We start from the raw sequence: 57,671 nt of genomic DNA, 5'->3' as shown, positions 1-57,671 counted from the left end.
CTCAATGGCTGGCCCAACATATTCATATTTGACAGGCACACCATTGATGGTGAGCATTTTGTCTTTATAATCCACCACATCACCTGGTAAACCCACAATGCGCTTGATGTAATTGATGCGCTCATCTTTTGGATATTTAAACACGGCAATGTCACCGCGCTCAACGCCTTCGCCAGGTTGACTGAAAATGCGCTCATTGGTGATCGGGTAACGCAAACCAAATGACCAGCGATTGGCCACAATCATGTCACCGGCATATAATGTCGGTTGCATTGAGCCACTTGGGATGATGAACGGCTCTGCGATGAATGTACGCAGCACCGTCAAAAAGAGAACAACCGGAAACAAAAATGCTGCCCAATCCACCAGTGCCGGCAATTTTGTATCCTTTGTGCGCTTTTTCTTAAAATATAAGCGATCAATGAGCAGAATTAAACCCGTCACAGGCACTGCAAACACAATGGCAATCGCCAAGTAATGCGTGAATTGGGAAAACATCGTAATATCCTTTGTCTATTTATCAACTTGCAACACAGCTAAGAAGGCAGATTGTGGAATTTCCACGTTACCCACTTGCTTCATGCGTTTTTTACCCGCTTTTTGTTTCTCGAGTAATTTGCGCTTACGGCTCACGTCACCGCCGTAACATTTCGCCAATACGTCTTTACGCATTGCTTTGACAGTGCTTCTTGCAATGATTTGCGCACCAATCGCCGCCTGAATGGCAATGTCAAACATCTGGCGTGGAATCAACTCTTTCATTTTTTCCACCAAATCGCGACCACGATACACCGCATTGTCTTTATGCACAATGAGCGCTAACGCATCGACCGTTTCACCATTGATGAGGATGTCCACTTTCGCAAGATTGGCCGCTTCATAGCGCACAAATTCATAGTCGAAAGAAGCATAACCACGAGACACTGATTTTAAGCGGTCAAAGAAGTCAAGCACCACTTCGCTCATTGGCAATTCAAATTGCAATTGCACTTGGGAGCCTGCATACACAATGTTCTTTTGTACGCCGCGCTTTTCCACACACAATGTGATGATGTTGCCTAAGTACTCTTGTGGCGTCAAAATGTTTGCACGAATGATCGGCTCACGAATTTCACTGATTTTATTTGGTGCAGGTAAATCATTCGGGTTATCAATCAATACAACTTCACCATCCGTTTTTTCTAATTCATAAATTACGGTCGGCGCAGTTGTGATTAAATCTAAATCATATTCACGTTCTAAACGCTCTTGAATGATCTCCATATGTAGCATGCCTAAGAAACCACAACGGAAACCAAAGCCCAACGCTTGAGAAGATTCAGGTTCAAAGTTTAAAGAGGCATCGTTTAAACGCAATTTTTGTAGCGCTTCACGTAAATTTTCATAATCTGATGAATCCACAGGAAACAGACCGGAGAACACGCGCGATTGTACTTTTTGGAAGCCTGGCACGGCTTCTGTGGCTGGATTGTTTTCTAATGTTAAGGTATCACCGACTGGCACACCATCAATCTCTTTAATCCCAGCGATCACAAAGCCCACTTGCCCTGCGGACAATTCTGTTTTATCTAAACGCTTAGGTGTAAACACACCCACATGGCTCACTTGATAGTTACGTTTTGTACTCATCACTTGCATTTTGTCACGCACGCGAAGGGTCCCTTCAAAAATACGCACCAAAGAGATCACGCCCACATAAGGGTCAAACCATGAGTCAATGATCAATGCTTTTAATGGCGCATTTGGATCACCTTTTGGTGCAGGGATTTTTTGTACCAATGTTTCGAGCACATCTTCAACACCCATACCTGTTTTAGCAGAACATGTCACAGCATCCATCGCTTCAATGCCAATGATGTCTTCAATTTCAGCAGCAACTTTCATCGGATCTGCCGCTGGCAAGTCAATCTTATTTAAGACCGGCACCACTTCTAAACCATGGTCAATCGCCGTATAGCAGTTTGCCACCGATTGTGCTTCAACGCCTTGAGCCGCGTCCACCACCAAAAGCGCCCCTTCACAGGCAAAGAGTGAGCGAGACACTTCATAAGAGAAGTCCACGTGTCCTGGCGTATCAATGAAGTTCAAATGGTAAACTTCCCCATTTTTAGCTTTATAGTCCAATGACACAGAGTGTGCTTTAATCGTAATGCCACGTTCACGCTCAATGTCCATGGAGTCTAACACTTGAGCCTCCATTTCTCGTTCGCTCAAACCATCACAAATTTGGATAAAACGATCGGCGATCGTGGATTTACCATGATCAATATGGGCAATAATGGAAAAGTTTCTAATGTTCTTCATGCAGTTAATGTCTACCAAAGTAAAGAGGAGAGAACTCTATATGATTCCTCTCCTAAATTCAAATAACAGCTTACAATTATAATGGAATTACTGAGCTTTTGTTGAGTTTTTCTCAAGGTATGCTTTGTAGGCGCGATTGAACTCATTTGGCAAAGGTTTTAACACACCTAAATATTCATAGAGCTCCGTTTGATATAAGCGATGCTGATATTTATGCGCTTTACTGCTAAATGGATACGCCACACAATACAAAAATGCAAAGAGCGACACCACAAACATCAATAAGCTGATTAAGTTCGGCGAAGGTGGCGGCGCACCGAATTGATTATTGCCCTCAATCCCTGGCATAGAAAAGAGCAAAATCGCCCCAATGATCATCCCCGCATACACCACCCATTTAATGATGGCATCAATCTGTTGTAAAAAATGACGTTGGTTCGTTTGTGCTAAATACTCTTTCAACTCTGCCTTTAAGCCAAAGTATTGCTCACTCATACTGTGTTCTCTAACAAAGAGCTCCGCAAACTGCACTTGGGCATCTTTGAGCACATAGTAATTTTGTACAAACAGGCTAAAAATCAACGTGAAGATTAAAATCGTCACAAATGCCATCTTCCCAATCGAGAGATTATCAATGTCACAAAAACGCTGACTGACAATCATCAACATAAATGTAATGGCAAAGAAGATAAAGAAGAATGAGATGATGAAGCTTGCACTGCCTAACGCATCATATAGATAAAGCGGCAAAATATTGAGGCAACCAAATAAAATGGCAAATGCCAAAGTGATTCGATACAGAAAATACAAACGCCCAATGCGCACACCGCTATGCAATAAAGGCGGCGTTGGGGCAATGTCACGATCATCAATCTCAATATTATGATTGGGATTTGCACGTGTTTTGGCAATGCGCTTCATCTTCTCAACACGATTGCTTTCTAACTCAGAAACATCATCCGTGTGGCGCATCAATGTCAATTCTTCAGGCGCTTTCAAATAATCTTTTGCGGCTAATTTTCGCTCAGTGTGTGTCGGCGAATGATCAGTCGCCACAGGTTTAGATTGAGATGCAATGGTTTGTGTTCGCGTAACCTCCGGCATTGATAACTCAGGCATCAGATCATCGACATCTAAATCAATGTCTGCAATTAAACCCGCATCTGCCAATGCTGTTTGATATTCAATGGCATCACCTTCAGACAAACCGGTGATCAACACAATCGATTGACCCCCTTTTGCAAAAAACCTCTGATAAACCTCTTCGGTCGTTTGATCAAAAAGATCAGACAAATTTTCAAGGATCATCTTTTGATCAACCGTGCGATCAACCTTTCCTCGAAAAACGACTTTGTATTTCATAAAACCTTTTACACTCTAATGAATTAAGACAATTAAAAAAAGTTCTTAAATGAAAACCACTCGTGTCATCACTTAAAAACTGAAGTATATAAAATAAAATGGACAGTGAGCATTTAAATTAGATCAAATAATACTCAAAAAAATAGGAAGTGCCCTGCATTATATAATTTTTTAAAAAAAATAATGCCATATCGTGTAGAATATAGATAAATGTCATATTATGCGCAAGTAATCTAAAGGGCGTTCGCCCATTTGCTGCAAATACCATCACACCACACAATTTACCTTCCACACTCATAATTTTTTTGAGGGTTTTCATGCGTATTTTTTTTGTTGCCTTGGTCATCTTCTCTACATTCTTTAACACAAGCTTTGCATCGAATGTCTCAAGTCACACATTTGATGGCAATCATTTATCGATGCTCTACACAATTCCCTTTATTGGCTTAATTGCGTCTGTTGCGTTATTGCCTTTAATCGCCCCAAAACTTTGGCTCAATCATTATGGGAAAATCACCTTAGGTTGGAGCATCATTTTTTTCATTCCTTTGATCCTTAATTTTGGTTGGGGCGTCGGTGGCGCTGTGTTGGTGGACACACTCATCTCAGAATACATTCCCTTTATTTTATTGCTATTAACCTTATATGTGGTTTCAAGTGGCATTCAGATCACCGGTCACTTTGCCCCAAGCCCTGCTTTAAATGTGATGATTTTACTGATCGGTACTTTACTTGCGTCCATCATGGGCACAACAGGCGCCTCAATGTTACTCATTCGCCCGATTTTACAGGCCAATCAAAATCGCCGCCATAAAGTGCATGTGGTGATCTTCTTTATCTTCTTAGTGGCCAATATTGGCGGCGGCTTAACACCCCTTGGGGATCCGCCACTCTTTTTAGGATTTTTAGAAGGCGTGAGTTTCTTTTGGACACTGCAATACATGTTATTGCCTGTCATCATCACATCAAGCATGTTATTGATGCTCTTTTACCTTATTGACACCAAGCTCTTTGCCCTTGAAGAGATCAAACCACAAAAATTAAAAGATAATCATTTTGTGATTAATGGGAAATTTAATTTTATATTAATCGCCGCGGTGCTTGCTGGCATCATCATCTCCGGATTTTGGAATCCAAACATTCAATTAGAAGTGTTTCATTCCACCATTGCCCTTGAAAATGTCTTTCGTGATGCGCTCTTTTTACTTGTGATTTATCTCTCTTTTAAATTCACGCCAAAACAGCTGCGCATTGATAATCAATTCAATTGGGCACCCATTTTAGAAGTGGCTAAACTCTTTTTAGGCATTTTTCTCACCATTACACCGGTGATTCTGATCCTTCAATCGCCTGATCACCCTGTTACAGCATTTTTAATGCGCTTTGCACATGATGAAAGCGGCGCACCTAACAATGTGACCTACTTTTGGATCACCGCCACATTGTCTGCTTTCTTAGACAATGCCCCAACCTATTTGGTGTTCTTTAAAATGGCCATCGGTGATCATGCTCAAGGCGCCGCTTACTTAATGAATGTGATTCCAACAACATTGCTCACCATTTCAATGGCAACGGTGTTTACAGGGCCTTTAACCTACATCGCCAATGCTCCAAACTTCATGATCAAAAGCATTGCAGAGCAACAAGGCATTCGCATGCCAAGCTTCTTCAGTTATATGCTGATCGCCATTGGCACACTCTTACCCATTTACATTTTGCTCAATGTTATTTTCTTAATGTAAATTAAAATGCATTGGCAATCCAAGTGATGCGCGGTGGGGAGAATGAGGTATCAATCCCCACCACATCAATGCGTGCATCCCCTTGATGATTCACTTGTTGTAAATAACGCTCCGCCGTTTTTCTAACTTTTTGCTGTTTACCAAATGTAATGCTCTCTAAAGGATCACCATGTAAACGCGTATTTCTCACGCGCACCTCCACAAAGACCAAAACGCCGCCCGTTTGCATAATAAGATCAATCTCGCCCATTTTGCAGCGATAATTTTTCATCACAAATTGAAGTCCATGGGCTTCTAAATGTGCCCGGGCATATGCTTCGCCCCAATCACCTGTGAATTGTGGTTCGCTCATTGCGTCATTTCCTTGTATAATCGTAACCCTTAAATTCAAGAATCAGAGAACTCTATGTCAATTTGCTACGTTGTTGCAACACCAATTGGAAATATTGATGATTGGTCACCGCGCGCCATCGAAACTTTAAAAAGTGTTGATGTCATTTTTGCCGAAGATACTCGACACTCCGCTAAACTGATGCAGCTCTTTAACATCCAAACGCCGATGCGCTCCCTGCATGATCACAACGAAACTGACCGCATAGATGAGATCTTAAATTTATTAAATGATGGACAAAATTGCGCCATCATTTCAGATGCGGGCACGCCGCTCATCTCTGATCCGGGCTTTAAAGTGGTCCGTGCCCTGCGTGAAGCCATGCAAACTGTGATTCCCATTCCCGGCGTCAGCGCATTGATCACCGCATTATCCGTCTCTGGCATTGCAACAGATCGCTTTAGCTTTGAAGGCTTTTTACCTGCAAAATCCGCAGGCCGCAAAGCGCGCATGAATGAGGTGCGTAAAGATCCGCGCACTTTGGTCTTTTATGAATCGAGCCACAGAATTCTACAAATGCTTGAAGATGCCATGGCAGTGTTTGGCGAAGATCGCTATGCCTTCATTGGCCGCGAAATGACCAAACGTTATGAAAGTTATCTTTCAGAGAGTCTTAAAAATCTTCACGACTATTACACAACCCATTCAGATGAACAACGCGGCGAATATGTTGTCGTCATTGAAGGGGCAAAAGTTGAAGCCACAGAGTCAGAAAGCATCGATTTAACAGAGCTGTTAACCATCTTATTGGATGAATTGCCCTTAAAACAAGCCGTGAGCATTGCCACAAAAGTGACAAAATTATCAAAAAATCATGTGTATCAATCTGCACTGGCGATCCAAAATAACGTATAATCCCTCTGCAAATTAAGGAGTTGAAAAGTAATGTCAGACACAACTGTCAATACCAGTACAAAATTATTACCGGGGGAACTCGGTCTTAGCCTCAAATTAGCAGGGCTGTTCTCCATCAGAATGCTGGGCATTTTCATCATATTGCCAGTACTTACCCTTTATAGCCAAAGCTTAACGGGCTCTACCCCCTTTTTAACAGGACTTGTGTTTGCAAGTTATGCGCTCACACAAATCTTATTGCAACCCATTTTTGGTATCGTGTCCGATAAGATGGGCAGAAAACCTGCCTTAATCGCCGGCCTTGGCTTATTCATTGTGGGCAGCATCATTTTAATGTTCGCAAGCCATGTCTATGTGGCCATTTTAGGGCGCATCATTCAAGGCGCAGGCGCTGTCTCTGCCGTTGTCTTGGCACTAGCCACTGACTTAACCCGTGAATACATTCGCTCAAAAGTGATGGCCATGATTGGCGTGAGCATCGGTTTAACTTTTGGTGTCGCAGTGTCATTAGCACCCATCATCTATATGGTGGCCAAAGGTTATGGCATTTTTGGTGTGTGTGCACTGATGGGTGCGCTTGGCATCTATGCCACCATCAAATTCATCCCTGATGCACCGATGCCCACAGAAGCAATGAAAACTAAGCGTGAAAGCATCTCTGAGCTCACACGCATCGCCTTTAGCAATGGCAATGTGGTGCGTTTATACTTTGGCGCATTCATGCTGCATCTATTATTGACCATGACCTTTGCAGCCATGCCAAGCCTCCTTTCTCAATTAGAAATCTCTGGCGGCTCTGCCACCCTTTATTATGTGAGCACATTTTTCATCTCATGCATCATCATGTTTGCCTGCGTAGGACTTGCTGAACGCTTTTATCGTCACCGCATTTTATTCTTAGTGGCCATTTTATTTTTAGCGCTCGCGTATTTAGGCTTAATCATTTCTGAAGAAGGCAGTCATGCACTATTTTTCTGGGGCTTACTCTTATTTTTCTTTGGCTTTAATGTGATGGAAGCAATGCAACCTTCCATCATGTCTCGCGCGGCCGATCAACACTATCGCGGTACCATTATGGGTGTTTTTTCCTCATCACAATTTTTAGGCACATCCATTGGTGGGATGCTTGGCGCTACAATCAGCGGTTATTTTGGCGTACAATATGTCTTTTACTTGGCATTTCTTTTAGCAGCAGTTTGGTTCGCCATCGCATGGCCGATGCAAAATCCTGTTAAACCTCAAAAGAAAGCAGACGCATAATGGAAGCAGAAACCTTAAAAATTAAAGTGGCACAAAAAATGATCGGGCTGATTGATCTGCCCTATCTATTTTTAAACCTAGATGCCCAAAAAGTGGCACAAGAAGTGACAACCATTGGGCCCATTGCCTCAATCACAACCTTTGCGCAACATGTTGCCCCACTTCGTGAAGCATTCGGTGACAATCCACCAACATTGTCATGCATCATCAATTATCCAAATGGCCCTTTTAATACCTACAACGCCACCCAAGAGATGAAGCAAGCCATCGAAGCTGGCACCGATGAAATTGACCTCGTCTTTCCCTATCAAGCCTTGGTCAATCGCCAAGCGGGCTTATGTTTGAAATTTTTGAACACCATGCGTGAAACCGCAGGTGATACGCCATTAAAGCTCACCATTGAAGCGGGCATTTTACAAGATGCCAAATGGATTCGAAAAGCCACAGAACTTGCTGTCAGAAGTGGCATGAATGTCGTCAAAACCGCCTCAGGACGCAATCGTCAACAAATCACCCTCACCATGGTGCAAATGATGCTGACCGTGATTGAAGACATGAATCCTGAAACAGGCATTCACATCGTGACAACCAACAACAATTTTACCGAAGCTTCACAATACTTAGAGGAAGTCATCAGCCGTTTAGGCACATCATGGGTTGATGCTTCTCATTTCCGTTTAAGTGGTCCAAATTTGGTCAGCTCCATTTCAGAGCTGCTCGCTAAAGACCATGCTATTTAATATTTTTAATCTGAGAGTTTTATGAATCCACAATTAACCATCGCACAAAAAAGTGTTTCTAAAGTTAGCCGTTTAATCAATCAAATCTTTGAACAAACTGCTAAATTAAGCCAAGCACAACGCGAAGAGACCGAACGTTTTGACATCTTTTACGCACAAATTGAAACCGAGATTGCCAAAGAAATTTTATATGCATACCCAGACCACACGGTAGAAACAAAACTCACAGGTGTACATGGTCCTGCGCAGAATAAATCTTACTGGTATGTCAGTGGTATCGTTGGCAAACAAAACTTCTTAGGTGGCAATGCTGACTTTGCTGTTTCTGTGGCTTATATGGTGGAAGACAAATTAATGGCAGCATATGTTTATGCACCTGTGTCACAAAAAACCTATATGGCTGTGAAAAATGAAGGTGCGACACTCAATGACATTCGCATCCGTTTACCTCGCCACAGCGGCCGCATCAGCGATGCCCTTTTACTCACAGATGCTCGTTCATTGCGTAAAGAAAACGTGATGATGACCGCGCATTTACATCACCTCTCTTTAGGTGTTAGAGTATTAGGCGATGAAGCATTGAGCATCTGCGAAATGATCGAAGGCAAAGCATCTGCCGCTTGGTTGAATGCGTTTGATCCTTGTGATCATTTAGCGGCTGTATTGATTGCCCAAGAAGGCGGCGCTTTAGCCACTGACTTTAGCGGCAATGAAGTGGACATCAGTGCTGAAAATGCAGCTTTTGCCACCCCTAAATTATTGAAACCTTTATTACAATCCATCCATCAAGCCAAACGTTAATGAAGATCCGGAAATCTCACCTACTTGCCCCATTGTTAACCCTGTGCTTCATGCCAGAAGCCCACAGTTTATCGTTGTTGATGCAAAAGTATCACAATGTGGAGTTTGCAGTGGTTGAGGTTTCCGAACATGATTCATTACAGCTTTTTTGGAAAAATGCAGCCACCGAGCAGCCGTATCAATCGTTTTCAACCCTCAATAAGACGCTGCAAAAAGAGAAAAAGCAGCTTCTGTTTGCCATCAACTCTGGCATCTTTGGGCAAGATCAATCGCCGCTCGGTTGGCACATGGAAAAAGGTGAGCTCTTAAAGGGCTTAAATCAGATCACACGCACAAATGCCATCGGGAACTTTTCATTGATCCCGAATGGTGTTTTTTTTGTCAATAAAGATGGTTCGCGCCATGTGTTGGAAACAGAAAATTTTCTTCGCAATCAAAAGCGCTATGAGCCTTTATATGCCACACAATCTGGCCCGATGCTTGTGGTCAATGGTCAGTTGCACCCAAAATTCTTCCCATCTTCCGACAGCTTAAAATACCGCAGCGGCGTTTGTGTTAAAAACAACACCACGTATTTTGCCGTCACACAAAGCCCCATTAATTTTTATTACTTTGCCAAATTCTTTCAAGCGGAACTTGGCTGCAAAGATGCCCTTTATCTTGATGGCACCTTATCGCAGCTCTCTTACCTTGGAAAAATTTATGGCGCACCCTTTTGGAATGTGCGCCCATATGTTGGCATTTGGGCAGTTACGAGCCCGATGACAAAGGAAACGTCAAAGTAATCATCAATCCGCCATCGGCATAATTTTTTGCCTCAATGGTGCCATGATGATGCTTCACCATTTGCCCTGCGATGGCTAAACCTAAACCAGCACCATTTGAATCCGGCACCTCTTCATTCTCCGCACGATAAAACGCCTCAAATAAGCGCCCTAAATCCTTTGGCTGCACACCGGGACCATCATCATGCACGCTGATGATCAATTGATCATTCACCACGTTAAAAGTCACATCAATGCGCGTTTTGGCATAATGGATGGCATTACGCAAAATGTTCTCAATCCCGCTTTGAAAGTTTTCCACATTTAGCAGCACGTTGATCTCTGGCACATCATCATAATGAAGCCGTTTGCCATTGGCATCGGCTTCAAACGCCGCCTCTGCCAATAGCTCAATCAATGCTGACGTTAAAGGCACCGATTCGTGTTGCTCACGGCGCAAAATCAGTTCACGAGACAATGACAACATCGCCTGAATGCGATCTTCAATTAAAATGAGGTTTTGTTCAATGCGATCAATGTCCGGCGCTAAGGATGCATCTGTTTTACGGCGTAACATGCCATTGGTTAAACGAATGCGCGTCAATGGTGTTCTAAGCTCATGAGACATGTTCCCAAAGAGGCGATTCTTCTCTGCTTCTGCCTTTTGCAGCTCTTCCACCATTTGATTAAAGCTCTGCCCGAGATAACTGAACTCCACCGTCCCTTTTTCAAGTGCAGGATCCACTTCCCAATCCCCTTTCGCCACCCGATCTGCCGCTTGTTTTAAGCGCTTAATCGGACGATAGAGCGAATAGGTGAGTAAAAAGATAAAAGGCAAACTGGCAAAGAGCATCAACAACAGTAAAAGCGAGGGTGATTTAAACATCATGCTCACATAATACGACTGCGGTAATTTTGGAAAGAGCATATAAAACTGATAACGCGCCCCTTCCACCTCAAAAGGCCCCATGATCATTTGCGAATTGATCACTTGTTGATGCGGTACATCTTCATCCGTCACCGCCGTAATGAATTCACGATACTCAGGATTATCCACACTACTGATGGAGTAGGCTAAATATTCAGGATCATTGGTTTTCGGGATGGCAATGAAGCGCCCTGCATTTTTAGCATGGCGCATCTGTAACTGGCGATCAAGGCGCTGTTGAATCTTCTCCCGCTCAGCACTTGGCACTTCACGAATGCGCCTTTGATCAAGCGTTGGAATGATGATGGCGATGGAGACCACCGCAATGCAATAGATCAAAAACACAAAAAAGATCCGCACACTCAACAAAGAGAAAAATTTACGCACGCCTCACCCCTTATTCAATGAACATATAACCTAAACCATGAATGGTTTTAAACCATGGCATGCCGTTGTCACGATCGGGGATTTTCTTACGCAGATTGCTCACGTGCATGTCAATGACGCGGTCAAACGCTTGATGACGCTTTCCTAAAATTTCGCGGCTCAATTCATCTCGGCTGATGGCTTTGCCGCGGTTTTTCACCATATACAATAATAAAGAGAATTCCGTATACGTTAAATCGATTGGTTTGCCGGCAAAGCTTGCTTGAAACTGCGCTTGATTGAGCTCTAATTGATCCACTTTAATTACATTGTGATCCTGCGGTGCTTCTTCTGCATTGGCACGGCGCAATAGCGCACGGATGCGCGCAATCAACTCACGATCATCAAAAGGCTTGCCAATATAATCATCAGCACCAAGTTCTAGCCCAAGCACGCGATCAATGCTGTCACCTTTTGCTGAAAGCATCAATACGGGCAATAAAGGATGCGTGCTTCTCACCTCTTTTAATGTGTCCCAGCCATTCTTTTTGGGCATCATCACATCTAAAATCAATACATCTGGCGTTGTGTGTGCCATATAAGCTAAACACTCTTCCCCGTTGTTACACACATCGACGGCAAAGCCCTCAAAGGTCAATAACTCCGAGATCAACGCTTGCAGTTGTAAATCATCATCCACCAATAAAATATGTTCCATGACTACCTCCTTAGGCCATTATAGCGGCTTCTCTACAACTGTCTAAAAACATTTACGCCGCTTTACATTCTCTAGACTGCCTTTTACAAGCACGGGCTTATCATGTACTCAATCTAAAAACATTCACATGAGGACATTGATATGAAAAAGTTAGCTTTAGCAGTGATTGGCGTGATTGCACTTTCAAGCGCCGCGATGGCAAAACCGGATCGCAACCACAGCATGGATCGCTTACAATTGACGCAAGAACAGAGCGCGCAAATGAAGTCATTGCATGAATCCATGCAAAAAGAGCGTGAAGCCACACATGCCGCTCATCAAGCAGAGATGAAAAACCTCTTAGAAAACCCAACCTTTAATGCAGATCAAGCACGCAAAATGCACCAAAAACATCGTGATGATCGCGCTGTACAAAAATTGCAACACAAGCATGCGGTGTATCAAGTATTAACGCCAGAACAACGCGCTGAATATTTAAAAGCACATGATGGCAAAGGTCCGCGCATGAACCATGACGGCAAAGGCCACAAAGGACATCGTCATCATCAGTAATCTGACCTGATTACCCCCGACTCTCTCACACTCTCCTTATCCCATCCTCGCGATGGGATCTTTTTTTGCTCATCGAAATGACTACATAATAATTACATTAAAGCCATATTCATGCACCATGATGCGCAACGAGTCTCAAAAATCCCCGAGGAAATAGATGCTCATCCATTAAATTAGGTAACTTATTTGTAATGAATTCCCACAAAAAAAGGGATCATCCGATCCCTTTTTTATACCTCTAACATCAATCAATGAGTGAACCAATTCGCTACATGATACAGCGTCAATAATTTATTGAGTTGTTCAGGAATGGCATCAAGCGCTAGACTCGGATAATCATGCTTATAGCTGATCAGTAATGCCACAAATGCACTGTCACAACGACTGACGGCATTTAAAGACAACAGGCTAGGCGCCTCATTTTTAAACGCCGTACGAATCACACGATCATACTCAGGAATGGTGAATTTGTTAAACTCGCCAATCAATTGATAAACGCCTTGTCCTGTCGCTTTCAAGCAGTCACTCATGTGGATGTCCTATTTATTTTTTTGCGCTAAGGTTTCAATCATACCATCAATGCCTTTAGCATTCACCAATTCACGGATCTCCGTACGATAGCTCGTCACAATGCTCACGCCTTCAATGGAAACATCATACACCAACCATTTACCGCCAGATTTGATCATTGAATAGTTCACGGCTACAGGCTTATGGCTTGATGATGTGATTTCTGAACGCACTGTCACTTCATTTTTGTTTTTCGCATTCGGTGGCAATGGGAATACATTGACTTTATCATCCGTGTATTCAAGCAATGCGCTACCGTAAGCATTGATCAACAATTTTTTAAATTCATTCATAAAGCGATCACGCTGAGCAGGCGTTGCATCACGCCAAGCACGACCCATCACCCATTGTGACATGGTGTTAAAATCAAAATATGGCACCGCCATTTTTTCAATAAAACCATACAAACGCTTTGGATTCTGCTTTAAGGCAGTTTCCTCTTTTTTCAAGGCATTGATCAATTGTGCAGAGGCTTTTTCAATGGTCTGCTCTGGCGTATCAGCTGCATACACCATTGAACACATCGAAACCACCACCATCAGTGCCACAGACTTCAATAATTTTACAAGTTTCATACACTTTTTCCTATGGTTAATAAAAACTGTTGTGTCCCATCTATCATTCTAACATTATAGAATGATCACTTCAGGCTCTAAACAAATACCAAATGCCGCCTCAACGGCTTGCATCACTTTTACACTGTGTGCATAGAGCGCTTGCCCTGTTGCACCGCCTAAATTCACTAAAATGAGGGCTTGCTTTTCATACATGCCCACATTGTTTGCATATTGCCCTTTAAAGCCTAAACGATCAATGAGCTGACCTGCGGACAATTTACATTGTTCTCCATAAGGATAGACCACCAAATCCGGATATTGTGCTTTTAATGCCTCAGCTTTCGCAAGATCCACCACAGGGTTCTTAAAAAAGCTGCCAGCACTGCCAAGCTCACTCACTTCAGGCAATTTCGAGCGGCGCACCGCAATCACTGCATTAAAGATATCAAGCGATGCCGGTTCATCAATCCCATGTGCATGTAAATGCGCTTGTAAGGCAGGATAAAAGCGCTCATAGACATGCGGTGATTTAGATAAACGAAAATCCACACTCACAATTAAACGATCTTTCAAGGCAGATTTAAAAATGCTGTCTCGATATGCAAAAGCACATTCATCATTGCCATAGGCTTCAAAGCATTGCGTCTTTAAGTTGTACACATGCACACGCTCAATGAATTGACATGCCTCAATGCCATAAGCTCCAATGTTTTGCACAGGTGTCGCGCCCACTTGCCCGGGAATATAGGCCAAGCATTCTAATCCATGCCAACCTTCGGACAAAGTATGCGCCACAAAAGGATGCCAAGGTTCGCCCGCATACGCTTTGACTAAAACTGATGCATCATTCTCTTCAATGATCTCAATGCCGCGCATACAGTTATGCACCACCGTGCCTGCATAATCTTCGGTGAACAATACATTACTGCCACCGCCTAAATAAAAGAGGGGCGCTTTTAAGTCGCTCAATCCTGCTAAATCATCTAGCGCATCAATGCGATAATAATGAGCCGCTTGAGCTGCAATGCCAAACGTATTCACATTGACTAAATTAAAATTGTGCTCGATCATACCATCTACTTTGTTGAAAGACGCTCTAACGCCGTTTGTGCTTCCGTCACATTTGCTTTGGCAGCTTTTTGATACCAAGCTTTGGCTTCATCTAAATTTCTCACCTCAGGATACTCTTCAAAAATGCGCCCTAAATTATATTGTGCGTTGCTATCATCTTTTTGTGCCGCTTCACCATACCAATAAATGGCGCGCTCTAAATCTTTATCCACACCAATGCCGCGCTCAAAGGCACGCGCCACACAATTTTGCGCTTCAATGTTGCCCGCTTCTGCGGCGGATCGGTAGTAATCATAAGCACGGCGATTGTCTTTTTCAACCCCAAAACCATGTTCATACAATCGCCCTAACGCCACTTCCGCAAGTGGAAATTGATTATTGGCCGCCTTTTGATACCAAAATTGCGCCGTTTCATAATCTTGCTTTGTGCCTAAGCCTTCTTCGTACATGTAGCCGAGTTTATATTGGGCGCTTGGCATGTCTTCATTCGCTGCACGTTGAAACAGCAATAATGCCTCACTGATGCGCGTGCGATCATTCTCTTGAAGATACAAGTTGCCTAAACGCTCATATGCTAAAGGGAAATTCTCATCAGCGGCATTTTGGTAATATTTTAAGGCTTGATTTAAATCCACCGGCACACCTAAACCCACTTCATACATATAAGCTAAGCCATAATCGGCAATGGGATTGCGCTGAAATTTAGTGGCTTTAATGAACCAATCACGCGCCTTTTGATAATGCTGATCCGATGGCGTCGGATGATCTAAATAATGGTTAAACAGATAGATGTTGGCATTTTCTGAACCATGAAGCGCCGCACGCTCATAATGATCAAACGATTTTTTCGCATCCTTAGGCAAACGAATGCCTTGATCGTACATGATGGCCAATAACTCATTCGCCCTTGGTTGATTGTCTTTCGCTAAACGATTTAAGATTCCAAGGCCTCTGGCAATTTCTGACGGATCATTGCTTGCAAGCATCACTTCTGCTTCATCGATCCACTCATCATCACTTAAACTGACGTCTAAAACATCAATCTCATCGACAACTAAATGAGTGGCCATCGGCATTTCTGACAAAGGCGCATCATTGGCCTTTGTCAAAACAATGTCGGACAAATAGTCCTGCTCACCGCCATCATTGTGCAGCGTCATGTAGAGGAAAAACCCCGCAATCCCCGCATACGCCCCAATCAATAAAGTGCTATTTCGCATATTACTCTGTCAAAAATGGGACTTGATACACTTCGATCTGACTTTGATCATACAAGCCCTGCATGAATAAAAGGGTTTCGGCATTGGCCATATCAGAACGCAAATATTGGCCAATCAAGGTCAATTCTTCTTCTGTGTAATCAGAGAGTTTACCAGGCTCAATGTTATTGACAATCACGCCATCGACATGATCATTGATGCTCAATGCCACAAAAGCCGCCGGATAAGTTCTCGCCACAGAAAAGCCTTGTTCAAGCACAGCGGCAATTTCAGGATCGTTGTTTGCCGCTTCATTGATGTTCACCGCAGATAAATCTGTATAGTTTTTCACCGTGACATCATGTTTTGCCGCCACATCTGCCAGCGTTTTACCTTCTGCCAATTCAATATTGATGGCATCAATCAAGCCACGGGCTTTTTTCTCAGCTTCAGAGCGCACCAATGCTGTTTCAATCTGTGGTTTTGCTTCATCAAAGGTCAAAGGACGCGCGGCTTCATACGCTTGTACGCGCACAATGCGAATTTCACCATTGTCCGCTTGATAAGCTTCGGAATTTTTCCCGCCCACCAATTGCATCTCTTGACTGATCATGTCAAAGGTTGCTTGATCTTTCAATGCACCCGTTTTTTCAGTCAAACTCAACCAATCTGTTTCAACAGGCGTTGTATTAAACGCTTGCGCCAATAAATCTAAGCTCTCTGCATTTTTCTCTGCCACTTCTTGGAAGTGCTGCTCATGATTTGCTTTAATCGCCGCTTCTTTGCTCTGTTTAACTGCTGCGGTGGCTTTTGCAGTCAATGCCTCATCACTTAAAGCATCATCGCCATCGATCGCCAATAAACGCACCACATGCACAGCATTGTCCGTCACAACTGGGGCAGAATAAGGCGCATCCATGGTCAAACCAAAGAGTGCCGTTTCAATGCCTTGTGTGCCATTGATGCGTAAATTGCCTGTTTGATAATATAAACCTTCAGGGTTTTGCTCAATTTCGGCTTTTGCTTCCTCAAAAGAGAGATTGCCCGCTTTTAATGCATCGCTGATGGTGGTCAAAGCTGCGAGTGCTTTTTGTTTCTCTTCTTCTGTACTGAACTGAATGATCAATTGATCAGAATTACGGCTCTCTGCTACTTTTTGCTTTTCTAAAATTTCAGCTTTTTTAGCGGCAACTTCTTCAGTGGTGACCGTGATCGCTTCATTGGTCACTTCAGGCAATGTCACATAAGCAATTTTCACACGCGGTTCTGTGGAAAATTCATGTTTATGGCTCTCATAATAGGCCGCTAACATCTCATCGGTCACAATTGCATCTTTCACAAAGCGCGCAAGCGGCACAGAGATGACAGATAAATCACGTTTTTCACGATCAATTTTTGCAAATGCTTCGATGCTCTCTTGTGGCACAATCACAGAATCAGAAATCGCGCGGATCAACAATTGCGTGGTCATATCACGGCGCAATAAATTTTCCCACTGCTCTGCCGTTAAGCCTTGTTGCTGTAAATAATATTGATAGCGCTGTTTACTGAATTGTCCATTCTCTTGTAAAAATGGCATTTTATGAATGGCATCGCGCACCGCTTCATTCGATGCCATGATGCCCATTTTTTCTGTGGCTTGCTGCATCACTTGCTCTTGAATGAGCCCGTTTAATACATTCTTCTTCACCATCAAAGCCGCCGCACCTTCTGGTGTGACGCCGCCTTGCTCACGCAAATGATTCATATACGCCTGCGTTAAGACACTTGTGGAAATTTTTTCACCATTCACTTTCGCAACGGCAGGATCGCCAAGGCTGCCCATCATGCTTGAGCCACCAAAGCCCAAAAATGAGATGCCAATCCCTAGAAATAAAAACTTAGCAAATTTACTCGTCGCTCGTTCGCGAATATACTGCATCATAATGGTTATTTTCCTAAAATATCATCGATGGATCATTTAAACTTCGCAATTCTACCAAACCTCAGGTCTGAATCAAACTCATTTATCGGAAACGGTCATAGAGATCAGGATTGACCTCGCCCACCACCAAGCTGAGCCATTCATCATCTAAGCGTTCTAATTGTTTGTGTGTATCTTTTAGAGTGCGATCTTGATTGAGGGCTTGTGATAATACCGCCATTTGTAGCGCTAAGCGCGCTTCACGCTCTTCTGCCCTTGCCGGAATCTCCAGCATAATTTCACGCAGCAACACCAAACGCAGCGCCACTTGATCACGTTCAGTGGATAAAGCCTCTAAACGCAATTGTGCAGTGCGCTGACCAGCTAAAATACTCAATAATGTTTGTACGCGTTTTTTCAACATCGGATGTTGCACATTACGCACAGGCTCAATCTCAAACGGCAAACCGGACAATGCTGCTGTTTCTAATGCACCGATCATTTCGGCCGTCTTTAACAATTCTGCGCGCTTTTGTGCGTGCAAAGCCGCCATGCGAGTCTTTTGTGCCTGCTCAATCGCCGCAATTGCGGATTTAAAGGCGCGTTCTAATGATGGGTGCTCAGCCTTTGGCACACGCCCTACTTTTTGCCATTCAGCTTTGACTTGATCAAGTTCATGTGCTGTCGATAATGTCTCTAAACGCGCTAAAATCTCACGCTTTTTCGCCACATTGCGCTGCGCTTCACGTGTTTGCGTACTCATTTGCGCATCACGTGCTGCAAAAATTTGATCATTGACAAGACGCATCATTTTCCAAAGATGATTTTCCTCTTGATTCGTGGCGCGCACAGTGGGCGTAAAGTCACGATTAAAGGCTTTAGCCTGCGCCACCGCTTTTACAATATCACCTTGAGACAATAATGCATTTAACTCAGTAATCATCCCTTCTCTGCGCGCTTTCTCCGCGGCACGCTCTGCATCAATCGCTTGCTCTAAAGGCGCAATAATGGCACGCATTTGTTTTTCTAATTGCTGTTTATCACGATGTAAAAAGAGCGGCGCACCATAACTCAACACACCATCTGTCGAATATTGATTTAAATAACGATGCCACTCTTTAAAAAACTGCTGGCGCATTGTCATCAATTGATCCCAGTTCGGGGCTTGCCAATCAATGCCATCGATCCATGTTTGTAGGGCGCTTAATAAACCTTCCGCCTCTGTGCGATAAATGGCACGCGCTGCTTGATCTTTTTCGCGCATTTTCATCACATTTTGATGAATTTGATGGCACGCTTTCTCAAAGCGCTGATGCAAGCCTCTTGGCACATGATCAATGCCCACTTGTGCCGTTTGCCACTGCGTGCGTAAAGCTTTTAAACGCGCCCCTAAATCACTGGCTTCACTGTTGATCAACCCTTCTGCTTCATCACACAAAGCAGACAATGCTTGATGCGTACGCCAGCGCACCACATCTAATTGTGCATGCATCGGTTCTGTCAAACTTTTCAACTCTGCACGATATTGTTCCGCGCGGCGTGACGATGAGGCTGTTTGTAATTTTTCTAACAGACTCTCTTCTAAGTGTGCTGCGGCTTGCAACTCACCGGATGCCATCAATTGTTCTAATGCCACAAGTGCATTGTCCATATATGCCCAATCTAATGTGACTTCTGCCACTTTTTGAACGTCAGGCCGTGCTTTCATCACAGGTTCAGAAACAATCGCCGCTTTATTGTTAAGTTCATTCAATTGCGTGATTTTATTGTGTAGCTTCACCTGAAGCTGCTGCATTTCTGTGCGTTCTTTTAAAGAGAACACATCATCTTTCATCAATGCATCAAGCTGTTTGATGGATTGCTTTAAGTGATCAACGTCATCGCACTCCATGCTCTCTGCCGCGATCTGTTTCCATGCATTCAATTGCGTTCTGCGCTGTTCATTCATCACTTGATGGCGCGCTAAATATGCATTACGAAACGCTTGATGCGCATCCCCAAGGGATAATGCTTGCCATGCAGCATCTAAATCACTCAATTGATTGAGGGCCGCTAACGGCTCAGATTCCGCTAAGGCTTGATAATCACGCAATAACTCAGATTGTTTAGCTGCGCGCATTTGTGCGGTTTCAAGCACTTGAATGTGATTTTTAAGGGCAATGGTACGTTGTTTATCTTTGCCTAAATTTTGTTGTAAAAATTGCTTTAATGTGGCGATGTCATCCATGGCTTCAATTTCATCAACACTCAAAGCATAGTTTTGCTCAATCAGATGCGTGGCCTCTTCTTTGGCAATCACATATTGCATGAGTGCGGGCTTTAAAGAGACATCCTCACACGCCATCAATAAACGCGCGACAGGAAAATCACGGCGCACCGTGTGCATCATAAAGTGATGAATACCTTCAGCGCCATTTGCTAACGTAAAACGACGACAAATCTCTTTTAAGAGTACAGATTGTGCCTCTGTATTCGGCTCTTGTAAAAAAAGTGTGTAGAGCTCAACAATCCCTTCAATTTTCGTAAATGCATACATACGTACATCACAAGATGGGTCAGATTGCGCCATCGATAAGATGATGCTTTCGGCTAAGGCTTCTGTTTGTAATGCGTGTTGCCTTACTTTTGGATTTTTATGCTGCCATTTTGGTTTAAAAAAACTCAACATCGCCATCAATCGCTCTCTTTTCTAGTCAGTAGATTTAAATTATCAATATCCGCCACCGAAAAAATTGCCAAATAGCGATTGCGAAACGGTTGGTAATATTCCGCCATTTGCATGGTCGTCGGTGTCATTTTATCTAAATACACAATGATGCGGCCATTAGGCGCAAAGGCTTTAAAACGCTCAAACTCCAGGTCATGATCGATCACCACCAAAGGTTCTGCTAAGCGTCCTAAAAAGTGATATTGCCCCATATAACGGCCATTATTGGCCACCACATAGCCATTGTTCTGATACCAACTGATGCGCTCTGAAGCTGGCAGCACATCATAAAAATCGCGGGCGTTTCGGATCACGCCAAAATTAAACGCCAATGTCAATGCCACACTCGTCAAAGCAAGTGTCATCAAACGTGTCTCTTTGGCAAAAATGAGCAACATTACACTGAAAATCAATAAACCCACGCCCCACATTGGGGAAATCGTGGAGAGCCATTCAATGGCATGTGTGTCTGAAACAAATTTACGAGCATATGGAAAACTCATCAAAATGAGCCCCATAATGGCAATCACCGCTGCCACTAACGCCACATCCTTACGGCGATTGATGGTGCCTTGATAAGCGCGCGCCACCAATAAACAAAAAGCAGGATACAGCGGAATCAATGGCACAATGGAGGTTTTCATGGTGATCAACACCACAAACAGTGATGAGCATAACCATGCCACACAGAATTTAAACGCAGCCTCTTGTTTATTCACCGCTGCAAATGAACGATAAAGCGGCAACCAAAACACCCAAGGAAAGAGCATGATCACTAGGGATAAAAAGGTCATGCCAAAAGGCATCGGGTCATTGATTTGTGCCAATAAACGAGGTAAGCCAAGAATATTGCTCAATGATAAAAACGGATAATGGTGTTTGACACCATAGCCCCACACCCAAAAGATGGCAAATGCACTGATGACGGCACATGCACCATAAAGCGCGCCTTTACCATAATGCTTTAACCAAAGCGGCATCACCAGGAGTACAGGCAATGCATAAATTAAAAATGCCACACCTGTGACAAAAAATCCAAGCAATAAAGCAAACGCAACGCCTAGCCACCAAATGGCGGAATATTGCCATGCTCGAATCAAAAAATTAATGTAAAGCAAGAGAAAAAATGCCACAAAGATTTGCTCAATGTGAGCGGTGGCAAAGACTGACCACATCAAACTGCCAATTAAAATGAGCGGTGCATTTGCCCGAACTTTTGGCAGTTGTGGCCACAGTTGTTTGCCAGCCAACGCCGTTAAAAACAGCGTGCCTAAACTGAAAATCGCCGCTAAAAAACGGATGGAGAACTCACTGACACCAAACAGTGACCAAATGAGCATCTCAAGCCAATGAACAAGGAGATAGGACTCTTCCACCACTTGTCCATTTAAAGTGGGTATCCAGTATTGACCCGATACCCACATTTCCCATGTGACTGCTGCGGTGCCCAATTCTTGGTAAGGCAATAGTGGCCGACAAAACCATGCGGTAATCACTAAGGCGAGCCAAATGCCAATCCAATTGAACGCTTGTTTGCGTGTGATCTTAGGCGTCTGCAGCATACAAGGGCTTTACTGACATCTTTTACAAATGCCGTAGATCGTCACTTTCGCTTCTTGGAACAAATAGCCAAAGTTTTTTGCGATCTCTTCACTCTTCACACGAAACTCTTCTTTGTGAAACTCATCGACATAACCGCACTTAACGCACACAATGTGGCTGTGTTGATCACCATTGTCTAATTCAAACACCGATTGGCCACCATCGAAGAAATGGCGTTGCACTAAACCGGCTTGTTCAAATTGCGTCAATACGCGATAAACCGTGGCTAAACCGACTTCTTCACCCGATTCATTCAAACGTTGGTAAATCTCTTCTGCACTTAAATGATCCTCTGAGGATGCTGACACTAAAATGTTTAAAATTTTAAGCCTTGGTAGGGTAACTTTTAAACCAGCATTTTTTAATTCTTCTGAACCCATATATTCCGCCTATCCATAAAATTATCAACAATGATTAATTATAACACCAAATATTAATTTATTTCATTCATGCATGATTTTCTCGCGATCACATCAAAAGCATGATCAATTAGACTTTTATTTATTGTCGAAAACGAGTACTATGTGCGCATTTTTTGATTACTTGGAGTTTATATAATGCAGCTTGGCACCCCGCTGTCTCAATACTTGATCGAAGAGCAGCGTCTCTACCCTGAAGCCACCGGCTCTTTCACTCTACTGATGAATGATATTGCCCTAGCCTGTAAAACCATCTCAGCTGCTGTGCGCAAAGGCGCATTGGTGGATGTCTTAGGCAATGCAGAAACCGATAACTGTCAAGGCGAACAACAAAAGAAATTAGACATCATCGCCAATGACTTATTCATTAAAAACAACATCTGGCGCGGTCACATCTCTGCAATGGCCAGCGAAGAGATGGAAGAAGTTTTCCCCATCCCTGAAGACAAACCTCGTGGCAAATATTTACTCGTGTTTGATCCATTAGATGGTTCAAGCAACATTGATGTAGATGGTCCAATTGGCACCATTTTCTCCATCATGCGTTCTGATAAAGAACATCCAACAGAAGAAGACTTCTTACAAGAAGGCGTCAAACAAGTGTGTGCAGGTTACTGCTTGTATGGCCCTGCCACCATGATTGTGATCTCAATTGGCCACGGCACACACGCCTTTACACTAGATCCAGACATTGGTGAATTCATTTTAACCCATAAAGACATTCAAATTCCGGCGACCTCTGCTGAATACTCCATCAACCATGCCAATCGCTTGAAATGGGAAAAACCCATGCTCGAATATGTACAAGATCGCGAAGCGGGCGTCGATGGTAAAAAAGGCAAGCGCTATACAATGCGTTGGGTCGGTGCTATGGTGATGGACGTGCATCGCATTTTAATGCGCGGCGGCATGTTTGCTTATCCAATTGATGAAGGCATTCGTGCAAAAGGCGGTCGTTTACGCTTAATGTATGAAGCGAATCCCATTTCATTTTTAGTGGAACAAGCAGGCGGCATTGCCACCACAGGTTATGAACGTATTTTAGACATCAAACCGTCTAAATTGCATCAACGCATTCCTGTGATCATCGGCTCAAAAGAGGAAGTGACAGACATTTTAGACTATCACAAAGCCTTCGCTGCAGAACATGACCTTAAATTTACCCACGAATGCAAACTCTATAAGTAACGATTTGCCTAACAAATAGTTAACTTTTAGCAAGATTTTGTGAGTATTTTTATCGTATAATGACAAAGTTTTTATAAACAACTTGGAATGAGAATAGATATTTATGGCAACTTATAGCACAAACGAATTTAAAGGCGGTTTAAAGATCATGCTCGATAATGACCCTTGCAGCATTATCGAAAATGAGATGGTCAAACCTGGTAAAGGTCAAGCATTTAACCGTGTGCGTTTAAAAAACCTCAAAACAGGTCGCGTGATTGAAAAAACATTCAAATCTGGCGACACAGTTGAAGCGGCTGACGTGATGGACATGGACATGCAATACTTGTATGAAGATGGCGAATTCTGGCACTTCATGAACCCTGAGTCTTTTGAACAAGTGAGCGCATCTGCCGCTGCTGTAAGCGATGTTAAAAAATGGTTAAAAGAACAAGATCTTTGTGTGGTAACCCTTTGGAATGGCGTACCAATTTCCATCACACCACCTAACTTTGTTGAATTGAAAGTTGTAGAAACTGACCCAGGTTTAAAAGGTGATACAGCGGGCACAGGCGGCAAACCTGCGACGTTAGAAACAGGCGCTGTTGTGCGTGTACCACTTTTCATCCAAATTGATGAAATTGTTAAGATTGATACGCGCACAGGCGATTATGTCTCTCGCGTAAAATAATCTTTTCTTTGTCAATATATTATAAGTAAATCGGAGAATGTGATGAGTGATAATAACAATGTCGATCTCAAAAGACGACGTGTTCTGACGCTAGCAACGTCAGCCGTAGGCGGTGCAGGAGCTATGTTCTTAGCCTACCCTTTCATTGCTTCGTGGATGCCTAGCGAAAAAGCAAAAAACGCTGGTGCGCCTGTTGAAGTGGACCTATCTAAATTAAAGCCAGGTGAATTACTGCGCGTGGAATGGCAAGGGAAACCTGTTTGGATTTTAAACAGAACACCTGAAATGCTCTCTTTATTAGAGAAAATTCCTGCCAGCGAATTGGTGGACCCTGAGTCAAATATGGATCAACAACCAAGTTATGCAAAAAATGCATGGCGCTCTGAGAAAAAAGAGGTATTGGTGTTGGTGGGTATTTGTACTCATTTAGGCTGTTCCCCAACCTATCGCCCGAACGTGGTACCGGCTGAAAATTGGGTCGGTGGCTTCTTCTGCCCATGTCACGGTTCGAAATTTGACTTAGCTGGTCGCGTGTATAAAAACGTACCTGCGCCCACTAATCTCATCGTCCCTAACTACCAATTCTTAGAAGGCAATCGCCTCTTGATTGGTAAAGATAAGGAGAGCGCATAATGGCATTTAAAGAAAACAGTTCACAGCGCGGCATTGTTGGCTGGATCGATAACCGTTTACCGGTTGTCGAAGCCACTCGCAAACACATGACCGAATATTACGCACCGAAAAACTTCAACTTCTTGTATGTGTTCGGTGTGTTGTCGATGGTGGTTTTAGTGAACCAAATCATCACCGGTATTTGGCTTGTGATGCATTACATTCCCGATGCCACTTTAAGCGAAACAGGCATGCCGATTGCCTTTGCTTCCGTAGAAACTGCCATCATGCGTGACGTGGATTGGATGTGGCTGATACGCTACATGCATGAAGTGGGCGCATCGATGTTCTTCGTGGTGGTCTACATCCACATGTTCCGTGGTTTAATGTATGGATCTTTCCGTAAGCCACGTGAGCTTGTGTGGATCTTCGGTATGCTCATTTACTTACTCTTGATGGCTGAAGCCTTCATTGGTTACGTATTACCCTATGGTCAAATGTCCTTCTGGGGCGCGCAAGTGATTATCTCATTGTTTGGTGCGATCCCTTATGTGGGCGACACTTTACTTGAGTTCATTCGCGGTGACTTCGTCATTTCAGCGGCAACCGTTTCTCGCTTCTTTGCCCTTCACGTGATTGCATTGCCACTCGTGTTGGTTTTCTTAGTGATTGGTCACATCTTAGCCCTTCACCATGTGGGTTCAAACAACCCTGATGGCATCGAAATCAAAGATCATTTAGATGAAAATGGCAAGCCTTTAGACGGCATCCCATTCCACCCTTACTACTCTGTGCATGACACATTTGCAGTGGGCATTTTCTTAATCATCTTTGCTTTGATCGTGTTCTATGCGCCAGAAATGGGTGGTTATTTCTTAGAAAAACCAAACTTTGATCCAGCAAACCCATTGGCAACACCATCACACATTGCACCGGTCTGGTACTTCACGCCATTTTACTCCATCTTACGTGCGATCCCATCATGGTTCGGTACGCAAATCTGGGGTGTGATTGGCATGGGCGGCGCGATTGCAGTCCTCTTTGTCTTACCTTGGTTAGACAGAAGTCCTGTGAAATCAATTCGCTATAAAGGTCCATTGACTAAAATTCTTTTAACACTCTTTGTGATCTGCTTCTTAGTATTGGGTTACTTAGGTGTTGTGGAAGCAACTGCAGGTAGAACATTGGTGGCAAGACTTTGTACGGTTTATTATTTCGCTTTCTTCTTATTGATGCCAATTTGGAGCAAGCTTGATAAAACAAAACCAGTACCAACAAGGGTGACAATGAAATGAAAAAATTAAAAATTTTATTAATGTCAATCTCATTGATGTCAGCAGCTTCTGCAACGACTTTACCACCAGTTGAGATTGATGTAACAGATCAAGTATCTTTACAAAATGGTGCTGAGCTCTTCATGCAATACTGCCACGGTTGTCACTCTTTAGAGTTTCAACGCTATAACGTGACAGGCCGCGATATTGGCATGGCTGATGACAATGCAGTCAAAGATAAACTCATTCATACAGGCAGCTTCTCTACCCGTGAAAATGAGTATCAGCCAACGAAAGTGGGCGATTTGATGAAATCTTCCATGAATCGTAATGACTCAAACTTATGGTTTGGTAAAGCGCCACCGGATTTATCCACCATCGTGCGTGCACGTACGGGTGATCCAAATGGCTCGATTGAACCACGTAAAAATGGTGCGGACTACATTTATCACTATTTGAACTCGTTCTATTTAGATGATACCCGCCCCATTGGCGTGAACAACATCGCCTTCCCAAGCGTGGGTATGCCACATGTGTTGGCAGAACTTCAAGGGGAAACCAAAGCCGTTTTTGAAGAGCGCTTGCCAGAAGGTTGTAAAGTTGCCGATGAGAATGAATGTAAACCTGAAACTGTGGTGATTGACACTGAAGTCATCACACCCGGAAAAATGACGCCTGAAGAGTATCGTGCGGCGACTCGTGACATTGTGAACTTCTTGTCCTATGTTTCAGAGCCTGCGCAAATCAAGCGTGCTCAATACGGGCCATGGGTCATTCTCTTCTTAGTGATCTTTACAGCTTGTGCCTATTTCATGAATAGAGAATACTGGAAAGATGTAAAATAAGCAGTATAAAGTGGGCTATCCTTTGGATAGCCCATTGTTTTTATTTTGTTTGAGGTAAAGGAATAAAATGTCTACACGTCGTTCAGGCTTTACGCTTTATCAAGAAAATCCTTCATTAGATGCGGATCGTATCGCGATTACATTATTAGAAAAAAATATACTCAGCGATTCAGTCTATGTTGACATCAGCAATCCGCCCGAAGAGTTATTAGATATTAACCCACAATTAATTCTCCCAACTTTAGAAACAAAAGAAGTCACCCTCTATTACCCTGGCATTGTCTTAGAATTTTTAGACGAACGCTTCCCTCATCCACCCTTGTTGCCCCATGATCCCATCAATCGTGGTAAATTCCGTTTGATTTTAAAGCGCGTGCTCAATGAATGGTATCCATTACTTGAAAAAGTGCTCAAAAAAGGCGAAGCTGATAAGAAATCCATGAAAGCGATTCATGATCTATTATTGCGCTATAACCCATTATTTGAGGGTTTTATCTATTTTCAGAGCAATGATTTTAGTATCATAGATGCATCGCTCGCACCGTTCTTCTGGCATTTGCAAGCCTTTGACATTGCCATTCCAGAAAAAGCGCCTGCGATCATTGAATACAACAGCAACATTCTCGCCCGCGAGAGTGTGATTCATCATTACAAATCAAAGGGGTAATTCACCATGATGACTTCAAATAAGCCTTATATCATCCGTGCATTTTATGATTGGATTGTGGACAACGGTGTCACACCCTACATTGCGGTTGATGCCACATTGCCTTATGTTGAAGTCCCTGAGGATTACGTGACAGAAGGTAAAATTATTTTAAACATCGAGCCTTCTGCCACCCCAAATTTGGTGCTTGGCAATGAATGGATCTCTTTTTCTGCCCGCTTTGGCGGTGTGCCGATGGAAATTAATGTCCCCATTGGCGCTGTGATTGCCATTTATGCCCGTGAAAATGGTCATGGCATTGAATTTCAGCCAGAACCTTTATTAGATGATCCATTCCCAGTGGAAGCAGAAAAAGCCTCGCCGTTTGCCGTCATTGCCAATGAAGAGAGTGAGAAACCTGCCAAAAAGCCCGCAGCTAAAAAAGCGACGGGTAAAAAAGCCACTAAAAAGCCTTCATTGACCGTCGTTGAATGATTCAAAGCCAATAAAAAAGCCTGTTTTCACAGGCTTTTTCTTCATCTGATGACCAGTTCAACCATTATTTTTTGTTGTTGAACATTTCTAAAGATTTTAAGATCTCTTTTTCAGCATCTTCTTTTGTGCCAAAACCATCTAATTTAACCCATTTGCCTTTTTCTAAACCTTTGTAGTTTTGGAAGAAGAATTCGATTTGTTTCACCAATAATTCTGGTAAATCATCGATGGATTGAATGTTGTCATACATTGGGCACAATTTAGACACTGGCACTGCCACTAATTTAGCATCACCGCCCGATTCATCTGTCATATTCAACACGCCTAAAGGACGTGCACGCACAACACAGCCGTGAATCAATGGGAATGGTGTCACAACCAATACGTCTAACGCATCGCCATCATCACATAATGTTTGTGGAATGTAACCGTAGTTTGCAGGATAACGCATGTTCGTGCCCACAAAGCGATCAACCCATACCAAATCATCTTCGATCTCATATTTCACAGGATCAGATTCAGCAGGGATTTCGATGATACAGTTAAAATCTTCAGTGATTTTGTTTAAATCTTTTGCAGCCGGAATAGAATTAAAGCTCATTTTTGACCTCTAGTTGTGTGATGAACATCTAAAACGCGCTATTATACCCGTTTATATCCTCGACTTCCATGCACCTAAAGGCACAAAATGTACACTCGTTTGATTCTTTTGCTCCCTGGCCCCGTCAATTACGCACAATTGAACCTCTCTTTGACTGAGAATGATTACATCATCGCGGTAGATGGCGGCATTGAACATGTCAAAGGGCTCGATGTTACGCCAAATTTATGGGTGGGCGATTTTGACTCTTGCCAAAGCGAAGATCAAGCCATCTATCAACATCTTAATAAAGAGACGCATCCGACGGACAAAGATTATTTAGACACAGAACTTGCCCTCTCAAAAGCTGAATCACTAAACATCACAGAGTGCATTTTAATTGGCGGCATTGGCGGACTGATTGACCATCAAATGGGCTTATTTATGTTGCCCTGCGCGCATGAGGATCTCCATTTCATTCATACAGATGGCCACACAAAACTCTATTCCCTCAATCACGCTTGCACGCTTGCCATTGCCCAAGAACATTATCAGCGCTTGAGTATTGTGCCCATCACGACACTGCAATCAGTGACCACAAGTGGCGTTAAATGGCCATTAACGAACGCCACATTGCCCGCAGGCTTTGGGCGATCCCTCAGCAATCAAATCACAGATTCTGTGGTCAATTACACACAAACCGATGGCACTGGATGGATCATTCTCTCTTAATCGCCGCTGTGAGATTGAATTTCGATATATAACAATGTATATTACGAGCTGTTTAGATTCCTAACTGTGGAGTAATACGCATGAAAAAACATTTAATTGCCACAACGTTAATCGCCTCATTCTTCACTTTAGCCTCTGCTGAAGAGATCATGGTGTCTGCGGCTGCAAGCTTAACAAATGCCTTTACAGACATCGCTAAAAACTACGAAAAAGCGCATCCTGAAGATAAAGTGATGCTCAACTTTGCAGGCTCTGGCGCATTGTTACAGCAAATGGAAAATGGCGCACCTGTGGACATCTTTGCCTCAGCTGACCAAGTGACCATGGACAAAGCCATTGAGAAAAAATTGGTGAAAGCCGACACTCGTAAAACCTTTGTCCAAAATACATTGGTGGTGATTGTCAGCACAGACAGCAAATTAGATCCTAAAAATTTAGAAGATTTAACCAAAACAGATGTGACGAAAATCGCTCTTGCAAACCCTGCGAGCGTGCCAGTTGGCCGCTACACTAAAAGTGTCTTAGAAGCCGCTAAATTATGGCAAACCCTTGAGCCTAAATTCATTGAAACTGAAAGCGTGCGTCAATCCCTTGCGTATGTGGCACAAAATGAAACCGACACAGGCTTTGTGTATGGTACAGATGCTGCTGTCCTCAAAAAAGAGGTGCGCGTTGCCTTCACAGTGCCCACAGAACAACCGATCACTTACCCAATTGCCTTAACCACAGACAGTAAAAAAGGCAGTGACCGTTTCTATGACTATATCTTTAATGCAGACAGCCAAAAGATTTTAGAAGATTACGGATTCACGAAGCCTGAATGATCGATTCAATTTATCCAATTTTAATCCTAACGCTTAAGGTGGCAGGTTTTGCCACGTTAATCGGCTCCCTATTAGGCATTTTAATTGGGTACTTCCTAGCTCGGGCAAACTTTTGGGGTAAAAATCTACTCGACACCATCCTTACCCTACCGATGGTTTTACCTCCGACAGTGCTCGGCTATTACCTCTTAACAGTCATTGGCCAGAAAAGCATGTTTGGCCAATGGTTGTCTTCAACGTTTGGCATTCGCCTGATCTTTACTTGGCAAGCTGCAGTGATCGCTGCAACGATTGTGGCATTCCCATTGATTTTAAAGCCTGCGCGTGCAGCCTTTGAAGATGTCAACCGCGAATATGAACAAGCGGCCAGCATGCTTGGAGTCTCTAAAATTGCCATCTTTTTTCGTGTCACACTGCCTTTAGCATGGCGTGGTGTTCTTTCGGGTGTTCTCTTAGCGTTTGCCCGCGCACTTGGCGAATTTGGCGCAACCTTAATGGTGGCTGGTGCCACACAAAAGACACAAACACTCTCAATTGCCATTTATCGTGCTTATAACTCCTTTGATTATGATACCGCGAACTATTTAGTGCTCATCACATCCATTGTGTGTATCTGTATTTTAATGACGGCAACATTCCTCAACCCTCGCAAACCTCGCTTGTAAGGGCAACTATGACCATTGATCTATCCATCCATAAAACATTAACAGCTTATAAACGCACCTTTGTGCTTGATGTTGAGTATCAAACTGAGGCGGAACGCTTAGTGATCGTTGGGGCATCAGGTTCTGGGAAAAGTGTTTTATTAAAAACGATTGCAGGGCTCATTACGCCAGATGCGGGTAAAATCGTGTTGCAAGATCGCGTTTTGTTTGATGCCGATCACAAAATTAACCTCAAACCCCAAGCGCGCAAACTCGCCTATCTCTTTCAGAGTTATGCTCTATTTCCCCATTTAAATGTGGCACAAAACATTGGCTTTGCGCTGCATCAATCCATTTTCAATGGCCGCAAACACCATGTACCGCCAGAAGTTCAATATTGGCTCGAACTCTTTCATTTAGAGGGCATTCAGTTTCAATATCCTGATGAAATCTCAGGCGGGCAAAAACAGCGCGTAGCCCTTGCTCGCGCGTTGATTGTCAATCCGATGGCCATTTTATTAGATGAGCCTTTTTCTGCCCTCGATACTGATTTACGCAGCATCATGCGTAAAGAGCTCAGCGACATTCAAGCAGATTTACAGATTCCGATGATCCTCATCACTCATGATCATGAAGATGCACGCACCTTTGGCGATGCCGTCATTGAGATTGAAAATGGCCAGATTTTGAAGACATCTTAAACACGGTGCTTTTAAAGTGCGCCCATAACTCATACAATAGCGCATTGATCACCATTTTATTTAAGTATGAATCAACTCATCATCATTACACTCATCGGCATTGGCGGCGGTTTAGGTGCGATTTTACGGCATTTGAGCGGCGTTGCCATTGTGCGGATTTGGCCACATGCATTCCCGATGGCAACCTTTTGCATCAATCTTTTAGGGGCATTGTTGATTGGTGTATTGATGGCGATCCTGACTGCAAAAGAGGCACAATCCTCTTTGCTCAAATATTTCTTCATCACAGGGTTATGCGGTGGTTACACCACCTTTTCCACATTCTCCCTCGAAAATTGGCAGCTCATTGAAGCCGGTAAATTTGGCACTGCCCTCCTTTACAGCATGAGCAGCCTGATTTTAAGCTTAGGCTGCGTCTTTACAGGGCTCTATGTGGGCAAATCCCTCTCTTAAAAAGCAATCATCATGAAAAAACCATTTCCCGATACCCTTTTAAATCGCATTCGCATTGTTATGGTGCGCACCTCTCACTCAGGCAACATTGGCGCAGCAGCGCGTGCAATGCGTGTGATGGGTTTATACCATTTAACTTTAGTGGATCCTAAGCACTTCCCAAGCCAAGAAGCCACAGCACTTGCCAGCGGCGCTGTCGATGTATTAGAACAAGCTGTCGTTGTGCCAACGTTAGAAGAAGCCTTAAAAGATTGTCATGTGGCATATGCCACCACAGCGCGCCCGCGTTACATTTCATCTAAACTCTACACCGTCGAAGAAGCTGCCATTGAAGCTGTGCGTGACATTCAAGTGGCAGATGATCAACAGATTGCCTTTGTCTTTGGCACAGAACGCACAGGGCTGACCAATGAAGAGATCGAACTTTGCCAACGCATGATGACGATTCCCACTGAAAATCGTTACAATTCACTCAACATTGCCTCAGCCATTCAAGTGGTGTGTTATGAGCTCCATAAAGCCCATAAAACAGCGTTAGAGATTCCGATGATCACTGAGCACTTTGACCTTGATCCTTTAGCGAATGGCGAGATGCGCGAAGGGTTTTATCAGCATTTAGAAGAGGTCTTGTGCCAAACTGAGTTTTTAGACCCCAATGAGCCGAAAAACATCATGAAAAAAGTGCGTAACCTCTTTCAAAAACGTGACTTAACCGAACCTGAAATCCATTTATTGCGCGGCATTCTCACCGCCATTAACCGCAAAATTGAGGGCTAAACATGTTCAAACACATGAAAGAAGACATTCAAACCATTCACTATAAAGATCCTGCCGCCCGCAACACCTTAGAAGTTTTGCTTGCTTACCCCGGCTTATGGGCTGTGTGGGGACATCGCATTTCCCATTTCTTATGGCATCATCACTGTAAGCTATTAGCGCGCTGGTTATCGACTGTGACGCGTTTTTTAACGGGCATTGAGATTCATCCGGGTGCAAAAATTGGTCGCCGCTTTTTCATTGATCACGGCATGGGCGTTGTGATTGGTGAAACCACAGAGATTGGCAATGATTGTACCCTCTATCATGGTGTGACATTAGGCGGCACGAGCCTCAATGAAGGTAAACGCCACCCAACCCTTGGCAATAATGTGATCATTGGTGCAGGCGCTAAAATTTTAGGTCCCATCACACTTGGGGACAATGCTAAAGTGGGGTCTAACTCTGTGGTGACCAAACCAATACCAGAAAACACCACCGCAGTTGGCATTCCTGCACGCATTGTGAAACAAAATACGCTTTCAACGGAGATTGCAAGCAAACTCTTTACCGCGTATGGCGTTGATGCTGTAACGCCTGATCCTGAAGCCACAGCGATTAATTTACTCCTTGATCATATTCAATCCCTAGATCAAAGTTTAAAAAACATCTGTAAAGAGCTCGCTGCCCAAGACATCCACATTTGCACGAAAGTGCCTAAATTAGATGATCAAGAGCTTGAAAATTTAGAAGCCTTTACGCAAAACCAAGCACCTAAAGATTCTACGCAATAACCATCGAGCCATAAAAAAAGGACTGCCAAGCAGTCCTTTTTCAATCAATGCGTCAACATTATTTGTTTTTATGGGCACGTTTTGCTGCCGTACGTAAACGAAGGGCATTTAATTTAATGAAACCTGCTGCATCTTTTTGATCGTATGCACCAGCATCATCTTCAAATGTTGCGATGTTTTCATCAAATAAAGACGCTTCAGATTTACGACCCACAACGATCACATTGCCTTTGTAGAGTTTTAAGCGCACAACGCCAGAAACGTGTTCTTGGGATTTATCAATCGCCGCTTGTAACATTTCACGCTCAGGGCTCCACCAGTAACCGTTATAGATTAAAGATGCGTAACGTGGCATCAACTCATCTTTCAAGTGCGCCGCTTCACGGTCTAATGTGATGGATTCAATCGCACGGTGTGCTTTTAAAATCACAGTCCCTGCTGGCGTTTCATAGCAACCACGAGCTTTCATGCCCACATAGCGGTTTTCAACGATGTCCACGCGGCCAATGCCGTTCGCGCCTGCGATTTTGTTCAATTCAGCCATCACAGTTGCCGGTGATTTCTCAACGCCATCAATCGCCACAACGTCACCTTTTTCAAAGGTCAATTCGATGTAAGTGGGTTCATTCGGTGCTTCTTCAGGAGAAACTGTCCAGCGCCACATGTCAACTTCTGGCTCATTCCATGGGTTTTCTAATGCCAAACCTTCATAAGAGATGTGCAATAAGTTCGCATCCATTGAGTATGGAGATTTTTTACCGCCACGATCGATCTGAATGTTATTTTTTTCTGCATAATCGAGCAATTTTTCACGAGACATCAAATCCCATTCGCGCCAAGGCGCAATCACTTTCACGTCTGGTTTTAATGCATAAGCGCCCAATTCAAAACGCACTTGATCGTTCCCTTTACCCGTTGCACCATGAGAGATGGCATCGGCATTGGTTTCATTGGCGATCTCAATTAAACGCTTAGCGATCAATGGGCGCGCAATGGACGTCCCTAATAAATATTCACCTTCATAAATTGTGTTCGCACGGAACATTGGGAAGATGAAATCACGGGCAAATTCTTCACGCAAGTCATCAATGTAGATCTCTTTCACGCCTAAAGCTTGAGCTTTTGCGCGTGCAGGTTCCACTTCTTCGCCTTGACCTAAATCTGCTGTGAAGGTGACCACTTCACAATTATATTCATCTTGTAACCATTTTAAGATTACAGATGTATCTAAACCGCCTGAATAGGCGAGAACAACTTTGTTCACTTTACTCATTAAACTCTCCTTGTGTATTAGTCATGACTGCCTTTGATTTGGCACAGCGATTCCAACTCTGGAATGCTTTGCTTATTTGAAATGAAAAAGATCATGTGGTCATTTTCTTCAATGATGGAATTCTTATGGGAGACGATCACCTGCTGATTGCGAATGATGCCCGCAAGCGTAATGCCATCGGGCCAATCGATCTCTTCAACCACTTTACCAATGATGCGTGAGGTTTCAGGCGTACCGTGTGCCACAATCTCAAACGCTTCTAAATCACCGGTGCCAAGTGAATACAACTGAATCACATCACCCTTACGAATGTACGTCAATAATACACCTAAAGTCACTTGTTGCGGAGAGAAGGCGATGTCAATATTTGACTCATTTTCCACCAAATCCACAAAGGCACTGCGGTTAATTAAAGTGATGACGCGTTTAGCCCCTAAGCGCTTCGCGAGCATGCTCGATAAAATATTGGTTTGCTCATCTTCCGTCACCGCGCAATACACATCGATCTGATCAATGTTTTCATCGTACAATAATGCCTCATCGGTGCAATCACCATTGAGCACCAACGCATTTTTTAAATGGGACGTTAAGCGCGCGGCGTTTGCTTTATCAATTTCGATGATTTTCACGCGCAGATCATCTTCTAATGCACTTGCAAGACGATAACCAATGTTTCCGCCGCCAGCGATCATCACTTTTTTGGCAATTTTTGTCGAAGGGCGAATCTCAGCCATCACTAAACGGGCATGTTTTTGTGGGCATAAATAATAAACTTCATCCCCCACTTCAATGACGCTTTCTCCGGTGATCTCTAAAGGCTCATCTTTACGGAAAATCGCCACGATGCGCACATCAATGTCAGGTAAATGGGAAGGCAAATCCTTAATCGGTAAACCCACTAAGCGCCCGCCCTCTTCTGCTTGAGCCGCGACAATCAACACGCGCCCACGATCAAAGCGCAGCACTTGCTGAGCACCCGGTAAATTGATGATGTTTTTTAAACGTTCTTTCACTAAAATCTCAGGGCTGATGATCACGTCAATGTTGAACGCTTTTTCTAATTCATGGCCAAAGATGTCCGCATATTCAATGTAAGATTGAGAACGAATGCGCGCAATTTTTAAACGCACATCAAACAGTGTGTGTGACAACTGGCATGCGATCATGTTCACTTCATCGCTTGAGGTCACGGCAATGACAATGTCCGCCTCTTTTGCACCGGCTTCATCAAGCACATGTGGCAATGAGGCATTGCCCACCACTGTGCGAATGTCGTAGCGTTCTTGCAGATTCGCTAAAATGTTCGAGTCAACATCGACAATCGTCACCTCATGTTTCGCCTCTTGCGAAAGAATATTGGCAGCGTTAGAACCGACCTGTCCTGCACCTAAAATCAGTATTTTCATGGAAAGACACAAACAATTATAAAAACAAAGCAGATCATTGTATGGAGTTCATAGGGAGTTTTCAACAGCTAATTAAAATAAGCCCTAAATGGCGCAAAATTCAGTACAATGAATGATCAATGAATAGTATAATGAATTTGCTGGATATTTTTTAATAATTTAAATGATATAAGGAGTGAACGATGGGTGCAGAAGTGATGTTTTTCATTTTAGGTGGCATTGCCGGTGTTGTGATCGGCTATTTCGTGGCCCGCTCTGGCGTGTCTGCAAACAATGAAGTGATTGATAAACTCAAAGCCGAACTTGAGGGTGTCAAAGAAAAACTGAAAACCCAAACGGAACATTTCACAGAAAGTGAAAATTTATTGCACCGTTTAGGCACAGATTTAAAAGATTTATATCAACACATGAGCAAAAATGAGATCTCGACCTTAAAAGAGAAATTTAAAGGTCTTGTGATTGATGCTGACGCAAAAGTTGATGAGATTGCCCACAAAGCAAAAGAAGCGGGCAACAAAGTGAAAGATGCCGTTGAGCATGCCCATGAAACGGCCAAAGAAGAAGTCGCTGCCGCTAAAGAAAAGTCTGAAGATGTGAAAAAAGCTGCACAAGATAAGATCGAGCAAGCGCAAGTTGCCATCGATGACGCTCAAAAGGATGCCAAAGCCCATGCTGAACAAACCATCGAGCAGGCAAAAGAGAAAGCCTCTGACGTAAAAGATGCTGCAAAAGATGCCACACAGACGGCAAAAGATCACATCTCTGATGCCAAAGATGCGGTGATTGAAACGGCCCATGATGCCAAAGACAAAGTGAAAGATGCGGTCAAATAACCCATTGATCACCTCCACAAGATCCAGTGCATTGCACTGGATCGTTTTTTATTTCCCATTGACTGAACACAACCATGCAACTCACACAACAAACGGATTACGCCTTTAAAACTATGATTTATGTGGCGAGCTACCCAGATCGACTCGTCAACATCAGTGAGATTGCCAACTACTACACCATCTCCCGAAGCCACTTAACTAAAGTGATTGCCAAACTCAATAAGCAGGGTTATTTAACCAGCATCCGCGGCAATCAAGGCGGCTTAAAATTAGGACAGAATCCTCTGAACATTAACCTTGGTCAATTGGTGCGGGATTTTGAAGATTTCCCTCTCATTGAGTGCTTTTCGAGCACCAATCAATGCCAAGTGACGCCACAATGTCGCATTAAACGCATCATGCAAGATGCCCTCAAAAGCTTTTTACAAGTGCTCGATGGCTACTGCTTAGCGGACATCATCAGCAATCCTGCCCTCATTGGCTTGGTGCGCGGCGAATAAAGGTTTTATATATTAAACAAAATATGTATAATTAATAATAATTGTTTAAGGAGACAGTGCTATGATCAATATGGCCTATGTAAAAAAAGTCATCAAAGATAAAGGTTTAACCTTGCAGAATGTGGCAGACCACTGCGACATGACCAAGGGTTATTTAAGCCAGTTACTCAATAATAAAGTGCAAAACCCAAGCGCCACAAAGCTCAATGCCCTGTATCAATACCTCAATATTAATCCACAAACCGAAGATAAAACCGTCGGTTTGATCTTTGGGGCATTTTATCCACTGCACACGGGGCATGTTTACCTCATTCAGCGCGCCATCAGTCAATTAGACGAATTGCACATCATTTTGCGCTACAATGAAGCGCGCGATTTACAGACCTTTAAAGACAGCGCCATGAGCCGCCAGCCCTCTTTAAAAGATCGCTTGCGCTGGTTACTGCAAACCTTTAAGTACCAAAAAAATATTCACATCCATTACATTGATGAAGAGAACCTCACGCAATCCATGGATGATCAAATCAAGTGGGCACATAAAGTCGATGAGTTTTTGCAATCCCACAATATTGACCCAAATGTCATCTACAGCAGCGAAACCCATGATGTAGATTTTTACCAAAAGCATTTAGGATTGCCGACTAAAATCATTGATCCTGAGCGCACCTTTATGAACATTTGCAGCGAAGACATTCGCCGCTCGCCCTTGCATCATTGGGAATACATTCCCACAGAAGTGCGCCCATTTTTTGTCAAAACCATTGCCATTTTAGGCGGTGAGTCCAGCGGTAAAAGCACGATGGTCAATAAATTGGCCAACATGTTCAACACCACCAGCGCTTGGGAATATGGACGTGAATATGTGTTTAAACACTTAGGTGGCGATGAACGCGCCTTACAGTTTTCGGACTATGACAAAATTGCCTTAGGTCATGCGCAATACATTGATTTTGCCGTCAAACATGCCAATAAGATCGCCTTTATTGACACAGACTTCATCACCACACAAGCCTTTTGTATGAAGTATGAAGGTAAATCGAATCCATTTGTACAAGCGATGATCGATACCTATCGCTTTGATTTAGTGATTTTATTGGAAAATAATACGCCCTGGGTGGCCGATGGCCTGCGCCATTTAGGCTCAAATCATGTGCGTAAAGAGTTTCAGTGCTTACTCAAGTCATTACTTGCGGAAAATAATGTGCCCTATGTCGAGATCACCTCAGATCAATACGATGAGCGTTATTTACAATGCATTGATTTAGTGGATGGATTATTGAAAAACTCACTGTAAGGAGGAGACATGCGTTCGCTCATTTTAACCATCGGTCGGCACAAAGCCTATCCGTTTGTCTGTTTTATTTTGGTGATTGGCGCATTTTTATACACAGAACCGTTTAAAGCCCTCAATCTTCGTTATGCCATCTCATTTTTTGGCGCGATCACGGGCTTAATTTGCGTCATTTTATTCACCCGCAGAAGCCAGCTTGGTAACTATTTTGGCCTATTGGCCACCTTTGGTGAAAGCATGGGCAATTTTTTGGGCGGTAACATTGGCGCAGGATTGCCCCATCTGTATAACTTTAGCACGCACATCTATGGCATTTTTAATTGGCGCAAACATCATGATCAAGATGATAAAGTCATCACCCGCAGCCTAACATGGCTACAAATGCTCTATGTCATTTCTGCCTTTTTTGCCATTTTTGGTTTGAGCATCTGGATCACAAAAGTGATGGGCGTGGACAATACCCTCGGACAACTCATCGTCAATGGCATCATTTTTGGTTTAGCGGTACCCGCACAAACATTGCTGGTGATGCGTTATGACTTTAACTGGTATCTATGGATCATCATGAATGTGTTTGTGGTGGGGTTAAACTTTTTTGGCCCTGAACCTAATCCTGTCATTGGTGCACAATATTGCATTTATCTATTCAATGCAGTGTATGGTTTAATTGAATGGCGATCCTTTGCACACAAACAGTAAGGCAACAAAAAACCCGCAATCAGCGGGTTTTTTTTAATGCATTGAGGGGTTGAAATTATTCAGCCACTACGTTCACTTGGATGTCTACAACAACATCTGGGTGCAATGCTAATACAACAGCGTGTTCACCGATGCTACGGATAGAACCGTCAGCGATGCGAACTTCGCGTTTGTCTAATTTAACGCCAGCGTTGGTTACCGCTTCAGCGATGTCTTGGCTAGTCACAGCACCGAATAAACGGCCTTCTGTTCCTGCTTTCACAGACATAGTGATCACGATGCCGCTTAATTTTTCGCCGCGTTCAGTTGCATCTGCCAAAATAGCCGCTTGTTTCGCTTCTAATTCTGCACGACGCTCTTCTAATTTTTGTAAATTCGCAGGTGTTGCTTCTGTAGCTTTACCTAATGGTAATAAGTAGTTACGAGCATAACCAGATTTTACTTCAACAGTATCACCAAGTTGACCTAACTTGCCGATTTTTTCTAATAAAATAACTTGCATGATTGCTCCTTAAAATTAATGCTGATCAGTATATGGAAGCAATGCAATGTAGCGAGCGCGTTTGATCGCAGTTGCTAATTGACGCTGATAACGAGCTTGCGTTCCAGTAACACGACTTGGGATGATTTTCCCAGTTTCAGTGATATAATTTTTTAAGGTATTGATATCTTTATAATCAATTTCTTTTACGTTTTCTGCTGTGAAACGGCAGAATCTTTTACGACGAAAATAACGTGACATATTTAAATTCCTTTATTGAATGATGGGATTATTCACCCGCTTCAGCAGACTCTTCGTTAGAACGGTCTTCGCGCTGAGGCTTAACTAATACAGATGGCTCAGTCACAGCTTCTTCTTTTTGAATAACCATGTGACGTAAAATCGCATCATTGAAACGGAAAATGCCTTGTAATTCTTCAAGAGCCAATTCGTTACATTCAATGTTCATTAACACATAATGAGCTTTGTGTAATTTTTGAATTGGGTAAGCCAATTGACGACGACCCCAATCTTCTAAACGGTGGATTTGGCCACCTTCGTTCGTTACAACTGAACGATAACGTTCAATCATCGCTGGTACTTGTTCGCTTTGATCTGGATGAACAAGGAATACAACTTCATAATGACGCATATTCATAATTCCTTATGGATTTATTAACAATAAAGTCTTCAGGATACCTGTAAGACAAGGAATGTATTTTGTTAAAAATACAAGCGCTGAATTATAATCAATCTTGAGACAAATTGCAAAGATTATAAAGCGCCCCGCCCATTTGCACAGGCGCTGCCTCTTTTAACTCAGGATTTAAGGCAACGCGATCATTCTTTTCAAGGAGCACAATCGCCGTCGAACCCATATTAAAGCGCCCCATTTCTGCACCTTTTTCTAACGTCATGCCATCCTCATAATTTTGATACGCCAACACTTTACCATAAGGCGGTGTGATCTCCCCTGCCCAAACGGTTTCCATGCTTGAAACATTGATCGCACCCACTAAAATGACAATCATCTTGCCATATTCCGTATCAAACACAGAGACATAACGCTCATTTTCTGCAAACAATGTGGGAATCTGTCCGGCTGTTTTCAATGACACACTGTAAAGCTTGCCCGGAATGTGAATGGTGCGCAGCAATGTGCCCGCAGCTGGCATGTGCACGCGGTGATAATCCCTTGGGGATAAATACACCGTCGCAAAGCTACCATCTTTAAAAGTTTGTGCCAACTCAGGATCAGCAATTAAGCTTTCCACCGTAAAATCATGGCCTTTGGCACGAATGAATTGGGTATCCTCTAAGTTGCCACAGGCGGCAATTTTACCATCGGCAGGTGACACTAAAGGCGCATCTGCAATTGGGCGTGCGCCTTTTTCTAATGAACGCGTGAAAAATTCATTAAATGTTTTAAACTCTTCAGGGTTTTTCACGGCGCTCTCTTGCCAGTTGATGTCATAGAGTTTTGAGAACACCTTAATGAACAGATTTTTAAACCAAGGGGTGCGAATGCGCGTCAATTTACGCATGCACCATGAGCTCAATCGTTGTGGTAAAAAATATTGGATCGACATCTTATTGCCCCTTCTCTTTGGCATACCATGCGCGCGCTGCGGTGAGTTCTGCCTCTGTATCAATGCCAACAGGTGGCACCGTGTTCATTTTTTCCACCACAATTTGATAGCCATTGGATAATGCACGCAATTGCTCGAGTGATTCGACTTGTTCTAAGTGAGATGACTGTAATTTTGGATACGCTTTTAAGAAAAAAGCACGATATGCATACACGCCAATGTGGCGCTCTGGCGTTAAATGCTCTGGCAATGTGCCTTCACCTTGCTCAACACCTCTTGGATAAGGAATGGGCGCACGGGAAAAATACAATGCACCATCCACATGATTGTGCACCACTTTCACCACATTCGGGTTTAAAAAATCATCCCATGTAGTAATAGCTGTGGCCAATGTACTCATGGCAGCATTTTCATGACAGGCCAATTTCGTGGCCACCTTTTGAATGTATTCATACGGTAAAAAGGGTTCGTCCCCCTGCCAGTTCACAATGATTTCTTCATCTTGAAAACCGCAGATGTTCGCCACTTCTGCTAAGCGATCTGTACCTGTTGGATGATCACTCGATGTCATCACAACTTCTGCCCCGATGCTGCGCATGTGATCATAAATCGTGGGATCATCCGTCGCCACAATCACTTTTTTCGCCTTCACAGACATCGCTTGGCGCCATGTGTGCTCGATCACGGGTTGCTCACCAATCAGTAACATCATTTTATTCGGCAAACGCGTGGACTTTAAACGCGCCGGAATCACAATGACAAAATCATTCATAACATCAACCTAATTAAGGACAATAAAGCGCTTATTCTAGCAGAGGTGCCCTTAAAAAAAACCCCTCACGCATCCTCCTATAATTCGCACACTATTTATACAAAAACCCTATTGACTTATTTCTAAATGCTCTATACGCTAGAAATCATACACAATATATGGAAGTCAAGCCGCACACACAAAACGACTGTCAACATAGAAACACCCCAAAATTTCTCGTTTTGATCATTTTATAGACAGATACTTGACCTGATTCAACCATGCGCCCTGCGGGCCATAAATTAAAGTTATCCACAGGTTTATCCACAGTTTATGTGGACAATATCCCCAATTAAAAATACCCTTTCGATGACACATCGAAAGCTTCACCGAACCCATAATAAGAGATGAAATATGATGAAAAAACGCTCTGATCTTTTACCTAATAACTCTGTCATTCCTGTGGCTGTCATTGACAGCATCTCAGATGGCTTAAAACTTGCTGACATTTTAATCAAAGAGGCTTTGCCCATCCTTGAAGTGACCTTTCGTTCAAAAAATGCCTCAGACATTTTAAAGTCCATCAAAGACCATTATCCTGATTTAACGGTCGCCGCTGGCACCATCATCAATCCTGAACAAGCAAAGTTGGCCTACACATCGGATGCTGACTTTTTAGTGAGCCCGGGCTGTAATCCACGCACCATTCAAACGGCGCAAGATTTAGGCGTGATGATTGTCCCCGGCGTCAATAGCCCAACGGCGATTGAAATGGCGCTCAATTATGGTGTGACGACTATGAAGTTCTTCCCTGCGGAAGCATCCGGCGGCATTGAGATGATTAAAGCGATTTTAGCGCCTTATCAAGAGATTCAGTTGATTCCAACGGGCGGCATCAATGACAGTAACTTTAGAGATTATTTAGCCATTCACCGCGTGATTGCCTGCGGCATGAGCTGGATGGTGGAAAAACGTTTGATCAATGAAGGCAATTGGACAGAGATTGCACGCCGCGTGCGTTTAGTTAAAGAGTTATTGGCTAAATCAACGGTTCAATAAAATTGTCTCGCAAGCTTTGGGCATCGCAGGTTTTTGCGGTGCTTTTTTATTGCCACTCGGTTTTTTAAGGCCAAGGGCTATGTCTTGCTGATCTTTGATCCAATTGTTTAAATCTGCATCACAGCCTGATGTTTTAGCAACAGGGGCTTGCGGCACACAATGGGGTTGATTTTTTGGGCATTTTAAACGCACATGAAAATGGGAATCATGCCCAAACCAAGGACGAATTTTATACAGCCATACCGGATCTTTTTCTGTGGCGCGCAAATGGGCTTTGATCACAGGATTGACAAAAATGCGTTCCGTTTGTGGATACATTGCCGCTTGATGCAATAAGTCACGATAATAAGGCTGCCAATTGACCACTTGCCCAGTTTTGGCATTGACCAAAGAAGGGGTGTCTAAGGACTCTTTTTCATTCGGTTGTAAACCCGCTGCACCGATGCGCTCAAACCAAATGTCCACATCCAGTCCAATTTGATGACTCGCATGACCATACGGCATGCGACCGCCATGGGCTTGTGACATGTCGCCTAAAATCACCGTGGTTTGTTGTGTTTTGGCAAACTGCCCTAAATGTTCAATCAAAGACAATAAAGCGGCATCGCCATAATTGCGTGCGCGACTTGGGCGCACTTGCTCATAACCGATGCCGCGAATGGGAATGGTGACGCCACCGGCAAAGCAGCCGTTGGCGTAACTGCCGTGAATGACGGTGTCATTGGCATATCCTTGCCCCCATAACGAGAGCGACAATAAACCCACCGCCATCCACGCTTTCATTATACGAGCGCCTTAATCCAATCTTCGCGCTCACCTTCTAAGAAATCCACCACAGGGATTTCAATCAAAGTGTATGCGCCTTTCTCTTGACGCATGGCTGCACGACCACTTGAGACCATCACTTGCGCCGTCAATGCAGGATTGTCGATGGACATTTTGAACATAAAATTCTGATTGCCAGATGTCCCTGATGCACCTTTACGCGTCAATTCCACGCCGTGACCCACATCTTTTAACAAATTCACATCATCCACAAATTTAACATGTGTTTCATCATGAATGAAATAAGGATCTGTTTTAATGAGGTTTTCAACAATTTCAGGGGTTGCACCTTCCGATAATTCTACATACACCATTCGGCGATGTACGCCTGCACCCGTTGGCATTGTCATGGATAAGGCATCTTTCACGCCTTCAATGGCTTTGACTGCAACCGTGTGCCCCATGCTCATGCCTGGACCAAAATTGGTGTATGTCATGCCATTTGGCGCCATTGCCATCAACATGGCACGCACGATGGAATCTGTACCGGGATCCCAACCAGAAGAAACGATGGCCACAGCATTATTTGCACGCGCCACTTCATTCAATTCACTGCGCACTTCTAAAATGCTCGAATGAATGTCATAGCTATCGACCGTATGAATGCCTTTGGCTAAATAGGCTTTCGCTTGTGTTGGCACTTGGCGCGTTGGAATGGCTAAAAATGCCACATCAATCTTCTCACTGAACTGATCCACAGATGTTTTCACCACAACGTTTGGGTATTGAGCAATCGGCTCACCGCTACGGCGAATTGCGCCCACTAAATTAAAATCTTTCGTTTGTAATAAGATGTCGATAACTTTTAAACCCACGTTACCGGAACCTACAACAATAGCATTAATTTTTTTCATCTATGTTTACTCCTGATGGAAGATTAATGAGAATCCACAATCAATTGCTTCATCATCTCAATGTGCAGAGCTTCTGTATTGAGGCATGGAATGAACTGATAATATTCACCCCCTTTCTCCATAAAGTAGTCTCTGTTTTCAACGCCCATTTCTTCAATGGTTTCTAGGCAGTCCGCACTGAAGCCTGGGCAAAACACGGCAACTCGTTTCACGCCTTGAGCCGGCAAACTTGGCAAATATTCAAAGGAATAGGGCTTTAACCACTCCACATTACCAAATTTTGATTGAAACACCGTGGTGATTTTTAAGTCAGGACGATTCAACGCCTTTTCAATGAGTTTTGTGGTGGCCATACATTGATCATAATATGGATCACCTTTCTCATAGGTTGATTTTGGCATACCGTGATAGGATAACACAAGCTCATCAATCGCTGTATCGCCTAAGCCTTCCTCAATTTTTGCGCGGCACGCATCAATGTACACAGGATGATCATAATAATCGCTGAGCATCTGAATTTCTGGAAAATAACGGCGCGCTTTTAAGGTATCGGCAACCGCATCAAACACAGTGGCCGTTGTGGCCGCACAATACTGCGGATAAAGCGGCAAAATAATGATTTTATCGACTTTTTTAGCAATCAATTGATCTAAGCCCTGCTCGATCGATGGCTCGCCATAACGCATCGCCACGACAACGTCATAATTCTCTGGCAAGACTTTTTCAAGGGCTGTCGCTTGATCTTGTGTGATGTATAAAAGCGGTGAACCGCGATCCGTCCAAACAGTGGCATATTTTTCTGCCGAATCCTTAGGGCGCGTGGTCAAAATAAAACCGTTTAAAATGAAGAACCAAATGAATTTAGGGACTTCAATCACGCGCGGATCACTTAAAAATTCGCGCAAATATGGACGAACATCTTTTGCTGTCGGTGATTTCGGTGTGCCAAGATTCACCAGCAAAACACCTATTTTACGGCCTTCCATGTCTTGGTTCCTATCTAATCAATAAAGTGCACCATTATGCATGAATTCTGCTGAATGTGAAACATTCTCACCCACAATCGCAGTTAATTTTCTCTATTGCGCCCATAAAAAAGCCATCGTTCGATGGCTTTACTTTTGATGTGATCAAAGCGGGCGATTACGCTTCTTCTTTTTTCACTTCAGGCAATTTCACTTCAATGGATAACTCTTTCAATTGCTTAGGATTGGCAACGGAGGGAGCATCGGTCATCAAGCAAGAAGCTGTTTGTGTTTTCGGGAATGCAATCACTTCACGGATCGATTTTGCGTGCGTCATGAGCATGATCAAACGATCTAAACCAAACGCTAAACCTGCATGTGGTGGCGCACCGTATTTTAATGCATCTAATAAGAAGGAGAATTTCTCTTCGGCTTCTTCTTTAGAAATACCAAGTAAATCAAACACTTGATATTGCACTTCAGGTTGGTAAATACGCACAGAACCACCGCCTAACTCAGTACCGTTCAACACCATGTCATAGGCTTTGGCCACAGCATTTTCAGGATCATTTTTCAATGATTCAATGCCATCTTTTGGCGTGGTGAATGGATGGTGAACCGCCACATAGCGTTTTTCATCTTCATCGTATTCAAACATTGGGAAATCGATCACCCACATTGGCGCCCATTCACAGGTCATCAAGTTTAAATCTTCACCCAATTTAATGCGAAGTGCACCAATGGCATCGTTCACCACTTTTGCTTTATCTGCACCAAAGAAAATGATGTCATTGTCTTTTGCATCCGTTGCTTTTAACAATGCCTCAATCGTTGCATCATCTAAGAATTTAGTGATTGGGGATTGCAAACCTTCACGGCCTTCAGCCACATTGTTCACTTTGATGTATGCTAAACCACGCGCGCCATAACGACCCACATATTTAGTCAATTCATCGATGTCTTTACGGGACAATTTATCTGCTGAATTTGGAATGTTTAATGCAACCACGCGGCCTTTTGCCATGTTTGCTGCATCTTTAAACACTTTAAATTCTGTTGATTTCATGATTTCTGTCACATCAATGAATTCTAACGGAATGCGTAAATCTGGTTTATCTGAACCATATTTGTACATGGCATCGGCATATGTCATCACTGGGAATGATTCTGCTAACTCAACATTGATGGCTTTTTTGAACACTTTACGAATCATGTCTTCTGCCATCGTCATGATGTCTTTTTCTTCTAAGAAAGAAGTTTCGATATCGATTTGCGTAAATTCAGGCTGACGATCGGCACGTAAATCTTCATCGCGGAAACAACGCACGATTTGATAGTAACGGTCAAAACCACTCATCATTAAAATTTGTTTAAAGAGCTGAGGGCTTTGTGGCAAGGCAAAGAATTCACCCGGATATGTGCGTGATGGCACTAAATAGTCACGTGCGCCTTCTGGTGTGGCTTTGGTTAAAAATGGCGTTTCGATGTCTAAAAAGCCCGCGTCATCTAAGTAATCACGCACTGCACGCGTCACTTTAGAGCGGAGCATCAAATTGTATTGCATTTTTTTACCGCGCAAATCTAAATAGCGGTATTTCAAGCGCACTTCTTCAGAAGTGTTTTCATCATCGACTTGGAAAGGTAACGCATCGGCTTTGTTTAAAATGGTCAAAGCTGTGGCGATCACTTCAATTTTACCGGACACCAATTTATCATTGAACATGTCTTCAGGGCGCATGTGCACTTTACCGACCACTTGAATCACAAATTCATTACGAATGCGTTCTGCTTCTTTAAACTGATCAGCAGGCGTCACTTCTGGATCGATCACGATTTGAACAATCCCTTCACGATCACGTAAATCGATGAAAATAACACCACCGTGGTCACGACGGCGATGAACCCAGCCGGTCAATGTGACTGTTTGATCTAATAGAGCTTCTGAAACTAAGCCCGCATAATGAGAACGCATCATAATTAAGTTTACCTTTAAACGTTTTGAATTAAATTAATGTTTGTGAGAACAGCTAGAACCACACTGATGAGCAGAGCTGCCGGAATCTTGACTGGCCAAATTCTTTTGGTTGCTAGATTTAAAATCCGTTTCATACCAGCCTGAACCTTTCAAACGAAAGTTTGGCGCTGTCACTTGTTTCGCTAAACGGGGCGCCTTGCACTCTGGGCATTCAGTCAATGGATCTGCAGAAATTTTCTGTAATGCTTCAAACTCGTGACCACAATTGTCACATTTATATTGATAAATTGGCATGTTTTCCTCAAACAAACTCACAACATAACAAAATCCGATAATTATACTGAATTTTTTTACTTCTTTCAGTGAAATTATCAGACTCAAACGAACGAATACACGTTATACCATAAAAAAATCCCTTCGTAAGAAGGGACTTGATTTTAGTGAATTTTAAATTTGTTGCGGCTATCGTTCACCTGTTCTCTTAAGAGCTTACCAGGCTTAAAGTGAGTGGCGTATTTACCGCTCAACTCAACGGCATCCCCAGTCTTAGGGTTGCGGCCAATTTTTGGCTCACGATAACGCAAAGAAAAACTACCAAAGCCGCGGATTTCAATGCGGTTGTTTGAAACCAATGTGTCGCTCATGTGCTCTAAAATGAGTTTCACACCTTTTTCAATTTCCGCCGCTGGAATACGTGGGTATTTAGCGCTTAGTTTTTCAATTAATTCAGACTTAGTCATTCCTATAAACCTCTTTATACACACTGACAGTACTATTCTAGTACACAATTCTTCTAAAATCCCCTCATGATTCAGTGATTGGGCACCACTTAATCTGAAATAAGGCATAACTTTATCATAAAGTTACTCTTTAATTCAAACCAATCATTCTCAATCACTCAATCGCACTACCAATGCGTCCCACATCAGTAAAAAAAGCCATTACATTTCGTAATGGCTTTTATTCATTCACCTAAATTGCTTTAGATTACTGTTGTTTCATTTGCTCTTTCAACAAATCACCTAAAGTACCGCCCACTGAGCTCTTGCTTGAAGAGTAATCAGCGATTGCACGTGCATCTTCAGCTTGATCTTTTGCTTTCACAGATAAAACGATTGTGCGGTTTTTCTTATCAACGTTTACGAATTTAGCTTCCACTTTATCGCCAACATTGTATACGTTGCGAACGTCTTCGATTTTCTCGTTAGAAACGTCAGCAGCGCGTAAAGAACCTTCAACGCCTTCGCCTAAATCAATCGTTGCAGCTTTAGCATCTACAGCAATGACAGTACCTGTTACGATGCTGCCTTTGTCGTGATCTGCTAAGAAGTTAGAGAATGGGTCTTGGTCTAATTGTTTGATGCCTAAAGAGATACGCTCACGTTCTGCATCTACAGCCAATACAACCGCTTCCACTTCGTCGCCACGCTTGAAGTTACGAACAGCTTCTTCGCCAGATTCGTTCCAAGAGATGTCAGACAAGTGAACCAAACCATCAATACCGCCATCTAAACCAATGAAGATACCGAAATCAGTGATGGATTTGATTTGACCTTTCACACGATCATTTTTGCTGTATTTGTCAGCAAATTCGATCCATGGGTTAGGTGTTACTTGTTTCATACCTAAAGAGATACGACGACGTTCTTCGTCGATTTCTAAAATCACAACTTCAACTTCTTCGCCGATTGTTACAACTTTAGCTGGGTTAACGTTTTTGTTTGTCCAATCCATTTCTGAAACGTGAACCAAACCTTCGATACCATCTTCGATTTCAACGAAGCAACCGTAATCAGTAATGTTGCTCACCGCACCTTTTGCTTTCGCGCCAGCAGGGAAACGTACTGATAATTCGTGCCATGGATCGTTACCTAATTGTTTCAAGCCTAAAGAAACACGGTTACGTTCGCGGTCGAATTTCAACAATACAACTTCGATTTCTTGACCGATTTCAACGATTTCAGAAGGATGACGAACACGCTTCCAAGCCATATCTGTGATGTGTAACAAACCATCGATACCGCCTAAGTCTAAGAACGCACCGTAATCCGTTAAGTTCTTAACAACGCCTTTGATCTTATCGCCTTCTTTCAAGTTCGCTAATAACTCTTCGCGTTCTGCTGAGTATTCTTTCTCAACCACTGCTTTACGAGATACAACGATGTTGTTGCGTTTAGGATCTAATTTAATTAATTTAAGTTCTAATTCTTTACCTTCTAAGTAAGAAGCATCACGAACAGGGCGAACATCTACTAAAGAACCTGGTAAGAATGCTTTGATCTCACCGATGTCAACAGTAAAGCCACCTTTAACTTTGCCAGAAATAACACCTTTGATGATTTCGTCAGCTTCAAGAGATTTTTCAAGGCGAGCCCAAATTTCTGCTTTCTTAGCTTTTTCACGAGATAAGCGAGTTTCACCCATACCATCGTCAACAGACTCAAGAATAACGTCAACTTTATCGCCAACTTGTACTTCTAAATCACCATTTTCGTTTTGGAATTGTTCAGCAGGGATACGGCCTTCACTTTTAAGACCCGCATCAACGATTACGAATTCTTTACTAATCGCAACAACGGTAACTTCAATGATAGAACCAACTTCTGGTTTTTCTTGAATGGATTGTTCAAATAACTCAGCAAAACTTAGCATAATAATATGTACTCTGTAGATGATCGCTCTAAATATCTTTCAAATCTAAAAATATTCAAATTGACCGGTTAAAATTTAAAAAATAAAACAGGTAATAATTCCTTATCACCACCCGACTGATGCTAGCCCACCAATTGGCGATCTTTTGCCAACTGCCAAACCTGATCAAACACCTCATCTTGCGTACAATCTGATGTGTCAATGATCACAGCATCCTGAGCAGGCACAAGTGGAGAGGCTGATCGGTTTTGATCACGTTCATCTCGCGCTTTAATCTCGCTCAAAATCTGCGCAATATTAACAGATTCATTCACGCTGATCAACTGTTTATATCGACGATCGGCGCGAACTTCAGCCGTTGCCGTTAAAAATATTTTAAGGGGCGCTTCTTTGAAAACCACTGTGCCCATGTCACGCCCATCAGCAATGAGCCCCGGCATGACGGCACAATCCCTTTGATAATGAAACAGCGCATCACGCACTTTAAGATGCTTAGCAATGATGGATGCACTGCTGCCCGTCGTTTCCATGCGTAAGCGCTCTGTGACATTTTCATCATTCACAAAAATCTCAACGCCCTTCTCCGTTGGATTTGCGCGCATGGAAAATTGATCTTTCATGGCCACTAAAGCCGCTTCATCGTCTAAATCAATCTGATGATCCATGGCAAAAATGGCATATGCCCGATAAATGGCGCCAGAATCTAATAAGTGCCAACCCAATTTTTGTGAAAGTGTTAACGCGAGCGTGCCTTTACCAACGCCGCCTGGACCATCGATGGTGATGATGGGAACTGTCATGCTTGTCCTTTGTGTCTTGTCGATCATAATTGATAAGCGCCGCCCATGCGAATGCTGCCATACATCTGCGGACCACTGCCGCTGCCACCGATGACATTGACATCACTTTTTGGCGCAACGCCATTTGATGCACAGCCCGATGCTAAAATTGCAGTCATCACAACGGCTAAAGTGAGTAACCATTTTTTCATGTTGCCTCCTTAAATTCGCTTGATCATACCTAAAGCGCCATTATATAACTAAGGCTATAAGTTTTGCTTCAATTATTGTATTCTATGTGGGTTATACCATTTTTATATGAAGAGAATGTGAGATGTCTTTAAAAACCCTAACAATTGCAACTCGAGAAAGTCCGCTCGCACTATGGCAGGCTGAACATGTGAAAAGTAAAATCCTAGAATTTTTCCCAGAGATGGATGTTCAATTACTAGGCATGACCACAAAAGGGGATCAAATGCTATCCTCTCCGCTCAGTAAAATTGGCGGCAAAGGTCTATTTATCAAAGAATTAGAAGTTGCGTTATTAGATGGCAGAGCAGACATTGCTGTTCACTCCATGAAAGACGTACCGATGGCAAAAGAGTTGCCAGAGGACTTAATTGTCCCCGTGGTGATGAAGCGTGAAGATCCACGCGATGCTTTAGTGAGCAACCACAACTACACCATCAAAACATTGCCACAAAATGCTGTGGTGGGTTCTTGCTCATTGCGCCGTCGTGTGCAATTGATGGCGCTTCGCCCAGATTTACAGCTCAAAGATTTACGCGGCAACGTCAATACGCGTTTAGCGAAATTAGATGCTGGTGAATTTGATGCTATTATTTTAGCCACCGCTGGCCTCAAACGTTTAGGGTTTGACCATCGCATCAGCGAAGAGATCTCTCAAGACATCTCATTGCCAGCAGTGGGCCAAGGCGCCATTGGCATTGAGTGCAATCGTCATAATGAAAAAGTGCGCAAAATCATCTCCTTATTAAATGATGATGACACCGCTGTGTGTGTTGCCGCAGAACGCGCCTTTAACTCAACCTTAAATGGCGGCTGCCAAGCACCGATTGCAGGCTATGCAGAGCTCACAGAAAAAGGGTTATGGATTCGCGGTTTAGTGGGTAACATTGACACCAATGAAATCATCTATGCTGAAATGGTGGGCGATCCTTTAGATGCGCAAAATTTAGGGCATCGCTTAGCCGAAGAATTACTCAGCAAAGGCGCGGATGAATTTTTAAGGAGTATTTATGGCGAAAAAAAATAAAAAATCCGCACTGAAAAAAAATGCTGCACCAATCATCTCAGCGCCTGAAGAAGTGATCGCTACTCAGTCTGTTGATTTACAACAATTGGGCGTGGTGATTACGCGCCCTGCGGATCAATCTGAGTTTTTAGTGACGCAAATCACAGAGCATCATGGACATGCACTCAATGTGCCTTGCCTTGTGATTTTAGAGCCGCACGATACAAACGCGGCCATTGAAGGCTGCACACAATCTGCCAAAACGGCTGATTATTGGGCATTCACCAGCCCAAATGCAGTAGATTATGCGGTGCGTTTTGGCTTGGATTTTTCATTAAACATCCCCTGTATTTCCATTGGTGCAGGCACCACTAAGCGTTTAGAAGCATTAACGAGTGCCCCCATCATTCAAGGGGACGCGCCGTATACATCTGAAAAACTCTTAGAAAAACTCAGCACCTTCGATTTAGGCGGCAAAGCCATTAACATTTACAGCGGTGAAGGTGGTCGTCGTTTATTGGCCAATGCCATGACTGCAATGGGCGCGATCGCACAATATGTGGATGTGTATCGCCGTGATCGCCCTGAGCATATTGATCTCACAACTGTGATGGATTATGCAAACAGCCATCCTGTCACCATTTTAGTGTCAAGCCAAGAGGCATTTGGCGCTTATCATGACGCTGCGTTTTCAGTGGATGCCCACAGAACAGATCGCCCATTGATTGTGGCGAGCGAACGCCTTGCCGATTATGTGCAAACGCTGGGTTACACCCACATCATCACAGCGCCTTCTGCTGTGAGTCAAGACATGTGGCAAGCCTTGGTTGAGGCTGCCCCACACTTGCTTTTATCCACCTTTGATTCAACCCCTGAGGATTCATCCATGACTGAACCGAATGATAAAGAGACCACACAATTGCCAGAGCCTGAGCTCAATGTGGCGAACACTGTCGATGCTGTCAAAGAAGAACAACCAGAAGTCACGCCTCAACCTACAGAAAAACCTGCGCCCAGCACGCACAATGCAGCGCCTCAATCATCGGGCGGTAAATCTTTATCGCTCTTAGCCCTTGCCCTTGGTGTTGTGGGCATTGGCGTCGGCGCCTTTGCATTCTTACAAGTTTCTGATGAGAGCACACGCACGCAAGAACTTAACCGCACCATCGTGCAGCAAAAAACAGAGCTTGAAACTTTATCGAATGCTTTGACGAATCTGCAAAAAACTGTGGCCACTGAGCGCGGTCAATCCTCTAACTTCACGGATTTAAGTGATGCCCAAAAACAGCAACAGCAAAACCTATTGGCATTACAACAACGCGTCGGTACGTTAGATTCAGCCATCAATAATCTACAAGCAGACAGCGGTACTGCAAGCAATCGCTACAATCAATTGAAAGATCACATCCAACAATTTGAATCTGTGGTGAGCAATCTTGATCAATCCATCACACAAATTGGCAAAATGGCCAATGATGCGCAATCAGATGCGGTGAAAACGCAAAATCGCTTAACCTCTCAGCTTGTGGAAATCAATAGCAAAATCGCAGCGCTCAATACATTAGAAGAGCATTTATCTGCCAAAACAGACATTGATCTTTTAAATTTAAGCCAAGCGCAATATTTATTGAATTTAGCCAACTTTAAATTAACATTTGAAGAAGACACCACAGCCGCTGTGAACATCCTTAAAGAGGCCAGTGAACGTTTGATGGCAACAGCGAATGCCAAATTCAGCGAAACCAATAATCTCATTCAAAGTGAGATCGTTAAATTGCAAGAGATCCCCACCATCAATCGCGCTGAATATGCCACGCGCATTCAACATTTGATTGATGCAGTGCCAGGTATTGACACAAAATCGGATGACATCTTAGGCGAACTCAAAAACAGCTTTAAAGCAGAAGTGGACAAAGATGCTGCCAATGATGATCCAAATGCCAAACCTTGGTATTCAAAAGCCGTGGATAAAATCAAGCCTGTGTTCATTGTGACCCAAGAGCGCACTGCAGCACCAGAATTAATGTCCATCACGGATGAAGTTTTGTTAAAGCAAAACATGCAGATGCAATTGACCACGGCACGCTTAGCATTATTGCAACATCAAGCGGTGACGTATCAAGAATCCTTAAAAGCAGCACGCACATTGCTCACCAACTACTTTAGCCCGAACGATGAAACCTATCATCAAGTGTTAGCGGCGCTCAATGAGTTGTTGAATGTGAATGTTGCCCATGACAATCTCAACATCGATCCGATTTTAAAATCTTTCGATGCCTCTATGTTGAACTATAGAGGAGAAGGATTATGATGCGTTTTTTCAAAGCATTGGGTTGGTTTTTAATCCCCTTTGCCCTTGCGATCTTCTTATTTCTCTTGGTGGAAAAAGATCCCGGCATGGTGATCATCACGGGTAAGAACCTCTTCACGCAAAAAGACTTCTCTTTGATGATGACCCTTTCAGGCTTCTTCTTCAGTGGCCTCATCTTTTTTGTGGTGGGCTATGTTTTATTGCGCTTTTTATTCAGAGTGATCGGTTTACCAACCTTCTTAAAACGCAGTGCAGATTTACGCAGCGAAAAGAGCGCAAGCCGCAAAATGTCTCGCGCGGAATTAGCGATGCTTGAAAATAAGCCAGATTTAGCCGAAGCACTCCATTTATCTGCCGCAAAAAGTAGCCCCAATCCAAGTTTTTGCTACATCGGCGCCGCGCGTGCCGCACAAATGCAAGGCAAAACAGAACAACGCGATCAATATTTGCGCGCTGTGGAAACGTTAAGCGATACACACAATCGCTTACATGCGGGCATCATGATGGGTGAATTGCTCAACGAATGGGAAGCGCCAGAAAAAGCGCAAACTGTACTTGAACGCATTCGCAAAGAAAAAGGCGATCATCACCGTATTTTGGTGGCATTGGCAAAATCTTATGAGAAACAAGGCTTGTATGATCAGCTCTATCAAATCATGCCTGCGCTTCATAAATCTTTACCAAAAGATGAGCGCTTAGCCATCGAGCCTGAATTGTATGTGACATTGATTGATCACATTGGCGCTGAACACAATGGCAATAAACTCAAAGCGTTGTGGGAAGTGATTCCAAACAACATCAAAGTGACGCCAAGCGTTGTGGTCAATTATGCTGAAAAGCTTTTGTATGCTGGCAATGTGAGCGATGCTGAAGAGGCACTGCGCTACTCTTTGAAAAAAGAGTGGAATGATTTGGTCATCACCGCTTACGGTCATTTATATACCGGTGACTTTAAAACGTACATCAAGTATGCTAAGCAGTTTGCGCATCAGCATCCTGACAGCGCTTATGCTGCCCTTGCAGTGGCACGATTGTATTATCAAACCAAGCAACTTGAGGAAGCCTTGACGGCCCTACAACAAGCATTGGCGATTGATGATCAAATCCCTGAAGTGCATCACTTATTGGCGGAAATTTTATTGGAGCAAGGTGAGTTTGAAAAATCAGCCTTAGCTTTCCGTGAAGCGGGTCGATTATCGTATGCAAAACCTTCGGCGGAATTGCTGCAAGTGGAGGGCGAATTGCTCTCACCGCAAGCGGCACATCTCCCTGAGAAGGTTGAGGGCGATGTCACAGAAGCCGACGTGACTGAATCTAAATAACCATTGATTCATCCATGCAACCTTCTATGATCCATAGAAGGTTGTCTTTTTTTAGGAGATGCAATGACTCACGCGAGTCTCACTGAATTATTAAATGCCCAAGCGCCCATCATCATGGGGATTGTCAATGCCACGCCAAACTCATTTTCTGATGGCGGGGATTACTTTGCCTCAGAAGATGCCATTATGCGCGCCCATCAATTGGTTGATGAAGGTGCTACCATCATTGACATTGGTGCAGAATCCTCAAACCCCAAAGCTTTGCCCATCAGTAGTGATGAGGAGATTGCGCGTTTAACGCCCGTGGTTTCAGCCCTTGTGGGTAAACTCCCTGCACTGATCTCCATTGATACTTATCACCCAGAAACCATGGCGGCGATGGTGGATTTAGGCGTGGACATCATCAATGACATCAATGGCTTTCGGGATAAAGCTGCGATTGCCGCGGTGGCGAACTCAAAGGTGGATTTGGTGGTGATGCATTTAGATCAGCCCATTGCTGCGATGCACACGGAAACTGAACATGCGGACATTACGCAAAGCATCATTGACTTTTGTCATGAGCGCGCCGCGACTTTAACTAGCCATGGCATTGAACAAAGCCGCCTCATTTTTGACCCGGGCTTTGGTTTTGGCAAAACCACGGCAGAACAAATTGAGCTTTTACAACAACTTGAGCGCTTAACTGCCCTGCCTTATCCAATGCTCATTGGCTTATCACGTAAACGCCTCATTGGTCACTTAACCGGCGTCAGTGATGCGAAAGCACGCATCATTGGCAATGTCAGCGCTGCCCTTTGGTGTTTGACAAAGGGCGCGAAGATTT

At 43.4% G+C, this 57,671-nt stretch carries 61 protein-coding genes (2 of these 61 cut by a window edge); 30 read left to right on the top strand and 31 right to left on the bottom strand.

Going from position 1 to position 57,671, the window contains the following annotated elements; all coding sequences use genetic code 11:
* From lepB to B9T10_RS01895, 3 genes are all read right to left on the bottom strand, one after another.
* Positions 1–498: the 5' portion of a signal peptidase I gene (gene lepB / locus B9T10_RS01905; protein ID WP_008314642.1), read on the bottom strand. The gene continues 309 nt to the left of window position 1, outside the view; only the first 498 of its 807 coding nucleotides appear in the window; the start codon lies at positions 496–498; its stop codon lies off the left edge, out of view.
* A 15-nt stretch (positions 499–513) separates the two neighbouring features.
* On the bottom strand, positions 514–2,304 hold the full coding sequence (gene lepA / locus B9T10_RS01900; protein ID WP_008314640.1) for a translation elongation factor 4: 1,791 nt from the start codon (positions 2,302–2,304) through the stop codon (positions 514–516).
* 87 nt (positions 2,305–2,391) lie between these two features.
* The gene (locus tag B9T10_RS01895; RefSeq protein WP_094537656.1) at positions 2,392–3,666 is read right to left on the bottom strand and encodes a hypothetical protein; all 1,275 of its coding nucleotides are present in this window, start codon (positions 3,664–3,666) and stop codon (positions 2,392–2,394) included.
* Positions 3,667–3,983: 317 nt separating this feature from the next.
* Here B9T10_RS01895 and B9T10_RS01885 point away from each other — a divergent pair, with 317 nt between their 5' ends.
* Entirely contained in the window at positions 3,984–5,408 is a 1,425-nt protein-coding gene (locus B9T10_RS01885) for a sodium:proton antiporter (protein WP_094537654.1), read from the top strand.
* 1 nt (position 5,409) lies between these two features.
* Here B9T10_RS01885 and B9T10_RS01880 read toward each other — a convergent pair whose 3' ends face one another.
* Positions 5,410–5,760, bottom strand: a complete 351-nt coding sequence (locus tag B9T10_RS01880; RefSeq protein WP_094492109.1) for a YraN family protein — start codon at positions 5,758–5,760, stop codon at positions 5,410–5,412.
* A gap of 54 nt (positions 5,761–5,814) precedes the next feature.
* Between B9T10_RS01880 and rsmI the strand changes: the two genes are divergently transcribed.
* The 5 genes from rsmI to B9T10_RS01855 are packed head-to-tail and all read left to right on the top strand — an operon-like array spanning position 5,815 to position 10,240.
* Positions 5,815–6,654, top strand: coding sequence for a 16S rRNA (cytidine(1402)-2'-O)-methyltransferase (rsmI, locus tag B9T10_RS01875; protein ID WP_094537653.1), 840 nt, complete (start codon positions 5,815–5,817; stop codon positions 6,652–6,654).
* Between the two features lie 30 nt (positions 6,655–6,684).
* Positions 6,685–7,914, top strand: coding sequence for an MFS transporter (locus B9T10_RS01870; RefSeq protein WP_094537652.1), 1,230 nt, complete (start codon positions 6,685–6,687; stop codon positions 7,912–7,914).
* Positions 7,914–8,654 carry a beta/alpha barrel domain-containing protein gene (locus tag B9T10_RS01865; protein WP_008314626.1) on the top strand — a complete coding sequence of 247 codons (741 nt, stop codon included), beginning with the start codon at positions 7,914–7,916 and terminating at the stop codon, positions 8,652–8,654. Before B9T10_RS01870 ends, B9T10_RS01865 begins: the two co-directional genes overlap by 1 nt.
* 21 nt (positions 8,655–8,675) lie before the next feature.
* Positions 8,676–9,455 carry an inositol monophosphatase family protein gene (locus B9T10_RS01860; protein ID WP_008314623.1) on the top strand — a complete coding sequence of 260 codons (780 nt, stop codon included), beginning with the start codon at positions 8,676–8,678 and terminating at the stop codon, positions 9,453–9,455.
* 50 nt (positions 9,456–9,505) lie between these two features.
* Positions 9,506–10,240, top strand: coding sequence for a phosphodiester glycosidase family protein (locus B9T10_RS01855; protein WP_063455807.1), 735 nt, complete (start codon positions 9,506–9,508; stop codon positions 10,238–10,240).
* On the opposite strand, the gene B9T10_RS01850 is transcribed toward B9T10_RS01855, so the two are convergent.
* Both B9T10_RS01850 and B9T10_RS01845 read right to left on the bottom strand, forming a co-directional pair.
* The gene (locus tag B9T10_RS01850; RefSeq protein WP_094537651.1) at positions 10,206–11,534 is read right to left on the bottom strand and encodes an ATP-binding protein; all 1,329 of its coding nucleotides are present in this window, start codon (positions 11,532–11,534) and stop codon (positions 10,206–10,208) included. The two genes, B9T10_RS01855 and B9T10_RS01850, sit on opposite strands and share 35 nt — an antisense overlap.
* A gap of 10 nt (positions 11,535–11,544) precedes the next feature.
* Positions 11,545–12,231, bottom strand: coding sequence for a response regulator (locus B9T10_RS01845; RefSeq protein WP_008314617.1), 687 nt, complete (start codon positions 12,229–12,231; stop codon positions 11,545–11,547).
* Between the two features lie 141 nt (positions 12,232–12,372).
* Between B9T10_RS01845 and B9T10_RS01840 the strand changes: the two genes are divergently transcribed.
* Entirely contained in the window at positions 12,373–12,783 is a 411-nt protein-coding gene (locus tag B9T10_RS01840; RefSeq protein ID WP_094537650.1) for a Spy/CpxP family protein refolding chaperone, read from the top strand.
* A gap of 248 nt (positions 12,784–13,031) precedes the next feature.
* Here B9T10_RS01840 and B9T10_RS01835 read toward each other — a convergent pair whose 3' ends face one another.
* From B9T10_RS01835 to fur, 8 genes are all read right to left on the bottom strand, one after another.
* Entirely contained in the window at positions 13,032–13,313 is a 282-nt protein-coding gene (locus B9T10_RS01835; RefSeq protein WP_094537649.1) for an STAS domain-containing protein, read from the bottom strand.
* A 9-nt stretch (positions 13,314–13,322) separates the two neighbouring features.
* The gene (locus B9T10_RS01830; protein WP_008314613.1) at positions 13,323–13,928 is read right to left on the bottom strand and encodes an MlaC/ttg2D family ABC transporter substrate-binding protein; all 606 of its coding nucleotides are present in this window, start codon (positions 13,926–13,928) and stop codon (positions 13,323–13,325) included.
* A gap of 54 nt (positions 13,929–13,982) precedes the next feature.
* Positions 13,983–14,981 (bottom strand): UDP-N-acetylmuramate dehydrogenase, encoded by a 999-nt coding sequence (gene murB / locus B9T10_RS01825; protein ID WP_094537648.1) that lies wholly within the window; start codon positions 14,979–14,981, stop codon positions 13,983–13,985.
* 5 nt (positions 14,982–14,986) lie between these two features.
* Positions 14,987–16,201: an SEL1-like repeat protein gene (locus tag B9T10_RS01820; protein ID WP_094537647.1), complete on the bottom strand. Its 1,215-nt coding sequence runs from the start codon at positions 16,199–16,201 to the stop codon at positions 14,987–14,989.
* Between the two features lies 1 nt (position 16,202).
* Positions 16,203–18,104 (bottom strand): SurA N-terminal domain-containing protein, encoded by a 1,902-nt coding sequence (locus B9T10_RS01815; RefSeq protein WP_094537646.1) that lies wholly within the window; start codon positions 18,102–18,104, stop codon positions 16,203–16,205.
* 82 nt (positions 18,105–18,186) lie between these two features.
* The gene (locus B9T10_RS01810) at positions 18,187–20,757 is read right to left on the bottom strand and encodes a DUF349 domain-containing protein (protein WP_094537645.1); all 2,571 of its coding nucleotides are present in this window, start codon (positions 20,755–20,757) and stop codon (positions 18,187–18,189) included.
* Positions 20,757–22,352: an ArnT family glycosyltransferase gene (locus B9T10_RS01805; RefSeq protein ID WP_063503486.1), complete on the bottom strand. Its 1,596-nt coding sequence runs from the start codon at positions 22,350–22,352 to the stop codon at positions 20,757–20,759. Before B9T10_RS01805 ends, B9T10_RS01810 begins: the two co-directional genes overlap by 1 nt.
* 9 nt (positions 22,353–22,361) lie before the next feature.
* Positions 22,362–22,772: a ferric iron uptake transcriptional regulator gene (gene fur / locus B9T10_RS01800; protein ID WP_008314607.1), complete on the bottom strand. Its 411-nt coding sequence runs from the start codon at positions 22,770–22,772 to the stop codon at positions 22,362–22,364.
* Between the two features lie 177 nt (positions 22,773–22,949).
* On the opposite strand from fur, the gene B9T10_RS01795 reads away from it, so the two are divergent.
* From B9T10_RS01795 to B9T10_RS01765, 7 genes are all read left to right on the top strand, one after another.
* Entirely contained in the window at positions 22,950–23,999 is a 1,050-nt protein-coding gene (locus B9T10_RS01795; protein ID WP_094491140.1) for a class 1 fructose-bisphosphatase, read from the top strand.
* 103 nt (positions 24,000–24,102) lie between these two features.
* A complete protein-coding gene (gene efp / locus B9T10_RS01790) occupies positions 24,103–24,669 on the top strand; it encodes an elongation factor P (protein WP_008314605.1) in 567 nt (188 codons plus the stop codon).
* Between the two features lie 42 nt (positions 24,670–24,711).
* Entirely contained in the window at positions 24,712–25,302 is a 591-nt protein-coding gene (gene petA / locus B9T10_RS01785; protein ID WP_026165685.1) for a ubiquinol-cytochrome c reductase iron-sulfur subunit, read from the top strand.
* On the top strand, positions 25,302–26,576 hold the full coding sequence (locus B9T10_RS01780; protein WP_008314603.1) for a cytochrome b: 1,275 nt from the start codon (positions 25,302–25,304) through the stop codon (positions 26,574–26,576). The genes petA and B9T10_RS01780 overlap by 1 nt, the downstream gene beginning before the upstream one ends.
* Positions 26,573–27,400, top strand: coding sequence for a cytochrome c1 (locus B9T10_RS01775; protein WP_008314602.1), 828 nt, complete (start codon positions 26,573–26,575; stop codon positions 27,398–27,400). The genes B9T10_RS01780 and B9T10_RS01775 overlap by 4 nt, the downstream gene beginning before the upstream one ends.
* Positions 27,401–27,467: 67 nt before the next feature.
* A complete protein-coding gene (locus B9T10_RS01770; RefSeq protein WP_008314601.1) occupies positions 27,468–28,067 on the top strand; it encodes a glutathione binding-like protein in 600 nt (199 codons plus the stop codon).
* Between the two features lie 6 nt (positions 28,068–28,073).
* Entirely contained in the window at positions 28,074–28,541 is a 468-nt protein-coding gene (locus tag B9T10_RS01765) for a ClpXP protease specificity-enhancing factor (RefSeq protein WP_094488583.1), read from the top strand.
* Between the two features lie 64 nt (positions 28,542–28,605).
* Here B9T10_RS01765 and ppa read toward each other — a convergent pair whose 3' ends face one another.
* Complete coding sequence (gene ppa / locus B9T10_RS01760; protein WP_063503483.1) at positions 28,606–29,142, bottom strand: inorganic diphosphatase; 537 nt, start codon at positions 29,140–29,142, stop codon at positions 28,606–28,608.
* A gap of 87 nt (positions 29,143–29,229) precedes the next feature.
* On the opposite strand from ppa, the gene B9T10_RS01755 reads away from it, so the two are divergent.
* From B9T10_RS01755 to cysE, 7 genes are all read left to right on the top strand, one after another.
* On the top strand, positions 29,230–29,853 hold the full coding sequence (locus tag B9T10_RS01755) for a thiamine diphosphokinase (protein ID WP_094537644.1): 624 nt from the start codon (positions 29,230–29,232) through the stop codon (positions 29,851–29,853).
* A gap of 80 nt (positions 29,854–29,933) precedes the next feature.
* The gene (gene modA, locus B9T10_RS01750) at positions 29,934–30,677 is read left to right on the top strand and encodes a molybdate ABC transporter substrate-binding protein (protein WP_094537643.1); all 744 of its coding nucleotides are present in this window, start codon (positions 29,934–29,936) and stop codon (positions 30,675–30,677) included.
* Positions 30,674–31,342 carry a molybdate ABC transporter permease subunit gene (modB, locus tag B9T10_RS01745; protein WP_008314596.1) on the top strand — a complete coding sequence of 223 codons (669 nt, stop codon included), beginning with the start codon at positions 30,674–30,676 and terminating at the stop codon, positions 31,340–31,342. The genes modA and modB overlap by 4 nt, the downstream gene beginning before the upstream one ends.
* An 8-nt stretch (positions 31,343–31,350) precedes the next feature.
* Entirely contained in the window at positions 31,351–32,022 is a 672-nt protein-coding gene (locus B9T10_RS01740; protein ID WP_094537642.1) for an ATP-binding cassette domain-containing protein, read from the top strand.
* A 66-nt stretch (positions 32,023–32,088) separates the two neighbouring features.
* Complete coding sequence (gene crcB, locus B9T10_RS01735; protein ID WP_008314594.1) at positions 32,089–32,475, top strand: fluoride efflux transporter CrcB; 387 nt, start codon at positions 32,089–32,091, stop codon at positions 32,473–32,475.
* Positions 32,476–32,487: 12 nt separating this feature from the next.
* Positions 32,488–33,252 carry an RNA methyltransferase gene (locus B9T10_RS01730; RefSeq protein WP_008314593.1) on the top strand — a complete coding sequence of 255 codons (765 nt, stop codon included), beginning with the start codon at positions 32,488–32,490 and terminating at the stop codon, positions 33,250–33,252.
* A 2-nt stretch (positions 33,253–33,254) separates the two neighbouring features.
* Positions 33,255–34,025 carry a serine O-acetyltransferase gene (cysE, locus tag B9T10_RS01725; RefSeq protein WP_008314592.1) on the top strand — a complete coding sequence of 257 codons (771 nt, stop codon included), beginning with the start codon at positions 33,255–33,257 and terminating at the stop codon, positions 34,023–34,025.
* Positions 34,026–34,083: 58 nt separating this feature from the next.
* Here cysE and B9T10_RS01720 read toward each other — a convergent pair whose 3' ends face one another.
* Both B9T10_RS01720 and trkA read right to left on the bottom strand, forming a co-directional pair.
* Positions 34,084–35,298, bottom strand: coding sequence for an argininosuccinate synthase (locus B9T10_RS01720; RefSeq protein ID WP_063454912.1), 1,215 nt, complete (start codon positions 35,296–35,298; stop codon positions 34,084–34,086).
* 17 nt (positions 35,299–35,315) lie between these two features.
* Entirely contained in the window at positions 35,316–36,704 is a 1,389-nt protein-coding gene (trkA, locus tag B9T10_RS01715; protein ID WP_039949882.1) for a Trk system potassium transporter TrkA, read from the bottom strand.
* A gap of 182 nt (positions 36,705–36,886) precedes the next feature.
* Between trkA and B9T10_RS01710 the strand changes: the two genes are divergently transcribed.
* The 4 genes from B9T10_RS01710 (at position 36,887) to pnuC (ending at position 40,027) form a co-directional block, all read left to right on the top strand.
* Entirely contained in the window at positions 36,887–37,537 is a 651-nt protein-coding gene (locus tag B9T10_RS01710; RefSeq protein WP_094537641.1) for a ZapG family protein, read from the top strand.
* Between the two features lie 74 nt (positions 37,538–37,611).
* On the top strand, positions 37,612–38,037 hold the full coding sequence (locus B9T10_RS01705; RefSeq protein ID WP_008314586.1) for an Rrf2 family transcriptional regulator: 426 nt from the start codon (positions 37,612–37,614) through the stop codon (positions 38,035–38,037).
* Positions 38,038–38,098: 61 nt separating this feature from the next.
* Positions 38,099–39,331, top strand: a complete 1,233-nt coding sequence (nadR, locus tag B9T10_RS01700; protein WP_008314584.1) for a multifunctional transcriptional regulator/nicotinamide-nucleotide adenylyltransferase/ribosylnicotinamide kinase NadR — start codon at positions 38,099–38,101, stop codon at positions 39,329–39,331.
* A 9-nt stretch (positions 39,332–39,340) separates the two neighbouring features.
* Positions 39,341–40,027 (top strand): nicotinamide riboside transporter PnuC, encoded by a 687-nt coding sequence (gene pnuC, locus B9T10_RS01695; RefSeq protein WP_094488590.1) that lies wholly within the window; start codon positions 39,341–39,343, stop codon positions 40,025–40,027.
* 55 nt (positions 40,028–40,082) lie between these two features.
* On the opposite strand, the gene rplI is transcribed toward pnuC, so the two are convergent.
* From rplI to kdsB, 5 genes are all read right to left on the bottom strand, one after another.
* Positions 40,083–40,529 (bottom strand): 50S ribosomal protein L9, encoded by a 447-nt coding sequence (gene rplI, locus B9T10_RS01690; protein ID WP_008314578.1) that lies wholly within the window; start codon positions 40,527–40,529, stop codon positions 40,083–40,085.
* Positions 40,530–40,544: 15 nt separating this feature from the next.
* Positions 40,545–40,769 carry a 30S ribosomal protein S18 gene (gene rpsR, locus B9T10_RS01685; protein ID WP_008314575.1) on the bottom strand — a complete coding sequence of 75 codons (225 nt, stop codon included), beginning with the start codon at positions 40,767–40,769 and terminating at the stop codon, positions 40,545–40,547.
* Between the two features lie 28 nt (positions 40,770–40,797).
* Positions 40,798–41,160, bottom strand: coding sequence for a 30S ribosomal protein S6 (rpsF, locus tag B9T10_RS01680; RefSeq protein WP_008314572.1), 363 nt, complete (start codon positions 41,158–41,160; stop codon positions 40,798–40,800).
* 97 nt (positions 41,161–41,257) lie between these two features.
* Entirely contained in the window at positions 41,258–42,097 is an 840-nt protein-coding gene (gene asd, locus B9T10_RS01675) for an archaetidylserine decarboxylase (protein WP_063454909.1), read from the bottom strand.
* A 1-nt stretch (position 42,098) separates the two neighbouring features.
* A complete protein-coding gene (gene kdsB, locus B9T10_RS01670; protein ID WP_094537640.1) occupies positions 42,099–42,869 on the bottom strand; it encodes a 3-deoxy-manno-octulosonate cytidylyltransferase in 771 nt (256 codons plus the stop codon).
* A gap of 393 nt (positions 42,870–43,262) precedes the next feature.
* Between kdsB and eda the strand changes: the two genes are divergently transcribed.
* Positions 43,263–43,907, top strand: coding sequence for a bifunctional 4-hydroxy-2-oxoglutarate aldolase/2-dehydro-3-deoxy-phosphogluconate aldolase (eda, locus tag B9T10_RS01665; RefSeq protein ID WP_008314565.1), 645 nt, complete (start codon positions 43,263–43,265; stop codon positions 43,905–43,907).
* On the opposite strand, the gene B9T10_RS01660 is transcribed toward eda, so the two are convergent.
* From B9T10_RS01660 to B9T10_RS10140, 9 genes are all read right to left on the bottom strand, one after another.
* Positions 43,893–44,690: a penicillin-insensitive murein endopeptidase gene (locus B9T10_RS01660; RefSeq protein ID WP_094537639.1), complete on the bottom strand. Its 798-nt coding sequence runs from the start codon at positions 44,688–44,690 to the stop codon at positions 43,893–43,895. The two genes, eda and B9T10_RS01660, sit on opposite strands and share 15 nt — an antisense overlap.
* Positions 44,690–45,586: a diaminopimelate dehydrogenase gene (locus B9T10_RS01655; protein ID WP_063503470.1), complete on the bottom strand. Its 897-nt coding sequence runs from the start codon at positions 45,584–45,586 to the stop codon at positions 44,690–44,692. The genes B9T10_RS01660 and B9T10_RS01655 overlap by 1 nt, the downstream gene beginning before the upstream one ends.
* Positions 45,587–45,609: 23 nt before the next feature.
* The gene (gene hemH, locus B9T10_RS01650) at positions 45,610–46,572 is read right to left on the bottom strand and encodes a ferrochelatase (protein ID WP_018122181.1); all 963 of its coding nucleotides are present in this window, start codon (positions 46,570–46,572) and stop codon (positions 45,610–45,612) included.
* A 157-nt stretch (positions 46,573–46,729) separates the two neighbouring features.
* Positions 46,730–48,526 carry an aspartate--tRNA ligase gene (gene aspS / locus B9T10_RS01645; protein ID WP_094537638.1) on the bottom strand — a complete coding sequence of 599 codons (1,797 nt, stop codon included), beginning with the start codon at positions 48,524–48,526 and terminating at the stop codon, positions 46,730–46,732.
* Positions 48,527–48,559: 33 nt separating this feature from the next.
* Entirely contained in the window at positions 48,560–48,820 is a 261-nt protein-coding gene (locus B9T10_RS01640) for an FmdB family zinc ribbon protein (protein ID WP_008314554.1), read from the bottom strand.
* A gap of 143 nt (positions 48,821–48,963) precedes the next feature.
* Positions 48,964–49,266 (bottom strand): integration host factor subunit beta, encoded by a 303-nt coding sequence (gene ihfB, locus B9T10_RS01635; protein ID WP_008314552.1) that lies wholly within the window; start codon positions 49,264–49,266, stop codon positions 48,964–48,966.
* 247 nt (positions 49,267–49,513) lie between these two features.
* A complete protein-coding gene (gene rpsA / locus B9T10_RS01630; protein ID WP_169328682.1) occupies positions 49,514–51,181 on the bottom strand; it encodes a 30S ribosomal protein S1 in 1,668 nt (555 codons plus the stop codon).
* Positions 51,182–51,300: 119 nt separating this feature from the next.
* Positions 51,301–51,978: a (d)CMP kinase gene (gene cmk / locus B9T10_RS01625; RefSeq protein ID WP_063454905.1), complete on the bottom strand. Its 678-nt coding sequence runs from the start codon at positions 51,976–51,978 to the stop codon at positions 51,301–51,303.
* Positions 51,979–52,001: 23 nt separating this feature from the next.
* A complete protein-coding gene (locus tag B9T10_RS10140) occupies positions 52,002–52,169 on the bottom strand; it encodes a hypothetical protein (protein ID WP_008314548.1) in 168 nt (55 codons plus the stop codon).
* A gap of 122 nt (positions 52,170–52,291) precedes the next feature.
* Here B9T10_RS10140 and hemC point away from each other — a divergent pair, with 122 nt between their 5' ends.
* From hemC to folP, 4 genes are all read left to right on the top strand, one after another.
* On the top strand, positions 52,292–53,233 hold the full coding sequence (hemC, locus tag B9T10_RS01620) for a hydroxymethylbilane synthase (RefSeq protein WP_094537637.1): 942 nt from the start codon (positions 52,292–52,294) through the stop codon (positions 53,231–53,233).
* Positions 53,217–55,523 (top strand): uroporphyrinogen-III C-methyltransferase, encoded by a 2,307-nt coding sequence (locus tag B9T10_RS01615; RefSeq protein WP_094537636.1) that lies wholly within the window; start codon positions 53,217–53,219, stop codon positions 55,521–55,523. Before hemC ends, B9T10_RS01615 begins: the two co-directional genes overlap by 17 nt.
* Positions 55,520–56,845 (top strand): heme biosynthesis HemY N-terminal domain-containing protein, encoded by a 1,326-nt coding sequence (locus B9T10_RS01610; RefSeq protein ID WP_094537635.1) that lies wholly within the window; start codon positions 55,520–55,522, stop codon positions 56,843–56,845. The genes B9T10_RS01615 and B9T10_RS01610 overlap by 4 nt, the downstream gene beginning before the upstream one ends.
* A gap of 63 nt (positions 56,846–56,908) precedes the next feature.
* Positions 56,909–57,671 carry the 5' portion of a dihydropteroate synthase gene (folP, locus tag B9T10_RS01605; RefSeq protein ID WP_094537634.1) on the top strand. It continues 65 nt past the right edge of the window, so only the first 763 of its 828 coding nucleotides appear in the window; its start codon is at positions 56,909–56,911; its stop codon lies beyond the right edge, outside the window.

This window comes from Wohlfahrtiimonas chitiniclastica (genome assembly GCF_002252325.1).
GTDB classification, from domain to species: domain Bacteria; phylum Pseudomonadota; class Gammaproteobacteria; order Cardiobacteriales; family Wohlfahrtiimonadaceae; genus Wohlfahrtiimonas; species Wohlfahrtiimonas chitiniclastica.
The sequence above is the reverse complement of the archived record's forward strand: the minus strand, read 5'-3'. Positions and strand labels throughout refer to the sequence as shown.

Coding starts and splice junctions, on each gene's coding strand:
- B9T10_RS01815 (WP_094537646.1), bottom strand. CDS start 18,104: ATGATGCAGTATATTCGCGAACGAGCGACGAGTAAATTTGCTAAGTTT.
- B9T10_RS01830 (WP_008314613.1), bottom strand. CDS start 13,928: ATGAAACTTGTAAAATTATTGAAGTCTGTGGCACTGATGGTGGTGGTT.
- crcB (WP_008314594.1), top strand. CDS start 32,089: ATGAATCAACTCATCATCATTACACTCATCGGCATTGGCGGCGGTTTA.
- B9T10_RS01860 (WP_008314623.1), top strand. CDS start 8,676: ATGAATCCACAATTAACCATCGCACAAAAAAGTGTTTCTAAAGTTAGC.
- murB (WP_094537648.1), bottom strand. CDS start 14,981: ATGATCGAGCACAATTTTAATTTAGTCAATGTGAATACGTTTGGCATT.
- B9T10_RS01710 (WP_094537641.1), top strand. CDS start 36,887: ATGGGTGCAGAAGTGATGTTTTTCATTTTAGGTGGCATTGCCGGTGTT.
- B9T10_RS01615 (WP_094537636.1), top strand. CDS start 53,217: ATGGCGAAAAAAAATAAAAAATCCGCACTGAAAAAAAATGCTGCACCA.
- ppa (WP_063503483.1), bottom strand. CDS start 29,142: ATGAGCTTTAATTCTATTCCGGCTGCAAAAGATTTAAACAAAATCACT.
- B9T10_RS01730 (WP_008314593.1), top strand. CDS start 32,488: ATGAAAAAACCATTTCCCGATACCCTTTTAAATCGCATTCGCATTGTT.
- rpsR (WP_008314575.1), bottom strand. CDS start 40,769: ATGTCACGTTATTTTCGTCGTAAAAGATTCTGCCGTTTCACAGCAGAA.
- kdsB (WP_094537640.1), bottom strand. CDS start 42,869: ATGAATGATTTTGTCATTGTGATTCCGGCGCGTTTAAAGTCCACGCGT.
- B9T10_RS01775 (WP_008314602.1), top strand. CDS start 26,573: ATGAAAAAATTAAAAATTTTATTAATGTCAATCTCATTGATGTCAGCA.
- nadR (WP_008314584.1), top strand. CDS start 38,099: ATGATCAATATGGCCTATGTAAAAAAAGTCATCAAAGATAAAGGTTTA.
- B9T10_RS01740 (WP_094537642.1), top strand. CDS start 31,351: ATGACCATTGATCTATCCATCCATAAAACATTAACAGCTTATAAACGC.
- B9T10_RS01640 (WP_008314554.1), bottom strand. CDS start 48,820: ATGCCAATTTATCAATATAAATGTGACAATTGTGGTCACGAGTTTGAA.
- B9T10_RS01610 (WP_094537635.1), top strand. CDS start 55,520: ATGATGCGTTTTTTCAAAGCATTGGGTTGGTTTTTAATCCCCTTTGCC.
- B9T10_RS01795 (WP_094491140.1), top strand. CDS start 22,950: ATGCAGCTTGGCACCCCGCTGTCTCAATACTTGATCGAAGAGCAGCGT.
- B9T10_RS01765 (WP_094488583.1), top strand. CDS start 28,074: ATGATGACTTCAAATAAGCCTTATATCATCCGTGCATTTTATGATTGG.
- rplI (WP_008314578.1), bottom strand. CDS start 40,529: ATGCAAGTTATTTTATTAGAAAAAATCGGCAAGTTAGGTCAACTTGGT.
- B9T10_RS01705 (WP_008314586.1), top strand. CDS start 37,612: ATGCAACTCACACAACAAACGGATTACGCCTTTAAAACTATGATTTAT.
- rsmI (WP_094537653.1), top strand. CDS start 5,815: ATGTCAATTTGCTACGTTGTTGCAACACCAATTGGAAATATTGATGAT.
- hemC (WP_094537637.1), top strand. CDS start 52,292: ATGTCTTTAAAAACCCTAACAATTGCAACTCGAGAAAGTCCGCTCGCA.
- ihfB (WP_008314552.1), bottom strand. CDS start 49,266: ATGACTAAGTCTGAATTAATTGAAAAACTAAGCGCTAAATACCCACGT.
- B9T10_RS01835 (WP_094537649.1), bottom strand. CDS start 13,313: ATGAGTGACTGCTTGAAAGCGACAGGACAAGGCGTTTATCAATTGATT.
- B9T10_RS01660 (WP_094537639.1), bottom strand. CDS start 44,690: ATGAAAGCGTGGATGGCGGTGGGTTTATTGTCGCTCTCGTTATGGGGG.
- cmk (WP_063454905.1), bottom strand. CDS start 51,978: ATGACAGTTCCCATCATCACCATCGATGGTCCAGGCGGCGTTGGTAAA.
- pnuC (WP_094488590.1), top strand. CDS start 39,341: ATGCGTTCGCTCATTTTAACCATCGGTCGGCACAAAGCCTATCCGTTT.
- B9T10_RS01845 (WP_008314617.1), bottom strand. CDS start 12,231: ATGGAACATATTTTATTGGTGGATGATGATTTACAACTGCAAGCGTTG.
- B9T10_RS01855 (WP_063455807.1), top strand. CDS start 9,506: ATGCCAGAAGCCCACAGTTTATCGTTGTTGATGCAAAAGTATCACAAT.
- B9T10_RS01870 (WP_094537652.1), top strand. CDS start 6,685: ATGTCAGACACAACTGTCAATACCAGTACAAAATTATTACCGGGGGAA.
- B9T10_RS01880 (WP_094492109.1), bottom strand. CDS start 5,760: ATGAGCGAACCACAATTCACAGGTGATTGGGGCGAAGCATATGCCCGG.
- B9T10_RS01720 (WP_063454912.1), bottom strand. CDS start 35,298: ATGAGTAAAGTGAACAAAGTTGTTCTCGCCTATTCAGGCGGTTTAGAT.
- B9T10_RS01755 (WP_094537644.1), top strand. CDS start 29,230: ATGTACACTCGTTTGATTCTTTTGCTCCCTGGCCCCGTCAATTACGCA.
- B9T10_RS01895 (WP_094537656.1), bottom strand. CDS start 3,666: ATGAAATACAAAGTCGTTTTTCGAGGAAAGGTTGATCGCACGGTTGAT.
- cysE (WP_008314592.1), top strand. CDS start 33,255: ATGTTCAAACACATGAAAGAAGACATTCAAACCATTCACTATAAAGAT.
- hemH (WP_018122181.1), bottom strand. CDS start 46,572: ATGGAAGGCCGTAAAATAGGTGTTTTGCTGGTGAATCTTGGCACACCG.
- efp (WP_008314605.1), top strand. CDS start 24,103: ATGGCAACTTATAGCACAAACGAATTTAAAGGCGGTTTAAAGATCATG.
- B9T10_RS01780 (WP_008314603.1), top strand. CDS start 25,302: ATGGCATTTAAAGAAAACAGTTCACAGCGCGGCATTGTTGGCTGGATC.
- lepA (WP_008314640.1), bottom strand. CDS start 2,304: ATGAAGAACATTAGAAACTTTTCCATTATTGCCCATATTGATCATGGT.
- B9T10_RS01840 (WP_094537650.1), top strand. CDS start 12,373: ATGAAAAAGTTAGCTTTAGCAGTGATTGGCGTGATTGCACTTTCAAGC.
- rpsF (WP_008314572.1), bottom strand. CDS start 41,160: ATGCGTCATTATGAAGTTGTATTCCTTGTTCATCCAGATCAAAGCGAA.
- fur (WP_008314607.1), bottom strand. CDS start 22,772: ATGGGTTCAGAAGAATTAAAAAATGCTGGTTTAAAAGTTACCCTACCA.
- B9T10_RS01805 (WP_063503486.1), bottom strand. CDS start 22,352: ATGCTGCAGACGCCTAAGATCACACGCAAACAAGCGTTCAATTGGATT.
- B9T10_RS01820 (WP_094537647.1), bottom strand. CDS start 16,201: ATGCGAAATAGCACTTTATTGATTGGGGCGTATGCGGGGATTGCGGGG.
- B9T10_RS10140 (WP_008314548.1), bottom strand. CDS start 52,169: ATGAAAAAATGGTTACTCACTTTAGCCGTTGTGATGACTGCAATTTTA.
- B9T10_RS01865 (WP_008314626.1), top strand. CDS start 7,914: ATGGAAGCAGAAACCTTAAAAATTAAAGTGGCACAAAAAATGATCGGG.
- aspS (WP_094537638.1), bottom strand. CDS start 48,526: ATGATGCGTTCTCATTATGCGGGCTTAGTTTCAGAAGCTCTATTAGAT.
- B9T10_RS01655 (WP_063503470.1), bottom strand. CDS start 45,586: ATGAAAAAAATTAATGCTATTGTTGTAGGTTCCGGTAACGTGGGTTTA.
- eda (WP_008314565.1), top strand. CDS start 43,263: ATGATGAAAAAACGCTCTGATCTTTTACCTAATAACTCTGTCATTCCT.
- B9T10_RS01885 (WP_094537654.1), top strand. CDS start 3,984: ATGCGTATTTTTTTTGTTGCCTTGGTCATCTTCTCTACATTCTTTAAC.
- B9T10_RS01770 (WP_008314601.1), top strand. CDS start 27,468: ATGTCTACACGTCGTTCAGGCTTTACGCTTTATCAAGAAAATCCTTCA.
- asd (WP_063454909.1), bottom strand. CDS start 42,097: ATGTCGATCCAATATTTTTTACCACAACGATTGAGCTCATGGTGCATG.
- B9T10_RS01810 (WP_094537645.1), bottom strand. CDS start 20,757: ATGGCGATGTTGAGTTTTTTTAAACCAAAATGGCAGCATAAAAATCCA.
- petA (WP_026165685.1), top strand. CDS start 24,712: ATGAGTGATAATAACAATGTCGATCTCAAAAGACGACGTGTTCTGACG.
- trkA (WP_039949882.1), bottom strand. CDS start 36,704: ATGAAAATACTGATTTTAGGTGCAGGACAGGTCGGTTCTAACGCTGCC.
- modB (WP_008314596.1), top strand. CDS start 30,674: ATGATCGATTCAATTTATCCAATTTTAATCCTAACGCTTAAGGTGGCA.
- modA (WP_094537643.1), top strand. CDS start 29,934: ATGAAAAAACATTTAATTGCCACAACGTTAATCGCCTCATTCTTCACT.